Raw genomic sequence first — 41,863 nt, 5'->3', positions numbered from 1 at the left:
TTCAACCAGAGCATCATCGACTCGCAGGGTCGTGTGGTGGGCACTTGGGCGGACATCTTGAACCGGGCGAACCTGGGGATGGAAGTGATGCACGAGCGGAATGCGCACAACTTTCCGTTGGACTTAGCTGCGGGTGAAGCGGCTCCGGTTGCTCTCTCGGCTCCTGCCATCAACGGTTAGTCCTGAGACTGTTCCACTGACCTAGTTGATTGATTAAGCAAAGAGCGCTTCCTCATGTGAGGAAGCGCTCTTTGCTGTAAGACTATTTAGTAATTTTGGAGATGACATAATTCCCCTTCCTGATGGCACCATTTTTCAGACCAGCTTAGAAGTAATACCAAATTCAAGAATAGACGTTACAAATCAATCGAGCCACCCTCACCCTCAATCCCTCTCCTAAGGGGAGAGAGACTTACCTTTAGCACCCTGCTCCTCCAGGAGCAGGGCTGCGGATGAGGGCAACGGATCTGTAGCCCTTGCAATTTGATTTGGTATAACAGACCTCAGCTGTAATGCCGCTAGTGCATTCCTAATGCTGAAGCGCTGATTTACGATGGTTGACGGCAGTTACACCCGAAGCGTCCAAAACCTTACCTTGATTCACAACCGCATAGAGCAGCCAGTGGTCACCACATTCCATGCGGTTCTGGACAGTACATTCTAAGTAGGCAAGGGCATCCGTAAGTATCGGACAGCCATTAGTTGCCGTGTCGGTTTGGATCGCCACAAACGGATCTTCACCAGGGCTGGGCGGTTTAAGAAAGTGTCGCCGGAGGTTTTTGCCCTGCTTAAGAATATTAAGTACAAAGGGCTCGCCTATGTGCGCGAGTAGCTCGGCAGTTTGGTCCTTCGCGATCGCAATCGTCAGCCCTGGCGGATTAAAGCTGGCTTGTGAAACCCAGGACGTGAGTAAGCCTAGCTTGGTATCATCCTGTGTAGCAGTCAGTACGCAGAGCGAACCAGTCACTCGTCCAACCGCTTGCCCAGTGCGATCAGTTTGCCCATCTGCTGCATTTTGATACGGGGCACGAATGCGTTTCTCTTTACGGAGGCTTTGGGCAAAATCTGTGCCAATGGCTTCGCATTGCTGAAGCGTCTCCTCAGTCGGCTTGAACTTGATCCGCAGTGTCTCAAACCCCAGTCGATACCCAGAGTCTTTTAACTTTTCTGCAATTTGATCAACTGCCTCACCGCTCCAACCATAGGAACCAAACACACCTGCCAGTAACGTTCTTGGAGCCGTAGATAGAATAATGCCTAACGCCGTCTGAATTTGAGTAGGGGCGTGTCCGCCCAGCGTTGGTGAGCCAATAATAAATCCGTCGCAGCGCTCAACTAAACTAGTAATCTCGGCAGGGTCAGCAAATTCGCAGTTGACGCACTCGACCTGAACGCCTGTTTGGGCAATGCCTTTTGCGATCGCCTGCCCAATCGTTGCCGTGTTGCCATAAGCAGACGCATAAAGCACCAACACGGTTAAATCCTTCGTCTTTTGCTGCTGGCTCCATTCACGATAGTCGTACGTCAAGCGGCTGAGGCTGTAGCGCACCATCGGACCATGACCAGGCGCATAGAGTTTCGTTTTGGTAAACGTGGCAAACTTATCCAGCGCTGCTTCAACCTGACGGGTCTGAGCCGCATGAAGACAGTCGAAATAGTAGTGGCGATCGTCATCAAGCTGCTTCCAGTTTTCGTCCAACACTGGCTCATCACAGACATGTGCGCCAAAGAATTTGTCGGTAAACAGAATGCGTGTGGCAGGGTCGTAGGTGCAAAGAGCATCGTGCCAGCGGGGAGTCGGCACAAACACGAATTGAAGGGCGTGTCCTTGCCCCAGGTCTAGCACCTCGTCACCACGAATGGGCTTAATCTGCGTGTTATCGTTTGCCCAAGCTGCACGTAAGAAAATTGCCGCTGGTTTTGAGCAAATAATCGTTGCCTGTGGTGCAAGTGCCAGCAGCTTCTTGAGCGTTGCGATCCGGTTCGGGTTAACGTGCCCAACAATTATGTAATCAAGCTGTGATAAATCCAGTTGCTGCTGCAACGCAGCAAGAAAAATGTCTGTAAACGATTCGCCTGGTGGATCAAGCAGAACAATTTTGTCTGCCTGGATGAGATAGGCATTGGCTGTAGTACCTTTTTGCCGACCGTACTCGACCTCAAACTTGAGTCGATCCCATGTGCGCGATCGTAGTACCGTCGTACCATCTCCGATCGACGCTACCTGCACATCACGTGGTCGAGTCTCTACAGCTGGCACATCGTCAGCCGTTTCATCCACCTCCGTCTCTACCTCAGCGATCACCTCCTGCCCATCCGATTCCTCTAAGGTATCAGGCGAGACATCTAGCGAGGGCGCAGAGGGTTTAAAGAAACTGGCAATCGCTTTAAAGAATGGATTGGGAGAAGACATGGCAGCGGTGAGAGGGTGAGGGGATGGCAGAGGGGCACGGGGAGCAGTGGTAAGGGAGCAGAAGGGAAAAAGCTTTGAGTTCTCAGTTCATTCTGACTGCTATGCTAACTGTCAACGCTCATTGTCGACCGCTGAACGCTGACAACTAACAACGCTAGTAATGGTTGCCCACCTTCCGATGATGAACTGCCGTCAGCGCATCTTGCTTCGCCAGACGACCCGCATCAATCGTGCTGTAGACGATCCAATGGTCACTGCATTCCATCCGGCTCGTGACTTCACACTCCAGATATGCCAAAGCCTCTGACAGAATCGGCGCACCGTTGGTCGCCGGATAGGTTTTGACCCCGGCGAACCGATCGGCTCCAGGCGCAAAGCGTTTCAAAAAGTGCCGCATCAACGGCTGATAGCTGCCTTCTTCAAGAATATTCAGCACAAAGCGATCGCCCACGTGCATAAAGGATTCGATCGCCCGGTCTTTGGCAACCGCGATCGTAATGCCTAACGGTTCGATACTTGCCTGAGCCACCCAGGATGCAAGCATTGCGCTGGATGCTTTACCCTTTTGCGCTGTAATAATGTATAGCCCACCGCTTAAGCGACCTAGCGCTTTATCTAGATCGCCATCCAGCGATTTCATTTGCTTAATGGTGCGATCGCGGGTCAGCCATTGTCCCAGGTCAGTACCTGCTTCATCACAAAGTTGATACGTCGCTTCGGTCGGCGCTTCTTTCACCAAAATGGGCGGAAAGGCTTCAGATAAGCCCACGTCTTGCAGCTTGTTCCGCAGCAGATGTACCGAATCATCGTCACCACCACCGCTTTCAAACAGACCAAAGGATTGCTTCGCGTGCGTTGCAGCCAGAATCGTTCCCAGGGCAGCTTTCGCCGCAGACGCAAAATCACCGGACTGGGGCGGCATGGCGATGACTATACCAGACGCAAGACTGACAAGCTCTCGAATTTCGTGGGGTTCTGCGGTACGGAGATCCATCTGTTCCACCGCCACGCCCGTTTTCATAACGCCCTGGACGATCGAATGTGCCAGACGCTCTGCCGCACCGTAGTCAGAAACGTAAAAGAGTGCAACTGTCGTCACGGCTTTTGCTTGCTCCTGGCTCCAGGTGCGATAGCGCCCGACTAGCTCTTCCAGGTTGTACTGCAAAAGCGGACCATGCCCTGTCGCGATCGTTGCAACTCCAGGCAGATCGCCCATACGCTTGAGGGCAGAGAGCACCGAGCGCGCATTGGGTCCCATCAAACAGTCGTAATAGTAGCGATAGTCCGACTCAATCAGTTCCAGGTCTTCATCAAAAGTAGAATCGTCGCAATAGTGCATTCCAAATGCATCGCAGGTATACAGCACTTGCGTTTTGTGGTCATAGGTAAAGATGGTGTCAGGCCAGTGGAGGTTAGGCGCAGAGACAAACTCCAGCAGGTGCCCATTGCCCAGATCAAGGCGATCGCCATTCTTCACTAGCTTCCGCTCAAAGGGCTGATGCACCAGATCTTCTAGAAATTGAATAGCGACCTTCGCACCAACGATCGTCACATGAGGCGCCAGCTTCAGGATATCTGTAACCAAACCGCTGTGATCTGGCTCAGTGTGGCTGATGATCAGATAATCAATTGCAGCGGGATCAATCAAGCCCTTCAGAGTATCGAGATAAAGCTGCCGAAATTTTTCGTGGGAGGTATCAACCAGGGCAACCTTGTCACCGCGGATGAGGAATGAGTTGTAGGTTGTGCCATTGTTGAGCGCAAATTCGATGTCGAAGCGTTCTCGATCCCAATCTAGACAACGAATGATAGTGGTATCAGACTCGCTAACGCCATCAGCCTGTGCCAATGCAACGGTTTCTAATGTTAAGCGCTGCCGATCGATGAGTGCTACCATGCCTGCCTCTCTGTCTAATGACAATTGGGTTTTTGTAACTCGCTACACCTCTTATTATCTGTTGCGCGCTCGCCATCTGTAAAGTTTTGTTAGGTAAACTTACTCATGAGCTGTGCTTATGGAGAAAGGCAGAAGGCAGCAGGCAAAAGGTAAAAGGGAAGCTATGGTACGCTTTACCTCTGCTCTCTAGCTTCAAACTCAACGTCTTTGTTGCAGCAAGTCAAACTCCACATGAGCTTTTCTTGAGCAATGAGATGAATTTTTAATGTTTTAGGCGCTGCAAATAATCCCAACCACGCTGGTTCCAGACCTGCTTGCCGGTTTTGTCCGCGATCCAGCGGGCGACTTTCGGTCCTGTCCAGCGTCCGCCTTCAGGAGGGGCACTGCAAAGCGCCTGCTGTAGTTCTTGCTGCTGGGTCAGCGTCAGGAGCGATCGTGGTGAGGGTTTACCGCGCTGACTGCGGTTTTTGATGCCAGATTCACCGTTCTGATTGTAGCGGCGGACAATTTCTTTGGCGTAGTCATAGTTTAAGCCCACGCTCTCTGCTGCCTGCTTCACTGTCCACTGTTGGTTAACAAGGTACAGCAAGTGCCATCGACGCGCTTCAATAGGGTCTTGCGCTTGCTGGTAACGGTCTTTCAACTCTTTAGCAGTGAGATGGGGTAGCAGTTGTACTCTGCGTGGCACGATCAAACTCTGAAACATACGGTATCTCTTCCATTGATCAGAATGGTTTTTGTACGTCCGGATAGTTATACGTCTGGATCACGCTGCACATCTGGATCAAGCAATGTCTGACAGCTACAATGTCCAAACCTGTACAAAAGATTGCTTCAAGCGTTTGGCTAGGCTGAGTTCACCTATGGCAATTCGATAGTACGAAGCAAATAGCTTTCAGAGTTGAAAGCGCTGTTGCCCTTTGGCTGCCAGTAGCTACACAATTATTTGAGGACAAATCCAATGTTGGAGGAAAGCGATCGCCACATCTGTGACAGTTACGGTGATGCTCCATAACTTTCGTTGTATTACCTATTAATTTTCTACCCGCCTAGTGAAAAAACACTAGAACCATCAGAACAGCATTATCTAGGCAATTATGAGCGAAAATTAATTAAACCTGATTGGAACCATTTCTGGTAATGACTGCAATTCAAACGAAACCAACCTTACTGCTTGCCACTCTGCAATCGACCGCGATCGAGAATCGCGCTGCTCAGGTGGTATGGACTATTGCTCGAGTAGCGGTGGGCTTACTGATGATCCATAACGGCTTTAGCAAACTGGCGGACGTGCAGGGGTTTGCAAGCGGGGTTGTGAGTTTTATTGGCTTGCCTTACCCAGTCTTCTTGACTTATTGTGCTGCCTACGCTGAAATTGGGAGTTCAATTCTGCTGGCGCTCGGCTTATGCACTCGGTTCAATGCCTTGATCTTGCTATCGACCATGCTGATTGCGCTCTTCTTTCATCTCAAGAAAGATGGCTGGCATATTTCCCCTTTGGAAACAGCTTCCCTGTATGCCTTGTGGTTTAGCTTCTTCCTCACCAATGGGGGCGGTTTATTCTCTCTCGATACCACGATCGCAGGTTGGCTGAGAAAATCCTCATCTCCGTAAGATGGTCAAGTGGGATTAGTATCGGCAGTTGATGGAATGAATAATTTGCAGCAGTTCAGGTTAGTGGAACGCTCCGCTTACAGGTATCTCACATTTACGGCTTCCCAGTCAGCTTTTGGTTCATTGGTCATGTGAAAGAGCACCTCCACTTGTCGCCCTTCGGCATCCAAACCAACCACCACTAGCCCTCGACTTGTTTGTTCCTGAGCAAAAATGCCTTTCAAAGCTGAGAACTTCATGCCTCTACTCCCTGTGACACACCTAGACTTTTGGCAGCAGCTATTTCAGGGCGTTCGTACTGGTTGCGGTGACGTACAGCTAAGCGCACATACACTGGATCAGTCTTAGCCAGTTGCCACTTTTCATAGAAAATCCTAGCTGATTGGGCTTTGAGCGGATCTTCTTCACGCGGCAGCACCGTTTTGGAACCGGAGGCATACTTACGCCCCGACTTGTGATTGGCATAGCGACGAGAGCGAGTATACCCCATCTGCAAAAACTTGCGTGCCATATCCATGCCCACAAAATCGTCTTCCGCCTTGTATTGGGCAAACAGGCTGTAGATTTTGTCAGCCGATTGACGAGCGATGTCTGGGTTTTTGAACTTCCAGTAGGGCAAAATCTCGCTCTTGTAGGGTTCAACCAGCAAAACACCCTGTTCGCCCCGACCGATCTGGTACAGTTCTGGCTGTTGGCGAAAGTCGATCGCCTGAAAATCTAGTGAATAATCAAATTCCTTCATCTGCAAAAGCTCAGCTCAACCGAAGACGCCAATTTTGATCTAGCTTCTTTAGCTTGACCGAATCTCTTGCTGTTAGCATCGCCCTACTGATATACCGTGCTTTCTATCACTGCAAGCTCCATCCTGATGCTGCCGATGCTTGCGATCAAATGGAGGCGTGGTGGCATTGATGCAGGAGCGATCGTCGCCCTTCCCAAGGAAAATAGTGATATTCGTGCTAATTCTGTCAACTTTTGGGGCAGCAACATCTGGATTAATATCTCTGGCATCTTTGGTCTTCAGTTTCGCCCTCAAGGCATACCTTTGAGCGATATCACCACTACTGGAGCCAGTTCTGCCTATGTAGCACAGTACAGCTTAACGAGGTTATGGGCTACAAGTCGCGCACACGGGAGCGATTAGTCTAGTTACTACCACTCCTGACCTCATGGTGCCAGAGCGCTTGGCGTTACTAACTGATTTGCCAGGGACAGTAGTCAGCCGCTGCCAGCCACACTCATAAACACTCTGCTCTGACAGCTTTTGAACCTTAATGACCAGTATTTGTCCGTTGCTCAAACTGAGCCTACATGTACTCCGAATCAACCCGTTTAAGTTAATCCTTGCCAGCTTTAGCGCTGAGACGGCTTGGGATAGTAATGATAAATTCTGTTCCTTTACCAAGAGTTGAGTAACATTCCAACGTGCCTTGGTGCTTCTCAACAATAATCTGATGGCTGATGGATAGACCTAACCCTGTTCCTTGACCAACAGCTTTAGTAGTGAAGAAAGGATCGAAGAGCTGTCTTCTCACTGCTTCCGGCATCCCTAACCCGTTATCACTGATGCGAATGGTGATCCAACCGTCAGCGGAAGATTGAGTCTGAATTGTAATGGTTGCAGCTAAACAGGCAGCTATTTGGGCTGCTAGCGCCTCGTTTCCTTGTCCCTTCAATGTGGCTCGCTGGGTTCTAGTCTCTTCGATCACGTCAATCGCATTTGTCAAAATGTTCATAAAAACTTGATTTAACTGTCCCGCAAAGCATTCCACTGGCGGAAGTTGCCCATAATTCTTGACAACCACAATACCTGAATTATTTCCATTGGCTTTTAGACGACTTTGCAGAATTAATAGGGTGCTATCAATACCTTCATGCAGATCAACCGTTTTAAGCTCTGCTTCATCCAGGCGCGAGAAGCTACGCAGGGATTTAATGATGTCTCGAATGCGTTCGGCTCCTACCCGCATCGAAGCCAGTGCTTTAGGTAAGTCCACAGCTACGAACTCAAGATCAATCTGCTCCAAAGCCGCTTGTAACCCAGGTGTGAGATGAGGATATTGATGTTGATAGAGTGCAAGTAATTGCAGTAGCTGTTGGGCATACTCCGTGGCGTAGGTGAGATTGCCATAGATAAAGTTGACCGGATTGTTGATTTCGTGCGCCACACCAGCCACCAGTTGTCCTAAACTTGACATTTTCTCGCTCTGCACTAACTGAAGTTGCGCGCGTTGCAGTGCGCTCAATGTTTGCTCCAAGTGCTGTGTTTGCGCTCTTAGCTGTTCCTCAGACTGTCTCAAAGCCGACTCTACCCGCTGCCGTTCGAGAATCTCATCTTGCAACTGTGCCACCACAAGACACAATTCTTGGTTTGTTTGAGTGATTTGTTTTAAAGCCTCACTTACTTCCCACTGGGCTTTTTCCAGGGTCTTTAGCATCTCGTTGATATTCTGCGTCAGGTTCGCTATTTCATCCTGACCTGTTACTGGTAACCGTAAGGCTAAGTCGCGTTTAGTTCGGATCTGGCTGACGCCTTGGCTTAAATGGGTGAGGCGGGCTAGCACGAAGCGCTCTAGCAAAAGGACGCTCACACCACCAAAGAGGAGTCCGAGCAGGAGAATCATGATCATCAGGGACTGTTGGCTGCGGTGCCCTTGCTGATAGATCTCTCTGGGTAGTTCAATCCGTAAAATCAAAGCAGGCTGCTGATAAACATCCAGCAGCAGCAGGTAGCCAACGAGCACTGTTTCGCTAAGCGGGTGAACAAAAATGGGGTTTTGGCGGGACAGCGCTTGACGAGCCTGTTGGTAATCAGCAGGCAGGTTTTTTTGATTGAGCGGTTGGATGCTAATTGGAAAGCGCGTCAGCTTCGTCAGGTTGGCGCTGGTATCGGCATTAATGTAGCGCCCAAAGATGAGCACTCCACGCGGTTGTCCTTGACCCGCTGAGGTCAGAATTGGTTGGCAAGTGATCAACATAGGACCTTCCTTTAACTGGATAATGCCGGTTAAGGGTCCTTTTGTAAGGGGGTAGTCCAAGAGCAGATTAGCTGCGAACTGAGGGGGTAATCCTTTGGGTAGTGGCTTTACTTGCTTGGTTCTGAGGTCAAACCCTGTGCCATAGACAACTTGACCGTCGGCATTTACAAATAGCGCTAGGTTAACCTTTAAGTTCTTAAGCTGCTCCGGCACTAAATTGGATTTAATGTACGCCTGATTGCGGTCTTCAATAAAAGTGTAGGTGTCATCCCAAGCAGACCAATCGCTGTAGCGAGACGTGAAGGCTTCTTGATCTTTAGCAAGAACGTTTAGTACGCCTTGCAATGATTGGTAGGCGCTTTGCTCCTCTGCCCTCCTCAAACTGCCTAATAGAATCGCTGAAGAAGCAAAATAAACCACACTGGTTAAACCAGTCAGAATGAAACAGAAGGTAAGAATTGTCTTCCCTCGAAGAGTTAACCGCTTGAAAGGAAAAGGTTTAGTCAATTTCATTCCTTCTTTCTCAGTCATCAGTCATCAGTAAGCAATGAGAGGGCAATAAGAGATAATACTGTTAGTAAACCGACCAGAGAAAACCCTCAATCGGTAGTCTTTGATCCAGTTGCGATCGCCAGTCTTGCCAAGTGAGTTGCTTATGCTCTCGCTAGCAGCAGACCTTTTTACCAAGCAATGATCTGCATCAGATAGATTGCTGCTGTAGCGACAGACTGCAAGTGAATTGTGCTCAAGCCGAGCTAGAGCGGCATTACGGTTAGTCGAAGACCTGCACCCCTTGAGAAATAGTGCCCTCAACATCAGCTCGAATCACCTATGGTGGCTTGAATACTTCGATTATGTGACGTACACGATCGCTTCTAAGGCTGGGTAGGAATTGAACCAATATAAGGGCAAGAAGGTGCCAAGTGACTAGAAGCCTTATCTGGACTGAGCTTGAGAAAAGCAGTGATCTGTTAACCTCAAAGCAGCCCTTCCCAAGGCACAAAAATCCGTAGCTCAACAAGCCCGTTGTATACCGTCTGCATCACCGTCTGCATCCGAGCGATCAGTGAGTCCGAAAAGTTTTTTGCGGGGGGTGAACGGGGTCGCAAGCCGAGCTAGAGCGGCATTACGGTTAGTCGAAGACCTGCACCCCTTGAGAAATAGTGCCCTCAACATCAGCTCGAATCACCTATGGTGGCTTGAATACTTCGATTATGTGACGTACACGATCGCTTCTAAGGCTGGGTAGGAATTGAACCAATATAAGGGCAAGAAGGTGCCAAGTGACTAGAAGCCTTATCTGGACTGAGCTTGAGAAAAGCAGTGATCTGTTAACCTCAAAGCAGCCCTTCCCAAGGCACAAAAATCCGTAGCTCAACAAGCCCGTTGTATACCGTCTGCATCACCGTCTGCATCCGAGCGATCAGTGAGTCCGAAAAGTTTTTTGCGGCGGGTGAACGGGGTCGTTATGCGGCTCAGTCCATTGATAGGGACGGTCGTTATAAGTCTTTAGTAAAGTAATTAGAGTAGATTTGGTGTGAGTAGGCTAAGTCGTGGTTGCAAAAAACTTCTGATGCACTGCACGTGTACGATCGCACAGTAAATGTTGCTCATCGCGCACTAATGTTAAGCACTTTAGTCAACCCAGATTGATCGAGCACTAATGTGAGTCTATGCCATGAACAGCAAGCGGCGTGAACGATCGGAGCTAGAAGTAGCTAGAGAGCCTACAAAAGGCGCATCTGAGACACAACTCGCTGCTTCCTCCACAACAACTAAGGACGATCGTCCGTTAGCGGTGCGCTCACCATCGTTGATGCGATCGGTGGTCGGCACCGTAGCTGGATTTGGCGCAGCCGTTAGCAGCAAAGCTTCACAAACAGGTCAAGCGCTGGTCAAAACATCGGCAAACCTTGGTGGCACGATCGGACGCACGGCATCACAAACGAGCCGTTCTGTATGGAAGGTGGCGACAGGGTTTAGTAACGTTGTCTTTAAACAAGGGCATCACTGGGCTGAACAAGCCACTGCTGGCACCGGTCAAGCCGTTACTTACGTTAGCGATAATCCCATGATTCGCCGACTGACTAAAGCATTGAAGCTTGATTGGCTCGTTAGCATCAGCGATCAGGTTGATTTGGCAAAAGCAGAAGCGGTTGTTCATAAACTTCAGCAAGCGCACCCAAACGAAGCGCCCAGTCAAACTGCTCATCGCATCATGCTTGAGAAAGCCATCTATGCTGGTAGCGTTGGGTTAGCCAGCAGTTTAGTACCAGGTGGAGCGATCGCGCTGTTAGCAGTTGATCTAGCAACAACCAGCAAACTGCAAACCGAGATGCTTTATCAAATTGCGGCAGCCTATGGGCTGACGTTGAACGATCCGGCACGGAAAGGCGAAGTCATTGCCATTTTTGGACTTGCCTTAGGTGGTAGTCGAGCCGTCCGTACAGGGTTGGTGTTTGTGAAAAATGTGCCGCTAGCAGGAGCGCTGATTGGTGCCAGTGCCAATGCAACGATTTTGTATGCACTGGGTTACGCGGCCTGTCGCTTTTACGAAGCCAAGCTTGATCCGGAAGTCGCCGAGACTGCAACAGAGACATTGCAGGACATTAAGCAGAAGAGCGACAGTTATCTAGAAGTTGCGATCGCGCAACAAGCCATTATGGATCAGGTCTTGGCACACATGCTGCTCGCCAGCTATCCCGAAAAAGCCTGGGAGGACATTTTGCCGAATCTGCAATCATTGGGGCTACATCCAAATTCGTTGCAAGCGATCGCCAACCATTTACAAGCGCCGCAACCTTTAGGTGCCTTGCTCGACCAACTTAATCGTGATTTTGCGGTGCTAACACTCTCACGCTGTGACACGATCGCTCAACTTGACGATCAGGTTTCGGCAGCAGAAACGAAAGTGCTGACAGCGATTAGTGAAAAGTTTGATCTGGACTTAAACACCCTGAAAGCCCGTCTATCTACCACCGACTCCGCTCTGGACCAAGAGTAACCACCCGTTAATCAGCCCGGCCAACCAGGCAATTGTACTCTTCACGCTGGACTAGACCCAAATCAGCACAAGCCTCAGAACCCTTGCACAGCAGTTCTACTTTTTAACCGTTTGCAGCGTTTGCGGCATTAGCAGGAAACGGCTGCTGGTGCTGTGCTTGCTCTACTAGAGTATGTCACCAACATAAGTGGTGCTCTCAGTCAGCGATCGCTGACTGAGAGCACCACCTCTTAATGTTGCACTTGATGGATTATCAGACCCTGATCAAAGAGTAAACGCAATGTGTATACTAACCCCCTCTAGAGACGCTTACCTCTAGCAACCGGTGACAACGCCCCACATATAATCTTCAAAGGAACCTTCACCCAGATCAACCGAATATTTGCGTCCCCAACTGTAGCAGTCGAAGCGGATGTGCCCACTGTCATGCTGATACCAAATGCCGTCGTCAATCTGTAAGTTTCCTAGATACGACACCCAGTGATTTGGATAGGCGATCGCTGGTGCCGATCCTTGCAGCATAGAAGCATCAATCATTAGAAAGCCAACGCCTCCTTGTTGCCAAGCCGCATGAGCTTTGCGCATCGCATCAAACTCACCGTAGACAAAAGTTGACTCAAAGCTAACCTGGTCGTAGCCGAGAATCTCATAAATCCAGCCTTTCATTTCCCAGGGCGTTGTGATGCCAGCAATGTTATTTACCAGTCCACTGGAGTTGGCATCAACCGGAAAAATCAGGTTTTCGCTGTCTCGTAGCGTGGCAATCAGCATCCAGTCGGCAACAGAGATACCAGCACGCACTTTGCTCTGGCGCAACTGGTCGGAGGGTCTGACCACCTTGGTGCGGCTCTGAAACTGCCCGGTTTCATAGAGCGACTGACAAAGTGCGACGTAGCGAGCGGGTTGCTTCGCCACTAGTTCAAACACGATCGCAGTGGGACCACAAAACGGCGTATAGTTTTGGTTGACCTCAAAGGGATTGAGCACCGTGGAACGGATGTCTGCTAGCAGATCTGCTTTTTGAATATAGGGCCATACCCCTGGTTGAGATGAGTGCTCGAACGCGTCGATCGCAGCTTTAACCGGGTCAACATCCGGTGCTTCAATAACCTGGTACCAGAGCTTATAATTAGCACCGTCTTGGGTAAAGGATGCAGCAGCGTTATCGGTCACTCCTGTCCCAATGTGAGCGGCTCCTAAAAAGTCATCAGCATCAGGAGAATCTTCGTCCCACAGCTTGATGTCCACACTGGTCTGAAAGGTATATGTGCGGTTGAGTGCCCACACTTGTTTTTTGTTGAGATTCGTCTTTAAGTAAGGCTGTAGGGCTCCATCAAGGTAGACTTCTAGGCGGCACTCATCCGCACCCCAGTCTTCAGACTCGTGGCATTTCAGTTGCTTGAGTATAAGCTGACGCATAATGATCTCCTGTGTTGTGGCAAATTGCGTACAGAAGGCTTCACCCGTCGCTGGTGTAATTACTGAAGCTCTATCGTTAACTCATGCCAGATTGTTTTCTGGCATAAACGTGCAACAACGCGGTACATAGATAGACAGTGAGTACACGCCAAATTCAATGGCACCAGCACAAAGTGTAGGTGCTCACTGACAGATGGCGATCGTTCTTCCACACTTGACATTAAGAGAAAGGCTCTAGCGAAAAAGAAGCATTACGTGCGCGGTTTGTAGAGGAACCATTGACCACAAACAGCAACCCAGCACGCCCAATTCTGCCGAAAATGACTGGTTCCGATAAACACTGTACCCCTTGCCGCTTGATGCTGCCAGCAGCTGTCTCATAATAGGAGTAAGCCCCAAGAAATTCGGTACGACTGGAGAGCATACGCGTGAAGACCTTTTCGGAAGCTGTGACTGTTGGCAGTGCTAGCACTGCTGAAGCCTGGGACATTTTCGATCGCCTTGAGCCTGTGGCTATCAATTTTATGTATGGGAACTGGAAAGGTGTGAGTTTCCCGACCGATCACCCCCTTGATGGCGTCCTTGAGGCGTATCACTGGCATGGTAAGCGGTTTGTTGACGCAGAGCATGTCCACCCGCTAGTGTTCCAGACCTTGAGCGGTGGCACAACTAACGTCAATCCGCTCTGGTTGCTACCATCCGTCAGTTGGCTTGAGCGGTTGCTGCCACTCCCCCAGTCGCAAGCTATTGGGCGTTTTTTTCAGCTATGCCTACCGTTATTAAGTACCAGTAGTTCGACAGCACGTCTTCGCTTGACCCACTACCGAGGCAAAGAAAGTGCGGCGATGCTTTATGACAATCTCCCAATCAACGACATTTTTCGCCAGGTTGATGCACAAACTGTCTTTAGCGTTATGGATCTCAAGGGTATGAGGCAGCCGTTCTTCTTTGTGTTGCACCGTGAGTAAGGTGGTGGCTTAGTAAGTCGCTCGCTGTTGCCGTTTGCTGCCTGCTGGTCAGTCTCAGTGTCTTGCGTCATTAATGACTTGCATCAATGAACCGTTGCTTTAGACCGAAGGCAGGTTTATAAAACGCGATCGCTTGGGCAACATCTTTAACCTAGAGAATTGTGTAGGAAAATTTCATCCTTTTTTGTTTTTTCTAGAGAACAAAAACCTTTTAGAGAACTCAATGTTTGTCGCCCTTGCTGTTGCAGCGTTCGCCGATTCAACACTTGCAAATTTGGTGCGATTGTAATGCCATAGTGCTCATTAACAGTTTCACTTGTTAAGCAACGACAAAACTCTCTACAGGTATTTTGTTTTCTAAAATTATCTAAGACGTAATCATAACGGGTTCCTGGTAGAGCAGCGCTGTAAAGGTTACGGTTGATCCCAAGCCTTCGCCCATGCTGTAAAACCCGACGGTACCACCCATCGCTTCGACAAGTTTCTGAGAAATCGCCAGCCCTAGCCCAGTGCCACCATACTGGCGGGTACGAGAACCGTCAATCTGACTAAACGATTGAAAGAGCCGATCTTGCTTGTCCAGAGAAACACCAATACCTGTATCCGCAACGCGCACCTTCACCATGCCAGGGAGATCGTAGGTCAAAAAGGTCGTTTTTTTCTTGATGACTTCAATGCCGATCGTGACTCCGCCTTCGTGCGTGAATTTAATTGCATTGCCAACTAGATTAAACATCACCTGCTTGAGCCGCAAGTAGTCACCGAACAGAATGATCTCGTCATCAGTAGGCGGCTTTTGGATCTCAAAGCTAAGTCGCTTCTGATGCATTTGGCTATTGGCAAAGCGGCGAACATCATCCAATAGCTCGTTCAGGTTCACTGGGTTAAGCTCGATTTGCAGCGTGCCCGCCTCAATCTTGGCGATATCCAACACGTCCGTAATGATTTCAAGGAGGTGCAGGGCAGACCCATAAGCCTCTCTGATAAATTCGTCTTTTTCAGCGGGGTCATCCGCCATGCCATCTAAAATGAGCTTGAGAAAGCCAATCATCCCGTTTAGAGGGGTGCGTAACTCGTGAGACGTGTTGGCGAGAAACTCGCTCTTCAAACGAGATGCTGCTTCAGCCTGTTGCTTTGCTTCTTCCAGTTCATGATGCTTTTGGAGCAGGCGACTGTTTGCTTGCTTCAAGTCTGCGGTCAGCGCATTACTAGCAGAAAAAAGAGATGCATGGGCGATCGCCGTACCAACCTGGTCTGCCACTTCCTGCATTAACTCCAGTTCAGCTTCTGTCCACAAGCGGGCGTAATCGCACTGGTGCAGCACAATCAGCCCATTAGGTTGATCTTGGTAGCACGTTGCTACAACCAGTGTCGATTGTTGCTGCAAATCTGTCGGAGCAATCTGTAGAGCGGTGTTGCCTTTCAGCGCAATCGGTTTGAGCGAGGCGATCGACGCTGCCAGTAGGGGATGATCAGCCACCTCAAACTCCATTGCCAGCATAGAAGGGATTGACTCTTGGCAGTACTCCGCGATCACCTTGATTTGAGGATTTAGACGTTCGTAAGGACCAACCAAACAACGGCTAACGCTCAGTGCTCTGCCTAAGCCCTGCACCGTCTGCTGCCAAATAGTGGGTAAATCGAGCGTCCGACGTACGTTCCAGGCAATCTGAGTCAACAGGCGCTGATAGCGATCGGAACTGAGTGAAGCAAGCGGATAACCGCCGCTAGAGACCAGTGATGCTGCTAAGGCTGGCGTGAGAGCAGTTCCATCTGGTGAGTGCAGCGATCGCCCAGCGACAACGACAGTCGTTGGTGCTTGGCTCGGCATCAAAACAGGACTCATGACCAAATCAAGCAGCAGCGTCTGTTCACCACAGCGAAAATCGCAGCAAAAATGCTCTGCAACACGACAACTTAGAACACGCTGAAGTCGTTCTAGATAAGGCGCTAACTCAACCGGACTAAAAATAGCATCAGGATGGCTGCCCAGCAATTGCTCTGGCTCCAAACCATAGTTACTAGCTTGCTGCCAAACAAAGGAAAGATAATTCCCTGCTGCATCCTGAAGGAACATCAACTCATTCGTCACCCCAGTTTGCTGATCGCTGACCGGGATGAGTGCCACGCCTTCTGACAGGGGACGTTGAAATTCTGTAGGGGTAGTCATCAGAGTCAGAATGGGAATGAGTTGATGTGCTATTCGCGCAGGGTAGATGCAGTCAGATGCTTTGAAGCGAAACCGATCAAACAAACAACTTAGGCGTTTGCCAACAATCCCGTTACTAATAAGACCTGGAACCAAACTACAGCGTTCAACAGTGATAAAACGTTGGTACTAAGCATCAGCGATCGCTAGCAGCACTAATCGTTCCACTCGCCCCGTGGCGGTACAGGCGGGTTACGCTTCAACGTCCGAGCCAGTTCATCCTCGCGACCACCTTGATTTCTGAGCCACTGTCGGATTGCTACTTCAATCACTTTGCTTGGATCATTGGTCAAGTGCTTGAGTTGCTCGAGCAGATCAGGGTCAAGCTGGACGGAAACCGCCACCTTTTCAGCCGATGGATGTGAATGGACAGCAGGCTCGTTCATAAGGGAAAACCAGAGGATTCTGTAGAAAAACGCAAATTAAAGCATGGAGTGTGTCCATCTTGCCTAGCCTACTACCTAAGGAAAGCGATGGGCAATTCCCAGATAGCAATCAACATGGCTACACTCCGCAAAACTTTATAACTCCTTCATAGATTTTACTGACCTTGTAGCTAAGGCTCATCCGAAGATCAGACAGAACAGCCAATGCCATGTTGCTAGCAAGAAAGCATTACAATACGTTAAGTAGAAAGGACTGGAACGTCGCTTGTGTGTGCGATCGCGCATCAGTAAGCTAGAGTCTAAGATCCAAAGCCCAAGCCGTGACAACTTAATTCTACTGTCTTCTTTCTGCTTTGTTTTCCGTCTCAGCTCAGCGACCATCTTACCCAACTACAGTGGAAGTGCATGACCGACGCACCTGTCTCTCATATTCGTAATTTTTCAATCATTGCCCACATCGACCATGGCAAATCCACCCTGGCAGATCGGTTGCTGCAAGACACGGGCACCGTTCAGGCGCGAGAAATGAAAGAACAGTTTCTCGACAACATGGAGTTGGAGCGAGAGCGGGGCATTACGATTAAGCTGCAAGCCGCACGGATGAACTACACAGCCCGTGACGGACAGCACTATGTTTTAAACCTGATTGATACACCAGGGCACGTTGATTTCTCGTATGAGGTGTCGCGATCGCTGGCTGCTTGTGAAGGCGCGCTGCTAGTGGTAGATGCGTCTCAAGGTGTAGAAGCGCAAACGCTCGCAAACGTGTATTTAGCACTGGAACACAACCTGGAGATTATCCCGGTCTTAAACAAAATTGACCTTCCCGGTGCAGAACCCGATCGCGTCAAGCAAGAAATTGAAGAAATCATCGGGTTGGACTGTAGCAATGCGATCCAAGCTTCTGCTAAAGAAGGTATTGGCATTGAAGACATTTTAGAGGCGATCGTTCGGCAGGTGCCGCCACCGCAAGACACCGTGCAGGAACCCCTCCGTGCGCTCATTTTTGATAGCTACTACGATCCTTACCGGGGCGTGATCGTTTACTTCCGGGTGATGGATGGGTCGCTGAAGAAGGGCGATCGTGTCCGGCTAATGGTGTCTGGCAAAGAGTACGCAGTCGATGAACTGGGCGTACTCTCTCCTACTCAAGTGCAGGTTGACCAACTCCACGCAGGCGAAGTGGGTTACTTAGCTGCCTCCATTAGAGCCGTAGAGGATGCCCGTGTTGGTGACACCATCACCTTAGCAGCGGCTCCCGCTGAACAACCGTTGCCTGGTTATGTTGAAGCCAAGCCTATGGTTTTCTGCGGGATGTTTCCGATTGATGCCGATCAGTTTGAAGACCTGCGCGAAGCCTTAGAAAAGCTCAAACTAAGTGATGCAGCCCTGTACTACGAGCCAGAAACCTCTAGCGCGATGGGTTTTGGTTTCCGCTGTGGCTTTTTGGGCTTACTGCACATGGAAATCGTTCAGGAACGGCTAGAACGAGAATACAACCTGGATTTGATTACCACTGCACCGTCTGTTGTCTATCGGGTGACAACACTCAAGGGTGAAGTGCTAGAAATCGACAACCCTAGCCGATTGCCAGAGCCACAGTTGCGCGAAAAAATTGAGGAGCCGTATGTCCAGGTAGACATGATTACTCCAGAGGCATACGTTGGTACCTTGATGGAGCTAAGTCAAGGGCGGCGAGGGGTTTTTAAAGATATGAAGTACCTCACGCCGGGACGCACCACGCTAATCTACGAGTTGCCGCTGGCGGAAGTCGCAACTGACTTTTTTGACCAAATGAAGTCGCGATCGCGCGGCTATGCCAGCATGGAGTACCAGTTGATTGACTATCGAGAGAACCCGCTTGTCAAGCTGGACATTATGATTAATGGCGATCCCGTCGATCCCTTAGCCAGCATCGTGCATCGCGACAAAGCCTACGGCGTGGGTCGTGCTCTTACCGAAAAGCTGAAGGAACTCATCCCGCGTCACCAGTTCAAGATTCCCATTCAAGCAGCGATCGGCAGCAAGATTGTTGCAAGTGAACATATCCCGGCGCTGCGGAAGGATGTACTTGCTAAATGCTATGGCGGCGACATTTCTCGTAAGAAGAAACTGCTTCAGAAACAGGCGAAAGGTAAAAAGCGGATGAAGTCGATCGGCACGGTTGATGTGCCTCAAGAAGCCTTTATGGCAGTGCTGCGGCTAGAAAAATGATGGCGATCGTGTAATCTGGCTTTGAAGTTTTCGTGAACTCTTTGGTTGGCACACGTATTTATACGGATTTGCCCATTAGTCTTAGGAGAAAGAATTAGCTTGTAGAACCTAATCCCTTTCTTAAGAAACTATGAGAATTCTGGTAACGGGCGGTGCTGGCTTTATCGGTTCGCACCTGATCGATCGCTTGATGCTTCAAGGTCACGAAGTCGTCTGCCTCGATAATTTCTATACAGGTCACAAGCGTAATTTGCTGAAATGGTTTAATCATCCCTACTTTGAGCTAATTCGCCACGATATTACAGAGCCAATTCGCCTGGAAGTAGACCAGATTTACCACCTGGCTTGCCCCGCTTCACCAGTGCATTACCAGTTCAACCCAGTTAAAACAATCAAGACCAATGTCATTGGCACGCTTAATATGCTGGGTTTGGCAAAGCGTGTCAAAGCAAGGTTTTTGCTCGCTTCCACCTCTGAAGTCTACGGCGACCCCGAAGTGCATCCCCAAACCGAAGACTACCGGGGTAACGTCAACACGATCGGCATTCGGAGCTGCTATGACGAAGGCAAGCGTGTCGCTGAAACACTTGCTTTTGACTATCATCGCCAAAATGGGGTCGAAATTCGAGTCGCACGTATTTTTAATACGTATGGTCCGCGAATGCTAGAGAATGATGGGCGCGTCGTCAGCAACTTTATTGTGCAGGCATTGAGAGGCACACCCCTAACTCTCTACGGTGATGGCTCTCAGACCCGGAGCTTTTGCTATGTCTCTGATTTGGTAGAGGGCTTAATCCGTCTGATGAATGGCGAACAGAAGGGACCCATTAACCTGGGCAACCCAGACGAGTACACTATCCTTCAGCTTGCTCAGGCTATTCAACAGAAAATCAATCCGTCAGCCGAGATTCGCTTTGAACCCCTGCCTCAAGACGATCCTCGCCGTCGCAAGCCCGACATTACTAAGGCAAACGACTGGCTCGGCTGGCAGCCCACAGTGCCTTTACAGCAAGGTCTTGACTACACAATTGACGATTTTCGGGCTCGCATGATCGATCCAGACGCTCAGTACGAGGGTGCTTCTAATGAAAGCGGTGCCCCTCGCGATCGCGTGACGACCCTTTAGTTTTGCTTGTTGTCTGCTGCAATCAGTCTAAGCACTGAGCAGACTAACATTCAACAGATGTCATCAGGGGGTCTGACCCCATTCTTTGCGCTGGCTACATTGCCTACAGATTGCTTCTTGCTAATTGCTAATACTCCTTGAGGATTTTCCTATGCGCGTTTGTGTCATTGGTACGGGATACGTTGGTTTAGTAACTGGAGCCTGCCTCGCTCATGTCGGTCATCACGTTATCTGCGTTGATAACAACGAAGAGAAAGTGAAGTTGATGCAAAGTGGTCAGTCGCCCATCTTTGAACCAGGGCTATCAGACATCATCAAAGCGGCGATTCAATCAGAAAAAATTGAGTTCACCACCGACTTGGCAGCAGGTGTCGCCCATGGACAAATCTTGTTCATTGCAGTTGGTACGCCTGCCTTACCCAATGGTGAAAGCGACACACGCTATGTTGAAGCGGTTGCACGAGGCATTGGTTCTCATCTCAGCAGTGACTATAAGGTCATTGTTAACAAATCAACTGTACCGATTGGCTCTGGCGATTGGGTCAGAATGCTGATTATGGAAGGTTTTGCCGAGCAGCGAGCAACATTGAATGCGGCTGTGCTGGCTGGCGCTGGCGCTACAGAAGATCTGGTAACACGTAAGGTGCTGTCGCCAGATCCAGCGTTTGATGTGGTGAGCAACCCTGAGTTCTTACGCGAAGGATGTGCGGTTGACGATACATTTAACCCTGATCGCATTGTGTTGGGTAGCACCAGTGCGAAGGCGATCGCGCTGATGCAAGAGCTCTATGCGCCCATTGTCAGACGTGAGTATGCGATCGACAAAACTCTGCCCCCTGTACCTGTTGTAGAAACCGACCTCAGCTCGGCAGAAATGATTAAGTACGCAGCCAATGCGTTTCTAGCAACTAAGATTAGCTTCATTAACGAAGTAGCTAACATCTGCGAGCGCGTTGGTGCCGATGTTGTTGAAGTCGCTAAAGGCATTGGCTTAGATTCCCGTGTGGGCAACAAGTTTTTGCAAGCTGGTATTGGCTGGGGTGGTTCCTGTTTCCCCAAAGACGTTTCTGCTCTCATCCATACAGCAGATGACTATGGCTACGAAGCACACCTGCTAAAAGCTGCTGTCAGCGTTAACCAGCAACAGCGCATTATTGCAATCGAAAAACTCCAGCAAGTGCTGAAAATCCTCAAAGGTAAAACGGTTGGGCTGTTGGGTCTTACCTTCAAGCCTGACACGGATGACCTGCGGGACGCGCCTGCACTTAATATCATCGAGCAGCTTGCCCGCCTGGGAACCAAAGTGAAAGCATACGACCCAATCATCGCGCAAACCGGAATGCGGCACGGTCTCTCAGATGTTATGGTCGAAACCGATGCAGAACGCCTAGCAGACGGCTGTGATGCTTTGGTACTGGTCACAGACTGGAAGCAGTTTCGTGAACTTGACTACGCTAAAATGGCATCGCTGATGCACACTCCTGTCATGATTGATGGTCGTAACTTCCTCGATCGCAAGGTGCTAGAGCAAGCTGGTTTCCGCTACGTCGGTGTTGGAAGAGGTTAAAGAAGGTTAAAGGTAGAAGGTAAAAGGCAAAAGTGACGCTATACAGCGAAATTCAGAAGCTAGGAGTCTGAAGCCTGAAGTGAAGAAGTCTCCCAGTCTTGCTTTCAGACTGTTAAGGTGTACTTCATACTAGCTGCCAACCGCTGTAGCGTTTTATCCTTTTGCCTTTTGCCTTTCTACTTTTACCCTCTGCCTTCTGCCTTTTTACTTCTGCCTTTCTATGGTGCTGGGCGTTGAGCCGCGATCGCTAGCCTTACGCCAGGGATCAACCGCAGCCGATCCATCACGGCAATAACTTGCCCGTGGCTCACACGCTCATCCGCATTAATTACCACTACTGCATTCGGGTTATTACCCATCAATGCCCGAATCCTTGTTTGCAAATCACCTAATTGTGCCGGTCGGCGGTTGAGTGTAAGCTGTCCTTGCTGGTTGAGCGTTACTACAATCTGGCTGCTTGATTGCGGTTGCGCTGTCGCCGCCTTTGGTAAGTTAACAGGCAAACCTTCCGATCGCGTGAGAGACAAAGTAGAAAGGATAAAAAATGTCAGCAGCGCAAAGATCACGTCGATCATGGGCAGAATATTTAGCTGCGGCGGATTATCTGGTTCTTCAGGGAGACGCATAGGGAATTTCTCCTCGTTCGTAGCGATGACGGTAGAGCAGCTCCATTTGCCCACCATACTCTTGAATCAAAGCGATTTGACGCAAGTACAGTCCGCGAAACGTATTGGCAAAGGCAAGGGTGAGGATTGCCACTGCCAAGCCAGCCGCAGTTGAGACTAGTGCTTCGCTAATACCAGCACTAACGGGCGCAGCGTTGTTAGCACTCACTTCACCAATTCTAAGTGATGCAAACGAGCGAATTAGCCCTAAAACGGTGCCCAGCAGTCCTAACAGCGGTGACAGACTGATAATGGTTTCAAACACTGTGTTAAACCGCTTAATTAACGGCATCTCTGCCTGAGCAGCACTTTCTAATGCCAGACGAAACTCTTCTGGATTGGGGCGATCAAGTCCCAATGCTGCCAGAAAAATACGAGCGACCGGTAAATCTAGATTTTGCTCTAGCTGCAACAATGTGGCTCTAGGACTGCGCTGGTAAAGATCTAGAATGTCGCGCACAAATTTATCCTGGCGCTTGGTAATCCGTAGCCAAAAACGAAGACGCTCTAGAATTAACGCTACCGCCACGATTGAGAAGCCCAGCAGCGGAAACATGACGATGCCACCGGCTTCAAAGACGTTGGAAATTTGCTCAAATATCATGCCGAACCTTAAAGCATCACCGAAAAAGCATTAGCCCACCAAGCGGCGATCGCAAACCTTCAACAGCTTATCAGGTGAGGTTGAATCGGACGCACATTTAAGCAGAAGGAGTGAGGGGAGCAGGGGTAAAGGGAAGCCAGGAGAGCGGAGGAAGCAAGAACTTGTCCTTCACCCCTCATCCCTCGCCCATTACTGTCTCGATCAAATGCTCCACATCGCCAACGATAAGCATGGGTGTCTGCAATTGCTGACTCAGGTCTGCAACCGTCATATCATCGAGAAAGCATGTGTCATTATGCTTCAGCATCAAGGATGGTAGAAGAATGGCATCGCCTAACTCTCGCCCCTCAAGTGCGTGCAGGATATCTTGTCCGGTGAGTAGACCCGTCACAGTCATGGTTTGCCCCCAGTATTGGCTGGCGATCGCCACCATACTCACCTCTAGCCCTTGTACCTGATTGAAGCGATCGAGGATGGGCTGAAAGGCTTGTTCTACTGCATTACCGACGACCCACGTAAGGCGACGCGGCTGAGCCAACTGTGTGGGCAACTTTCGAGCAGCGCTTTGGAACTGTTTGAGGAATTGGCGAATCGAGCCAACCCCATTACCAAGCTGCGGATAGTCTTCGTAATGCGATTCGGGCGGTAACTCCTGGTGGGCGAGGAGAAACCACTCATCCGCTAACCAAGCAAAAGTAGAGCCGACCTGCTGGCGAAATTTGGCTTGTAGGTCTTGCACTTGGGCAATCACTTCCTGCGCCTTTTCGCGGCTGACTGGGATGAGTTCATCTTCACTGGGACGAAAGCGCGTCAAGCCCACAGGTACAACGGCAACCGACGCAACAGCGGGCACATCATCTTGATGAAACTCAAACAGGTCAAGGAGCGTGCGAGTGAGATGCTCGCGATCATTGATCCCAGGGCATAGCACTACCTGCGCGTGAATTTGCAGCCGCCGTTCTTGAAACCAGTGCAGTTGCTCTAGTAGCTGTCCCGCACGAGGGTTTTTGAGGAGTTGGCTGCGTATGTCTGGCTCTGTAGCATGTACCGAGACGAAGAGAGGAGACAGCCGCATTTGTTCGATGCGATCCCACTCACGCTGGCTCACGTTAGTCAGGGTGAGATAGCTGCCATAAAGAAAACTCAAGCGGTAGTCGTCGTCCTTGAGGTAAAGGGTTTGCCGCATCCCTGGAGGCTGTTGATCAATAAAACAAAAGGGGCAGCGGTTGTTGCATTGCATTAAACCGTCAAAGAGGGCACTTTCAAACTCAAGCCCCAAGTCTTCGTCGTAGTCTTTCTCGATTTCTACCTGATGCGGTTTACCAGCCGTATCGAGCACTTCGAGCGCCAACACTTCATCGGCACAAAGAAACTGATAGTCAATCAAGTCACGGGGACGTTGACCATTAATCGACACGAGTCGATCGCCAATCTCAAACCCAATCTCAGCCGCGATCGAGTCTGGCAAAACAGCAGTAATTAAAGCAGGACGAATCGAGACTTCGCTCATGGGAGTGAACAGGGTAGCACTGCTTCCACCCTACACCCCACCACTCTAATCGTGCAGGTCTTTAAGCGTCTCTGAATAAATTTGCTGCTACCGCAAGCAGCAATGCCCCTCCAAAAGCCAACCGATACCAAACAAAGATCCAAGTGTTCCGGTTTTGCAAAAAGCGCAGCAACCAGGCGATCGCAAGGTAAGAAAAAATAAAGGTAGAAACGATCCCCACGAGCAACGGCAGCAGCATTTCGGGGTTGCCAAAGGCTTTACGGGACTGATAGAGCGTAGCGATCGTCAGCGTCGGAATGCCCAGCAGGAAAGAAAACCGTGCCGCTGTTCGCCGTTCTAAACCCAGGAAGAGAGCCGCCGTCAGCGTTGAGCCAGAGCGCGAGACACCAGGCACCAGTGCCAACATCTGCCCCAACCCCACCAAAATGCCATCTTTAATCTCCAGTGCATTAAAGTCACGCTTGCGGGTACCAATCGTCTCCGCCAACCCCAACAACAGCGCCATCACAATAGAGGCAATACCAATGACCAGCGGGCTTTCAGGCAGCACATCTTTTAACAGAAATCCTACGCTTAACGCGGGCAAGGTGCCAACAGCAATACCAACCAGGATCTTCCACTCTTCTTGCTGCCAATCTTTGCGCTGAAACGCTGCCCAGCCTCCAGTCAAAATCTGGCGAATGTCTGCCCAGAAGTACCACAGCACCGCCACAACGCTGCCAAACTGAATGGCATCAACAAAAAACTTTTGTCCGAGGTAGTTCCAGTGAAAAACATCGGTAAAGATGATGAGGTGAGCCGTACTGCTAATTGGCAAAAACTCAGTAATGCCTTGCACTAACCCCAGCACGATCGCTTGCAAGAGACTAAGCAGCAAACCAGGGCTGGAAGGCACTACAGGTGTTACGGCATCGCTGACTGCAAGCGTTGAAATCGGGCTGAACAGACCATGCCATCCCTGATTAAGCAGAAAGAAACCTGGATTTGACATTAACCAAACCATTAACTATTCTCCATAACGATCGCGGCAACCTTGGCAAACGCTCTAAAGGCATACCGCTTTATTTCCCAACCTACACTTGCTATGCATGTCTAACAGGAGATGTTTCGCAGCAGCATGGCTGATTAGGCTGACTAATAGAGTAATTTCTGGTTGCAGCGCTGATAACATTCACGCCAATCATATTTAAGTAGCGGTAGCGCACTTGATCGCCACCTTGAACGATCTCTGTAAGCTTAATCAAGCCCTGACAGATCGCGAACAGCCGCAGCCGCACTTTAGCAGAAATTCAAGTTAGGATAGTGGCTATATCCCCCTGGGGGGTATAGATGGATTTGTGCTATGTTAAGTAAAGTAAAGTAAATAAGAAACATTAGTAATACTTTGGTTTCCTACACCCCCGCATCTAATTCTACCTCTGCCGCCCCGCCAGCTATCTACCTGCCAGAACTGCATTCTGAGTTGAGTGAAGCGTTAGTAACCTCTTCAGTGAAGAAAGCTGAAGGATTGCAACGTTGGCTCATGCTGGCTGCCGCAGTGGTTCTAGTGTCGGTGCCCGTCTTTGTGCAAGCTCCCCTTGTGCGTCTCGTGCCGTGGCTCAGTCTTGTGATGACGCTTGGGTGGCTCTTGCTGAGTCTGCAACTGCTCAAGCGTCCTGCAAGTGAGCGTTGGGGCGATTTGCTAATCGGCTTTACCTGGACATGGCTGGCAGGGTCGGTTTACTGGGGTTGGTTTCGGTGGGAACCGTTGCTGCATCTGCCTATAGAAGCCATTGGCTTACCAATCGCCATTTGGGGCGTGGCTCGTAACTCTGGCAAGATTGGCAACTTTTTCTACTTCGGTTCCCTCTTTGGAACGGTTGTAACGGATGTTTACTTTTATCTGGTTGATTTGATCCCCTACTGGCGGCAGCTGATGCAGGTTAATGCTCAAGCCGATCCTGATGCTGTACAGCCTATCTTTCAGAATGCGATCGCTCAAATGCAGACACCGTGGGGTTCTGGATGGGCGATCGTGCTGGTCTCTATCCTCTTTGCGGTAGCGATGTTGCCATTGTTCTCGCGGCAGCTTCACTGGTGGGCGTTTAGTGGCGCAGTGTTGAGTACAATTCTGGTAGATAGCTTGTTTTGGCTAGCGGCGACTGCCTCCTGAGGTCTTCTCTAGCTCGATGTGTCTTGTAGCTCTGCCGCATTCTCTCTATGCAAGTTCGACTGGGAAAGATTAGTTCAAGTTGTTTTGAGCGAATTTTCCTCGAAAGACTACACTGTCATAGTGAGATATGTCAGGATGCATCATAGGAAAGGATTATTTGTCTCAGCCTGTGGTGACTTTACAACCCACTCCCCATCTCGTACTTCGTACTGACTCTGGCAGTCGGCGGTTACCGCTTGCGGGTAGCAACTGCTGGACACTCGGGCGCAGTGAGGATAATAATTTTGTCTTGCCTGATCGTTGGATCTCTCGCAACCACGCCATGTTGCAGTGCATGGAGACTGGCGAATTTTATTTGATCGATCTGGGTAGTCGCAATGGCTCATTTGTGAATGGTCGTCGGGTCAGCATTCCGGTCACGCTGCATAATGGCGATCGCCTTACGTTTGGGCAAACAGAGCTTGACTTTTACTGCCCGACCTTAAATCCGCCTGTTGACTCAGGTGCTGGCGCTGATTCAAAGGAATTTACGGCAACAGCAACGCTGCACGTGCGTCGTTTAATCTCCGTTTTGGTGGTAGATATCCGCGACTTTACAGTGCTGACGCGCCAACTGGATGAAAAGGTTTTGTCAGAAGTCATTGGTACCTGGTTTCGCCATGCAGGCGACATTATTCGCGAGTATGGCAGTTGGGTTGATAAATACATCGGCGATGCCGTCATGGCAATCTGGATTCATGGACCGCAGGGTGTGAATAACGACGAGATGCTACGCATTTTTCGTGCCCTGAATGCGCTTCATAAAATGACGAGCGATCTGTACAACCTCTATCCGCTCCCCTTCCCACTGCGAATTGGGGCTGGCATTAATACAGGCTATGCGATGGTCGGTAATACAGGCAGCGGCGATCGCCCTGACTACACAGCACTAGGCGATACCGTAAATGCAGCCTTTAGGCTGGAAACCTCTACAAAGCAAATTGGTCTCGATATTGCTGTTGGCGAGACGACGTATAAGCACTTAATGGATCTCGAAATCACGTCGATCGATCTATTCAGAAACTACACGGTTAACCTCAAAGGCTACGAGGTTTCGACGGTAGCTCATGCGTGCTCGTTTCCAGACCTGGAAACCTTCCTGCAAATGAAGAGTAGAAGCTAGGCAAATAAGTTAGAAGGTGATCTGGCTGCTGGCTTAAAAAATTAGCGTATGCTTTGAGGGCTTGAGCCACAGCAATTTCTGCACTGAATATTTTTGCAGTGAATGGCGATCGCTCAACGCTCATGCTTCATCCCTTCACCATGCCGAAGCAGTTGCTTTCGCTATGACAAGGCAACTGCTTGTTGGCACTGGCTGCTTGCTTCCTCAAGTGTAAAGATTTGCACCAAGACACTCTAGTCAGGCGTGCCATAGTGAGAGATGATGACCAGGAAATGATAGGCTCTAAACAAATGCTGTGTATGGCTTCCATACGACAGGAAGGGAGGAATGTATTCATGAAACGGTTGGTTGGTGTATTGACAGTTCTTTGTATGCTGGTTGGCTGCCTAGGTTGGCTTGGAATGCCACAAACGGCTCTAGCAGGAAATTTGGACAATTTAACTGGCTATCAGTTGCAGCGCGTGGCGATCGCCCCGACTTTGCTTGCGGCTGAAGCGATTCGTGATGTTGTAGGCGAAAAACTCAGTTCCGAGTACGGTAAGAAGCTCGACTTGAATAACACAAACGTGCGTTCATTCAGGCAGTATGCGGGCTTATATCCTACTCTGGCAGGGTTAATTGTCAAGAACGCACCTTACAAAAGCGTTGAGGATGTTTTGGAGATCGCAGGTTTAACTGATAAACAGAAAGAAGTGTTGCAGTCAAATCTGGATAACTTCACCGTCACTGATGTAGAAGATGCTCTAGTAGAAGGCTCCGATCGGATTAATAACGGAATCTACCGCTGATCGTGCCAGTCTAAGAAGGCTGATTCAATTAAGCTCAAGCTCAAGTAAGTAAACTAAATTGCTCAATGGCTGCTATGTGGTCGGAGAGCAATTTTTGTTTTTGACCCGTACTTTAGTCAGTAGCTTTAGACTAAAGGCATTGAGCGAGCAACACTGAGTCTGAGCTTGCCCGCCGTTGAGTCGGCTTAAAGGAGTTTACCTCGTTGTCTACAGGTAGCACCTTGTTACTTAGTAGAGTCTCGCATCTCCTTACGCTAAAATCTGAACCCTAACATTGGTAGAGCCGTTGCCATCGTCTGTTTTGCGATCGCCCCTTGCATCTGAGTTACCCCCACAATTTGATGTGATCATTGTGGGAGCAGGTGCAGCCGGACTATACACAGCGCTTTGTCTGCCAGATCATCTTCAGATTGGGCTACTAACAAAAGATACCCTCTCGTTGTCTGCCAGTGATTGGGCACAGGGCGGCATTGCGGCAGTGACCGATCCGGCAGACTCCCCAGCACTGCACCTTGCCGATACCCTGCAAGCAGGAGCCGGACTGTGCGACTACGAGGCGGTTAAGTTTCTGGTGGAGCAGGCACCAGAGTGCATTCAAGCCTTAGTCGGCATGGGTGTTGCCTTCGATCGCCATGATGGTACCCTAGCGCTCACTCTAGAAGCAGCACACTCTCGACGGCGAGTCCTCCATGCAGCCGATACAACGGGTCGCGAAGTGGTTAGCACCCTGACGGCGCAAGTCTTGCGTCGCAAGAACATCTGCGTGCTGTCAGAGGCGTTGACGCTTGACCTTTGGATGGATGAAGTAACCGATCACTGTCAGGGCATTTGTTTGCTTTATCAAGGACAGGTACTTTGGCTGCGAGCAGAGGCTGTAATTCTCGCGACGGGTGGCGGTGGTCAAGTTTTTGCCCAAACGACTAATCCAGAACTGAGTACAGGCGATGGTGTAGCGATCGCTCATCGTGCTGGTGCCATTTTGCGCGATTTAGAATTTGTGCAATTTCATCCTACAGCGTTAACAAAACCTGGTGCCCCTCGCTTTCTTATTAGCGAAGCTGTGCGGGGTGAAGGCGCTCATTTAGTTGATGATCACGGGCGACGCTTTGCGTTTGACTATCATCCAGCAGGCGAACTTGCCCCTAGAGATATTGTGAGCCGTGCGATCTTCAGCTACTCGCAAACAACCCATGCTGATCCAGCGTCTGCTCATGTCTGGTTGGATCTCCGACCTATTGCACCTGAAACAATCCAGCACCGCTTTCCTAACATTATTCAAGTGTGTCAACGCTGGGGCATTGATGTTTTTCGTGAACCTATTCCCGTTGCACCCGCTGCCCACTACTGGATGGGTGGCATTGCTACCAACCTAGGTAACCAAACGTCCATTCCTGGTGTGTATGCTGTTGGTGAAACAGCCAGTACGGGTGTGCATGGCGCAAATCGGCTTGCCAGCAATTCATTGTTGGAATGTCTGGTCTTTGGCGCGCAGTTTGCTCACTTAGAAGTAAACGGGAGGTGGAGAAGTGAGGCGTTGGAACAGGTCGTGGAGACTTTAGAGGGCGGAGGCGCAGAGGAACTGCTCGAACACTCCAATCTGAAAACTTCTACGCTCTCGCCACTGAAACCACCCCAGCCCATCAGCAAGCTACCTTCCACCCTCGCTGACTCTGATAAGCTCAAAATGCTTCGTCAAGAGCTGCCTCGTCTGGTGTGGCGAAGTGCAGGCATTTGTCGCGACGGCACAACTATGGCGGCGGCGATCGCTCAGGTTGAATACTGGCAAGAAGAATTTGCGAACCTTGCTGTAAGTCGAGCGTTGCTGCACCGTCAACCAGGCAAGGTTGTTGCGCTTGAGGCGATCGCTGCTGACGCAGAGCTACGAGTTTGGGCAGAAACCCGTAACTTGCTTGATGTTGCCTGGCTCATTCTCAAGAGCGCACACTTCCGCACCGAAAGCCGAGGTGGGCACTACCGGGTTGATTACCCTAACGTGGCAGAGGCATGGGCGGTACATACAATCGCCCAACAGCATCACAAAGGCGCTTTCAGCAATACTTGTTGGAGCAAAGCGCCTTTGCTGTACCAGGGATAACGAGAAAACAAAGCTAGCTGTATATCCTTTCGATCAGTAGGGAACGAAATTTGGTATAGTTTAATTTCTGTCATCAATCTATGTTTCTGGCGGCATGGCCAAGTGGTAAGGCAGGGGACTGCAAATCCCTTACCCCCAGTTCGAATCTGGGTGCCGCCTTCATATGTTGTCAGCTGTCACGCTGTACATTCAAGAATTATTAGGCAGTTTTAAAGGATTAATTTCCAACAGCTGCTGAAACATCTGTGACTGAGCACATTATATTGCGCAATTTGCAAATGAGTTGCGCAATGACCTTTTTTGGGCTGTTTTGCTCAGTTCAAATGAGTTGCGCAAAACTACACCGATTTGCAAATGACTTGCGTAATCATTCAATGGAAATTATCTGATTTTTGCTCAATTACTATAACCCTTGCAGATAAGGCGTTCTGAGACGTTTAAGTGGATTGAATTTTAGCAAATAACTTGCGCAGAATAAGAATCTTTTAAGTGAGTTGCGCAGAATTACACCAATTTGCAAATGAGTTGCGCAACTATTTTTATTTGAATAAAATTTTGTTTATCTTCTAGGACAAATAGCACGAAGCACAGCTTTCCGCCGTCACTCTATTTGTGCTGGTATTAAATTGGCTATGCGAAGTAAGAAAGATGAAAGACGGAATCCCTTTTGTTTCACGGTCTTGACAACCTCTTTGCAAAAGGAAGAATTTTAGATTCTAGCTTTGCCCTGTCAAATTAGTTCGCCACCTAAATACCTTGAGACGCGAGGATTGCAGCCTCCAGGAAGTCTACAAAAAAGGTTGTTAAATTAATTGCGCTGTAACTAGGCAGATGACTGAGTAAAGCAAATGGCATGGTGGCTGCGATCTTTATAACAATGCAGTTTTCAAATCATTGACACAGCCTATCAAGTCAACCTTGTTATGGTGTTTGCAGATGAGGGCTTGAATTGTTAACGTCTTTAGGCTTATGCGTAGTTGTAAAATATTGATAAGCACAAGCAAGTTAGGTGCTAACAAGATTAAAAGCTGATCGACAAAAAAATAGCGGGTAGGAGCTTACTCCATCCGCTATGCCACAGGTACCCCCTATGAAATTGTCTACCAATGCAACTTACACCTCAAAGTCCTGCTCTAAGAGCACTTGGGGACTAGAAGTGAGCCCAGACTGCCACATCTCTAAGCGCGTTTGGCTTCGATCGCGAGGATGCAGTGATTGATTGTATTCATTCACAATGTACTGCACGAACAAACGGTCTAATTGTGAAAGGGTTAGACGATTCTGTCCTTCTCCCTCTGCCAAACGCCCAGTGCTCTTCAGTGGGAGAGATTCGATTCTGCTACTGAAGCCCTCGACAAACCGTTCGATGGTCGCGCCTGCTGCTGGTGCTGTCCGCCGAACTAAAGTAATGTCAAGCTTTTCGAGCAAATGATGCAGAGGTGCGAAGTTACTTGAGGTCCAGAGTGTAGAGGCATCGACCATTAACATTGCAGGCACTCCATAAACAGCCCCATCACCTAATAAGCCAACTTCGAGAGGATAGTTCTTACGAAGGATAGCGTGCCGTAAGGCTGCCACTGCAATCAGCGGATTTGGTTCTCCAAAACCTAAGTAACATCCTGCAATGACCGATGAATAGAGATCAGAAATCGCTGCCAGCGTAGGCTGACCGAGCATTGCGCCGTTCTCATCCTCGACAGCAATGTCGAGAGATGAAAAAGATAAGCACCATACCTGATTGCTATACTGTACTTTGACTGGTTGGCTGAGGGTTTTTTGCACCATAAATTTCTCCTTATATTTCTAGAACGTTTTTCCTGTCGCTGCCATAGTGACCAACTGCCTACAAAAGCATTAGAAATGAAGCAAACAAGACTTCGGTAGCCATCGCCTTGTTGCTCTCTCAAACGGTTCTACAAAATAGTTTGCAGACCCCTGCCTCTTTCAACCTACCCCTGAGAACCAACTACGACCTTCTTACCTGCTTGCTGAGGAGAGTCAAAGGCTCAGTGTCAGGTTGCTGTTGCTTTGTGAGCCGTCTTTCAACCCACCTGTTGCCAGGAAGTCGATGGCGACAGCCGTGTCGCCCAACAGTTCGCCCATGCGATGTGACTTTCAACCCACCTGTTGCCAGGAAGTCGATGGTGACACGTGATACTGGCGACAATGCCCTGTAAACGTTCCTTTCAACCCACCTGTTGCCAGGAAGTCGATGGAGACTCTTGGCGCTGAAAGGCTTGCCGCGCTTGGCTTGTCAGCATACTTTTGGCGAAGGTTCCGCATTCTTAGACAGAAAGGCTCTTTCTAGTCGAAGAAGCGCCAGCAAGTTGTGCACAAAGCCAGTGCTGACAAGCCTCTCAGCCTTTTGGCAAACCGTCCAGGGAATTTGACCTCACTTCGGCTTGCCAAAAAATAAGGGTAGGCTCAACCCATGCTTGGGGCGTAGAGTAGTTGTCCCCTATCGTTCAGCCGATCTTAAAAGATCTTTACTGGCAGATAGCACATGTATTTCTGTATCCTTGACTATTAGAGGTTTGAGTCACTAATAGCTAGAACGGCTTCCTAGGGTGGGTGGCGCACCCGCATACCCATGATGTGGCGTTTGCACCCTGTGCTTGACAGGCAAAGAACAACCACATTGTTTCAGAAGCGAACAACTACCGGGGACGGAAAGCAAAAAAACTGACCCCGTATTTTTAGCTGCAAAGCAGCGCGCCGATACCTGATTGCTTTGTCAAGGTTCAATCTGTCTTCGTAAACAAAGACTGGCTACCTAGCGAGCGTGAGTGCTACGGCTTTGTCGCGCAATTCTCCCTCTTTGGGCTGGGTGGCAGTCATGACTGGCACCCCAGTTTGGGCAGCACAAGCACGAATAGATTGGGCAAGCTGTTTGTGATTCCAACGGTGATGGGACATTCGCAACTCCTTAGCGTACTGTTTTTGAAGTTTGACATTATCGTCTGGAAATTTTCGCCTTGCTCTCGCCTGGATCTCGCATTCAACACTCTCTCGTAAATTTCCAAAATCCGGCAAAGTGATGCGACTTGCCTGCCACTGCTGAGCCATTTGCAAAAGCTTTTTTGCTATGACTCGTTTGAGATGTTGTGCCAGGTTGGACTCCTCATGGCTTTCGGCATACAAACCATGCCGCTGTTGATCGCCCCTCTGAGTCAAGTTCTGATGGCGTAACCGACGCCAGCGATTGAACAAGCGGTAGTCTTTCAACTGAAGTTGCCTCACACTGCGCTTACCCTTGCGGCTGGCTGGAATCTTCGCGGCGCGTTTCGTGAGTAGAGCGAGTCGATCATCAGTTAATAAACTTCGTAGATTGCAAAAATCTAATACCGCTTGCGATCGCGTATCGACCACGGCAACTCCTAAGACTTTTTCTCGACTGAAGCACACGCCCACGGCAATATCCTGCTGTTGAGAAATAGTTTGTCGCGGCGGGCGGCTGGGTGAAGCATTGCCTAGACGAGTGCGAGTCGAATTCAGTCGCTTGACTGCTGTCTGGCGATGTTTGCCTTGCTGCGCCACACTCTCTTCGTCTTGCTCTTCATCAAGTTGTTCCATTTCGCCTGCAGTAGCAAGCGTTTCTCCGTCCTCATGCGCTTGCTGCTCAGTTTGTTGCTCTACCAATTTCACGTTTTTCTCCACCTGTGCAAGTCTTTCAAGTGTTTTAGCGAGTTTCTCTTGCCGTACTGCTTCCGTGCCCTCAGCCGTTAACAAACGCGGATCAATCGTACAGTGGAGGTATGAACGATGGGTCTGCCAGGGAATGCTCTTGCTTAAAGCCAGATAAAAAAGGCTGGTGAACCATAAGTCAAGCTCGCTATCCCTCATCGCAGTGCCGTTTGACAGCGCACAAAACCATTTCAGCCAAAGGTTTTGAAGTTTCCAATGCTGTTTCGTGTGTAACTGTTGACGGTCTTCCTCCCACAGCAAGTGAGCTGATCGCAAAGCGCCTAAGCCTAGCGAAAATTTGTTGTCCTTGTCGCGTGCCTTAAGCTCTTCGTCGTCAGTCACAAACTGGTTGATGATTGGTTGTTGACGGCGATCGCAGTACACTCTAAACCTGAGATGGCTCAGTCCCTTACCTTTAAAGCGGACACAGAACCGTCCTGTTAACTTTTTCTGTCGTCTGCGGGTTCTACAGCGCTTGCGTTTGCGCTGCTTCTGCACATCAACTGTGCTTGGCGCTGTTTGGCGTGAGGATGAAGCTTTGACTGTGTTCGAGGGTACGTCTGCTTCCCGTGACCAATACACGTCAGCACCGCCAAAGATAAATGGGTAAGGAAGGGCTTCAAACTTAGTAGAGAGCTTTGCCAGCCGTCGTGGCAGATCCCTCTCCCAAGCCTCAAACTCAGCGTCGTCATTCAGGCGGTCATAGAGATAGCCAAGTGCCCAGAGCTGTACACTTATGCCATGAGCAGACTGCCTGGTCAGCAGCGTACGATGCCATTGCAACCAGAAGTTAGCTGGAATCAAGGTGGTGTGTTCAGCAAAGGCAATCGCCTCGTCGATACATTGCTGTGTGCGATCGCCTGTTGGATCACGACCAGTCGGTAGCTGGCTTGCCATTTGTTTTTCGAGCCGTTGAATCTCAATCTTTTTCTTCTCCAGGCGCAGCGCGAGTTTGTCCGGGTCTTCCTCTTCCTCATTGACCTTGCAGTCATTTCTCAGTAAATAAGCAATGGCAATGCGATCTAAAGGCTCCTGTCTCTGGTCATAAGCCTGAAACAGAAGGCTCATGACTGAAGCCTGTGCTGTCTGGCTCTGCTGCTCAAGCTCCCCTGACTCTTGTTGCTTAGCTGCTCGTTTTTCAAGTTGAGCCTGGATTTCTAGCAAAATCTCTGTGGCTCTAGCACGAACTGTCTCGGCACTGAAGTTCATGCTTTCAGCCAATGCCAGTGCCTCCAATGTCATTTGCAACCATCTGCGTTTACCGTCAAGCTTCTGTTGACGTTTTTTATGGATGGCGAACCAGGACTTGAAAGTAAAGCTAACCATCAAAACGGCAGAGGTATAAATGCGTGCTGGAAGACCTGAAAATTCCTCAGTTTTCTTTAACTTTTTACAGATTGCTTGAACAGCTTTTTGAGATACAAACCCTTGAGTTTGCCAGCTTTGAAAATCGTTATGTGCGCTCACTTCTTGGCTCAATTGATTGACCAACAGTGTATACACAATGGTTATGAGCCAGAGATGCTGACGCGCTTCTTCAGAAGCGCACAGAAGCATTTGTATTGTCTGCATTGCAATTGATTCCTCCAAACATTTAATTCCTGCTCAAAATTCAACATGAGGTGAGGCATAGCTTTTAGTCTGCGGTTAAATTACCGTTAGGCACTGGAACGTCTATGCCATGTATTGCTCGTTCGTCAATAGCGTCCATAAGGAGTAAAGCATCTTCACCAGTAAAGATAGTCTCTTCGTACCCTGAACCCAAAAAAACCGAAGCAGTAGGAGGTTCTGGATTGAAGTGAACTAGTTGAATGAGATCAAGATTGACAATGAATTTAGATAGTTTCAGAAACCGCGCCATCTTAGATCGTTACTCCATCAAAAAGTTAGCTCATCAACAACTGCTCTTAATTAAAAGACCTACTTAGCCTGCACTATTGAAGGAGTGAAAGAGCATAGGATTTCAACCTTGAGCGATTCATAAAGAGTCTTCATAAGACTAGAAAGCCTGATTTCGCCAGCAAACAAGAGTCAAGAAGCATACAAAGCGCTTGTATCGTTGAGAACATCTTTAGTGAAGCATATACAGAATTAATTTTCATCCGAAGCTGTTTTGGCAAAATTTATACGGTTGTCTTAGATAGAAAAAACAAAGTAAAAAATAGTACATCACCGATTTCAATACAGAAGACACCTCAGTATTTGATGCCTTAATTCAAGAAAAGTGAGTGTAAGTCTAAATGCAGTTTTCCGCAGAGTATTCCTGCTAAGCCTTATTTGGTCAGCATCTAGAAAGCTAAACTTTTGGTTTCCCATTTCTAAAGTGGGATGCTATAATGTTAGGAGAACAAGAGAGTAAGCAGGATATGCAAGAATGGGAGTCTGGACAGTGACTTCAAGTCAGCATATTTCCTTCGAAAATGCAACCATAATTTCACTTATTTTGCAAACCTAAATGTTACCTTCTCTTTAATCTTTTTGCCGTAAAAAGTTTTCTACCTAGCATATTTAATTTTATATTGCAATCGGAATTCTACCCAATTTGTTGCATTCTGATGTTGCTGTTAGGATGAAAAACTCTAGGTATACGTTTGTAGAAACGTTCAGATTGTGACTTGCTAAAATGAAGTTATAAGTTTGGGCAGCAGCGATTTTAGCTATACCGTGCATTGCTCTTTAGAGTTAGCGATTGGACAAAAAGAGTAACGCTATTTTCCAAAGTGCCGGGAGACTCATGGCTGTTGAACATCCCCTCATCTGTGTGACCACAGCTTGCTTGCCTAAAAGTAGTGATCGCCTTGTTAGAGCCAGTGTTGCGTGTTGCGCCTCTACTGGTGCTTTCCCACTCAAACTCTGGAGTCTTTGGGCTGTCTAATTGACCCGAGATCGTCTTCAAGCTGCCTCTGCCCTTGCTCAGAAGCGCCTTATCTCCACAGGGAATGTTTCTTCTAGCCTTATTTGCCGGATGCTGGCTACAGAGGGACCCAAAGATGGTGGGGGAGATCTGCCCACGATGGCTTGTCGGTAAGCTAAGGTGCTGTGAGACCAGCAGCATCATGAGGGCAAACCTTCTTAGCCAGTCGCGCCACTGGCAGCGATCGCGCCAAGCGCTGTGCTAGCTAGTTTGGCTGCTTGCTAGAGCGGCTTGCCCTGCGCTAAATGCTCCAGCGTCTTGGGTGCCATTCTGGTCTTGACTAGAACTTTTCCCAGACTTCAAGCGGGGCATACAAGTCATGAGCAAGCTGCTCCAACGCTGCCTTTGCCTGCTCAATCACAGCATCGGGAAAGCCCTCTAGAAAAGTGATGATGCTGCTATCCGCCTCAACAACGAACGTGATCCCCTCGCTTTCCACTTCCCACGGATAACCCCGACTGGCTTGTACCCGGTAGGACTGCCGGACGCGCTCCTGCTGCAAACGGCAGTCTGCCAGGGGGGTGGCAATCAAGCCCTCCAGATGACCCCGTGTTCCCAACTCAGTGATTTGAAACGGGACGGGAGCATCGCTCACAACCTTGGGCGCACGCATCACTTCACCCTGCTGTGCTTGGCGGAGCTGCAACCCCAACGCGGTCATTTCTTTAGCGACCCAGCGGAGCGAACGGGAGAGCCGTGCAAAAGAAGGGGAGAGGTCGGATTGTGCTGCCGCTTCCACCCGTGCCTCAATCAGTTGAGTGGTCGTTTGCACCGCGCTCTGTAACAGCTTGCCCTGGAGATGGTCAGCTTCACCATCCTCCTGCGCCAGTTCGCGCATCACCTGCTTGACCAGTTCCGTCAATGCCAGTTGCAGCACCAGATTACTGTCACTGCTAGTCTCTGTGTTTTCAAGCAGCATACGCACCACTTGTTGCAGAATGAACTCACGATCGGAGATAGCTTGTACCATCAGCTTTAGACCTGCACTTCAGAAATCGCGCAGTGCCACTGGTCGCTGCTCAGGATCGTGGTCCCGACCAGTAGCCCCAGCACTTGAGTGGATGTATGGTCGAGGGCATTGGCTGCGATTACAAAGGGGATAAAGCGTGGCAGTTCACTATCGATCACCTGCTTGATGTCATCGACTGTCTGAGCCGCTGTCGCTTTTGCCTCACCCAAGTAGATTGCCTGGTCTGTGGGGTGAGCACAGACAGCGTCGGGATAGTCGCCGATCGGTCTCGCTAAGAGCCGACCGTGGTAGAGGTGCTGCATGACCAAACCCAGGCAGGCTTCACCCAGTGCCGCCGTGGCACTACGGTTAGGGCAGATGGTTTTATGTTCTGTGCGGGCATAAAAGAGGGGTTGGTGCCCTGGCAGCAGGAACAGCCCATACCGCTGATAGGCAAGCCACTGTGCCATTTCCTCCAGCGGGTAAAAGGCAGCCTGTTCCGAATAACGCCGCACCAGGGCACGGATGGTATTGGGATGCACGGACCAGGAGGGGAGGGGTGCATAGGGAGCAGCTAAGTGCTCTAGCCGTGTCAGCAGTTCGGGTTTCATGGCAGACCGACTGTAGGCAGCCTGAGCGAGCGCCCCTGTGATGCGGTCGATCTGAAGGCAGCGTTTTTCCAGGGAAATTTCAATCACAAAGCCACTGGGTTGAGTTTGGTTCCATCACCATAAAGCAACCCTAAGAAACAAGGGAAATGGTTCCTATCACGGTGAGGGGACTTGACCATTGGGTGGGGGTGAACAGATGTAAGCGACCAGTTCTAGGGGCACGCGCTCGTAGTGCTCCCAGATAAAATGCATCTCTGCCAGCTTGCGGCGGTGCCTGACTTCAGCCACACGGCGGTGCTTGCCGTGTGAGAACCAGCGGTCTACCGAAGCTTCACTCACGCCACAGATCTGAGCGATTTGCGTATGTGTGACGCCCCAGCGAGCGTAGAACGCATGCGGGGTCATGCTGAACTGACAGCCACAGTAAAATTGCAGCAGCGCAAGTTCGCGTCTGCCTAAGGCTTGCGGGGTCATACGGGTTGCTCCTGGAACAAAGGGTCAGCCGGGTCAAGCGTGAAACGTTGCAGGTCGTCTTCCCAGACCAAGTCTGAGTCAGCCCAGGCACGACTGGGTGACTGGGGATCAAGCCAGAGGGTGTAACGCCATCCCCAGCCCGGAAGGTGTGCCGTCGGTACGAACTGGAGTCCGACGATGATGCCGTAATCTTCGGTAGGAAGAGGGACAAAGCGGACGCGATCGCCTAGCTGAAATTTTGGTGCAGGCGTTTGCTCTGGAAAAGTAGCGGGCAAGTGAATCATAAGTAATGAAGGATATATCCTACAAAATATAGTTTATATCCTGTGGACTTGTCATCGCTAGTTCGCAAGTATTGTGCGGTGACAAAGGATAATCCGCTAAATATCAAACAACGTTTTGGAAAGGCAGTACGGCGACGACGGCGGGAGTTAGACCTTTCGCAAGAGGAGCTTGCTGAACGCGCCGAACTTCACCGGACTTACCTTTCAGACATTGAACGAGGAGAGGGAAACCCTTCCTTGGAGATTATCGAAAAGCTGGCTAATGCTCTGGATATATCGGTCGTCTCACTTTTTTGTGACTACAAGATTGACCAAAAGAAAGGGGAAGCGATCCCTGAGACTTAATTGTGTCGTGAGTAACGATTCGAGAGGCATTAGCCCTATCGACTCTTTAGTAAAAGTCTATTGGCTTCATTGCTAGCACTGGGACTCTTAGCGAATGGTAAATGCCGAAAAATTTTGGATGACCATTGCAGCCGCTGAAAGTCAAAAGGCTATGGTAGAAACTCTCGTCTAAGCAACGTCATCTTGGACGCCTTGTGGGTAGAACGAGCCATCAAAATGGCTCAGGTGGGTATTGCCGTGAAAAGAAAATACCTGGTTAGTGTCGGGAAGATACGAGCTAAAGCAAGACTCAATGCTGACAAAGCTAAGTTGCTTGATTGATGGCTGCTAGATTATGGCAAGGCTGTAACACTGGTAGGAACTGACTGTGCGCTTTGATTTACATCTGCGAGCGACGGTTTTGGAGGACCTCCAAACGATTGCTGGAGAAATGCGAACCTGGCAAGCTCAAGCCAAAGTTGGAGAGGCGGAAGCAGAGCAGATTCGTCAACAGGTTGGCAGCTTTGCTCACTGTACGATCCGGATAGGCTTGCGAGTAGCTAGAGTCGATGGCAGTAGGGATTTTCCCATGTTCAGCTATGCTGATTCGTTTGTGTACCTATCGATAGCTCAAGGTACGGTATATGGAGTCGATCGGTTAGCTGACTTGAAGGAGGTGTCCCCTATCCCTACACTGCTGATCCAATTTGACTGGATACTAGGGTCTGTTTTAAAACCTTTTGAACACGTTTGCTAGCCTGGAGACAGCGAGTGCAATTGGTACGGATGATTCTTCCCCTCCAGCGTCGAGGCGACCTGAGCCAGACGCAATGGCAAAAACTCAAGCCGCTCCTGCCCCCTCAAAAGCCTGCGGTCGGACGACCCAGTCACAATCACCGCAGGATTATCAACGGTATTTTGTGGGTTCTGCGGACCGGTGCGCCCTGGCGCGACTTACCAGAACGCAATGGCACCTGGGAGACCGTGTCTGGTCGCTTTTACCACTGGCGGTGCACGGGTCTGTGGCAGCGGCTTTTAGCACAGTTACAACAGCAAGCGGATGCTGACGGCAACCTGAATTGGGACATCCATTTTGTGGACGGGAGTGTCATCCGTGCCCACCAACATACGGCGGGGCAAAAAGGGGGAACTCAACCCAGAGAGTGGGCGTGATGCCATGACACAAGTGCAAGACCGAGAGGCTTTAGGGCGTTCCCAAGGCGGTTTTAGTACCAAAATCCATCGGCGCTGTGATGGTAACGGCTTACCCATCACGTTTTTGGTCACGGTGGGTGAACGCCATGAAACGGTGGTCTTTGAGCAGTTGATGGTGCAGGGAGCGCTGAAACGTACTGGGGCAGGATGACCCCGCTTGCGCCCCCAGCATGTGAGTGGTGACAAAGGCTATAGCAGTGGCAAGATTCGTCGCTACCGCCAACGACGAGGGATTTGCATCACCATTCCTTGCAAAGCCAACGAACGTCACAGGGGTAGGTTTGACAAGGTGCTCTACCGTGAGCGCCACCGGGTGGAGCGGTGTTTCAATCGTTTGAAACAGTATCGTCGCCTTGCCACTTGTTATGAGAAAAAGGCTGAAAAGTACCTCGCCATGCTGACTCTAGCGTCGATCATAATGTGGCTATATAGCGGTCGCCTGAAAGGTTGCGGCATTGATACTATCGAGATCAAGCCGTTGCATGTTTGAGAACTGCTTCCATTGCCTCTCGTAGTGATGGAGCAGATGCCAAGGCTTTGCGAATGCGGCTTTTGAGCCAAGCCCAACACTTTTCAATGCAATTAAAGTCGGGGGAATAAGGCGGCAGATACAGCAATTGGCAACCTGCAGCTTCGA

General features: G+C 49.7%; 35 protein-coding genes, 1 tRNA gene and 2 pseudogenes. 17 read left to right on the top strand and 21 right to left on the bottom strand.

From position 1 onward, the window contains the following. Window positions 1-180, top strand: a pseudogene (locus H6F86_RS29450) (photosystem II q(b) protein); the annotation flags it as partial. 349 nt (window positions 181-529) lie between these two features. Here the strand turns inward: H6F86_RS29450 and H6F86_RS29445 are convergent. From H6F86_RS29445 to H6F86_RS29435, 3 genes are all read right to left on the bottom strand, one after another. Then, a complete protein-coding gene (locus H6F86_RS29445; RefSeq protein WP_190454573.1) occupies window positions 530-2,413 on the bottom strand; it encodes a diflavin flavoprotein in 1,884 nt (627 codons plus the stop codon). A 154-nt stretch (window positions 2,414-2,567) separates the two neighbouring features. Next, window positions 2,568-4,310 (bottom strand): diflavin flavoprotein, encoded by a 1,743-nt coding sequence (locus tag H6F86_RS29440; RefSeq protein WP_190454570.1) that lies wholly within the window; start codon window positions 4,308-4,310, stop codon window positions 2,568-2,570. A 262-nt stretch (window positions 4,311-4,572) separates the two neighbouring features. Then, window positions 4,573-5,016 (bottom strand): helix-turn-helix domain-containing protein, encoded by a 444-nt coding sequence (locus H6F86_RS29435; RefSeq protein ID WP_199305583.1) that lies wholly within the window; start codon window positions 5,014-5,016, stop codon window positions 4,573-4,575. A 434-nt stretch (window positions 5,017-5,450) separates the two neighbouring features. Here H6F86_RS29435 and H6F86_RS29430 point away from each other — a divergent pair, with 434 nt between their 5' ends. Then, entirely contained in the window at window positions 5,451-5,924 is a 474-nt protein-coding gene (locus tag H6F86_RS29430) for a DoxX family protein (RefSeq protein ID WP_190454567.1), read from the top strand. Window positions 5,925-6,001: 77 nt separating this feature from the next. Here the strand turns inward: H6F86_RS29430 and H6F86_RS29425 are convergent, their stop codons facing one another. Together H6F86_RS29425 and H6F86_RS29420 are read right to left on the bottom strand one after the other, a co-directional pair. Continuing rightward, window positions 6,002-6,163, bottom strand: coding sequence for a hypothetical protein (locus H6F86_RS29425; protein WP_190454564.1), 162 nt, complete (start codon window positions 6,161-6,163; stop codon window positions 6,002-6,004). Then, window positions 6,160-6,666: a DUF4385 domain-containing protein gene (locus tag H6F86_RS29420; protein ID WP_190454561.1), complete on the bottom strand. Its 507-nt coding sequence runs from the start codon at window positions 6,664-6,666 to the stop codon at window positions 6,160-6,162. Before H6F86_RS29420 ends, H6F86_RS29425 begins: the two co-directional genes overlap by 4 nt. Before the next feature lie 126 nt (window positions 6,667-6,792). Between H6F86_RS29420 and H6F86_RS29415 the strand changes: the two genes are divergently transcribed. Continuing rightward, complete coding sequence (locus H6F86_RS29415) at window positions 6,793-7,068, top strand: hypothetical protein (RefSeq protein WP_190454557.1); 276 nt, start codon at window positions 6,793-6,795, stop codon at window positions 7,066-7,068. A gap of 193 nt (window positions 7,069-7,261) precedes the next feature. Here the strand turns inward: H6F86_RS29415 and H6F86_RS29410 are convergent, their stop codons facing one another. After that, window positions 7,262-9,415 carry a CHASE4 domain-containing protein gene (locus tag H6F86_RS29410; protein ID WP_190454555.1) on the bottom strand — a complete coding sequence of 718 codons (2,154 nt, stop codon included), beginning with the start codon at window positions 9,413-9,415 and terminating at the stop codon, window positions 7,262-7,264. 1,165 nt (window positions 9,416-10,580) lie between these two features. Here H6F86_RS29410 and H6F86_RS29400 point away from each other — a divergent pair. Then, a complete protein-coding gene (locus H6F86_RS29400; RefSeq protein ID WP_199305582.1) occupies window positions 10,581-11,906 on the top strand; it encodes a hypothetical protein in 1,326 nt (441 codons plus the stop codon). A 315-nt stretch (window positions 11,907-12,221) separates the two neighbouring features. On the opposite strand, the gene H6F86_RS29395 is transcribed toward H6F86_RS29400, so the two are convergent. Together H6F86_RS29395 and H6F86_RS29390 are read right to left on the bottom strand one after the other, a co-directional pair. After that, a complete protein-coding gene (locus H6F86_RS29395; RefSeq protein ID WP_190454549.1) occupies window positions 12,222-13,325 on the bottom strand; it encodes a hypothetical protein in 1,104 nt (367 codons plus the stop codon). A 220-nt stretch (window positions 13,326-13,545) separates the two neighbouring features. Continuing rightward, window positions 13,546-13,749 carry a hypothetical protein gene (locus tag H6F86_RS29390; protein ID WP_190454546.1) on the bottom strand — a complete coding sequence of 68 codons (204 nt, stop codon included), beginning with the start codon at window positions 13,747-13,749 and terminating at the stop codon, window positions 13,546-13,548. 4 nt (window positions 13,750-13,753) lie between these two features. On the opposite strand from H6F86_RS29390, the gene H6F86_RS29385 reads away from it, so the two are divergent. Then, the gene (locus H6F86_RS29385) at window positions 13,754-14,293 is read left to right on the top strand and encodes a DUF4334 domain-containing protein (RefSeq protein WP_199305581.1); all 540 of its coding nucleotides are present in this window, start codon (window positions 13,754-13,756) and stop codon (window positions 14,291-14,293) included. 367 nt (window positions 14,294-14,660) lie between these two features. Here the strand turns inward: H6F86_RS29385 and H6F86_RS29380 are convergent, their stop codons facing one another. Then, the gene (locus H6F86_RS29380; protein WP_190454543.1) at window positions 14,661-16,463 is read right to left on the bottom strand and encodes an ATP-binding protein; all 1,803 of its coding nucleotides are present in this window, start codon (window positions 16,461-16,463) and stop codon (window positions 14,661-14,663) included. Window positions 16,464-16,657: 194 nt separating this feature from the next. Further along, a complete protein-coding gene (locus H6F86_RS29375) occupies window positions 16,658-16,888 on the bottom strand; it encodes a type II toxin-antitoxin system CcdA family antitoxin (RefSeq protein WP_190454540.1) in 231 nt (76 codons plus the stop codon). A gap of 405 nt (window positions 16,889-17,293) precedes the next feature. On the opposite strand from H6F86_RS29375, the gene lepA reads away from it, so the two are divergent. The 3 genes from lepA (at window position 17,294) to H6F86_RS29360 (ending at window position 21,795) form a co-directional block, all read left to right on the top strand. Continuing rightward, window positions 17,294-19,102, top strand: coding sequence for a translation elongation factor 4 (gene lepA / locus H6F86_RS29370; protein ID WP_190454535.1), 1,809 nt, complete (start codon window positions 17,294-17,296; stop codon window positions 19,100-19,102). 130 nt (window positions 19,103-19,232) lie between these two features. Next, window positions 19,233-20,228, top strand: a complete 996-nt coding sequence (locus tag H6F86_RS29365; RefSeq protein WP_190454531.1) for a UDP-glucuronic acid decarboxylase family protein — start codon at window positions 19,233-19,235, stop codon at window positions 20,226-20,228. A gap of 151 nt (window positions 20,229-20,379) precedes the next feature. Further along, window positions 20,380-21,795: a UDP-glucose/GDP-mannose dehydrogenase family protein gene (locus H6F86_RS29360; protein WP_190454528.1), complete on the top strand. Its 1,416-nt coding sequence runs from the start codon at window positions 20,380-20,382 to the stop codon at window positions 21,793-21,795. Window positions 21,796-22,013: 218 nt separating this feature from the next. Here the strand turns inward: H6F86_RS29360 and H6F86_RS29355 are convergent, their stop codons facing one another. The 4 genes from H6F86_RS29355 to H6F86_RS29340 all read right to left on the bottom strand — a co-directional run bounded on the left by H6F86_RS29355 (window position 22,014) and on the right by H6F86_RS29340 (window position 25,577). Next, window positions 22,014-22,421 carry a biopolymer transporter ExbD gene (locus H6F86_RS29355; protein WP_190454525.1) on the bottom strand — a complete coding sequence of 136 codons (408 nt, stop codon included), beginning with the start codon at window positions 22,419-22,421 and terminating at the stop codon, window positions 22,014-22,016. After that, the gene (locus tag H6F86_RS29350; RefSeq protein WP_190454522.1) at window positions 22,408-23,064 is read right to left on the bottom strand and encodes a MotA/TolQ/ExbB proton channel family protein; all 657 of its coding nucleotides are present in this window, start codon (window positions 23,062-23,064) and stop codon (window positions 22,408-22,410) included. The genes H6F86_RS29355 and H6F86_RS29350 overlap by 14 nt, the downstream gene beginning before the upstream one ends. 175 nt (window positions 23,065-23,239) lie before the next feature. Further along, the gene (locus H6F86_RS29345; RefSeq protein ID WP_190454519.1) at window positions 23,240-24,574 is read right to left on the bottom strand and encodes a TIGR03279 family radical SAM protein; all 1,335 of its coding nucleotides are present in this window, start codon (window positions 24,572-24,574) and stop codon (window positions 23,240-23,242) included. Window positions 24,575-24,635: 61 nt separating this feature from the next. Next, window positions 24,636-25,577 carry an undecaprenyl-diphosphate phosphatase gene (locus tag H6F86_RS29340; protein WP_242033761.1) on the bottom strand — a complete coding sequence of 314 codons (942 nt, stop codon included), beginning with the start codon at window positions 25,575-25,577 and terminating at the stop codon, window positions 24,636-24,638. A 519-nt stretch (window positions 25,578-26,096) separates the two neighbouring features. On the opposite strand from H6F86_RS29340, the gene H6F86_RS29335 reads away from it, so the two are divergent. From H6F86_RS29335 to H6F86_RS29315, 5 genes are all read left to right on the top strand, one after another. Then, window positions 26,097-26,726, top strand: a complete 630-nt coding sequence (locus tag H6F86_RS29335; protein ID WP_190454579.1) for a DUF3120 domain-containing protein — start codon at window positions 26,097-26,099, stop codon at window positions 26,724-26,726. A gap of 169 nt (window positions 26,727-26,895) precedes the next feature. Continuing rightward, window positions 26,896-27,888 carry an adenylate/guanylate cyclase domain-containing protein gene (locus H6F86_RS29330; RefSeq protein ID WP_347241358.1) on the top strand — a complete coding sequence of 331 codons (993 nt, stop codon included), beginning with the start codon at window positions 26,896-26,898 and terminating at the stop codon, window positions 27,886-27,888. Window positions 27,889-28,223: 335 nt separating this feature from the next. Further along, on the top strand, window positions 28,224-28,676 hold the full coding sequence (gene psbU, locus H6F86_RS29325; protein ID WP_190454514.1) for a photosystem II complex extrinsic protein PsbU: 453 nt from the start codon (window positions 28,224-28,226) through the stop codon (window positions 28,674-28,676). Between the two features lie 274 nt (window positions 28,677-28,950). Continuing rightward, window positions 28,951-30,771, top strand: coding sequence for an L-aspartate oxidase (nadB, locus tag H6F86_RS29320; protein ID WP_242033759.1), 1,821 nt, complete (start codon window positions 28,951-28,953; stop codon window positions 30,769-30,771). An 88-nt stretch (window positions 30,772-30,859) separates the two neighbouring features. Then, window positions 30,860-30,930: transfer RNA gene (locus H6F86_RS29315), tRNA-Cys, on the top strand. Between the two features lie 954 nt (window positions 30,931-31,884). Here the strand turns inward: H6F86_RS29315 and H6F86_RS29310 are convergent. Continuing rightward, window positions 31,885-32,556, bottom strand: coding sequence for a hypothetical protein (locus H6F86_RS29310; protein WP_190454511.1), 672 nt, complete (start codon window positions 32,554-32,556; stop codon window positions 31,885-31,887). A gap of 984 nt (window positions 32,557-33,540) precedes the next feature. Next, window positions 33,541-36,027: a type V CRISPR-associated protein Cas12k gene (cas12k, locus tag H6F86_RS29300; RefSeq protein WP_190454506.1), complete on the bottom strand. Its 2,487-nt coding sequence runs from the start codon at window positions 36,025-36,027 to the stop codon at window positions 33,541-33,543. Window positions 36,028-37,330: 1,303 nt separating this feature from the next. On the opposite strand from cas12k, the gene H6F86_RS29295 reads away from it, so the two are divergent. Then, the gene (locus tag H6F86_RS29295; protein ID WP_190454503.1) at window positions 37,331-37,483 is read left to right on the top strand and encodes a hypothetical protein; all 153 of its coding nucleotides are present in this window, start codon (window positions 37,331-37,333) and stop codon (window positions 37,481-37,483) included. 166 nt (window positions 37,484-37,649) lie between these two features. Here the strand turns inward: H6F86_RS29295 and H6F86_RS29290 are convergent, their stop codons facing one another. The 4 genes from H6F86_RS29290 to H6F86_RS29275 form a co-directional block, all read right to left on the bottom strand. Further along, on the bottom strand, window positions 37,650-38,339 hold the full coding sequence (locus H6F86_RS29290) for a hypothetical protein (protein WP_190454500.1): 690 nt from the start codon (window positions 38,337-38,339) through the stop codon (window positions 37,650-37,652). Window positions 38,340-38,344: 5 nt separating this feature from the next. Next, window positions 38,345-39,016, bottom strand: coding sequence for a hypothetical protein (locus H6F86_RS29285; RefSeq protein WP_190454498.1), 672 nt, complete (start codon window positions 39,014-39,016; stop codon window positions 38,345-38,347). A 69-nt stretch (window positions 39,017-39,085) separates the two neighbouring features. Next, the gene (locus H6F86_RS29280; protein ID WP_190454494.1) at window positions 39,086-39,403 is read right to left on the bottom strand and encodes a helix-turn-helix domain-containing protein; all 318 of its coding nucleotides are present in this window, start codon (window positions 39,401-39,403) and stop codon (window positions 39,086-39,088) included. Then, window positions 39,400-39,687 (bottom strand): hypothetical protein, encoded by a 288-nt coding sequence (locus H6F86_RS29275; protein WP_190454491.1) that lies wholly within the window; start codon window positions 39,685-39,687, stop codon window positions 39,400-39,402. The genes H6F86_RS29280 and H6F86_RS29275 overlap by 4 nt, the downstream gene beginning before the upstream one ends. A gap of 42 nt (window positions 39,688-39,729) precedes the next feature. Between H6F86_RS29275 and H6F86_RS29270 the strand changes: the two genes are divergently transcribed. From H6F86_RS29270 to H6F86_RS29260, 3 genes and pseudogenes are all read left to right on the top strand, one after another. Further along, window positions 39,730-40,032 carry a helix-turn-helix transcriptional regulator gene (locus H6F86_RS29270; RefSeq protein ID WP_347241348.1) on the top strand — a complete coding sequence of 101 codons (303 nt, stop codon included), beginning with the start codon at window positions 39,730-39,732 and terminating at the stop codon, window positions 40,030-40,032. 367 nt (window positions 40,033-40,399) lie between these two features. Beyond that, window positions 40,400-40,768 carry a hypothetical protein gene (locus tag H6F86_RS29265; protein ID WP_190454482.1) on the top strand — a complete coding sequence of 123 codons (369 nt, stop codon included), beginning with the start codon at window positions 40,400-40,402 and terminating at the stop codon, window positions 40,766-40,768. 29 nt (window positions 40,769-40,797) lie between these two features. Then, a pseudogene (locus H6F86_RS29260) lies at window positions 40,798-41,653 on the top strand (IS5 family transposase); the annotation flags it as partial. A 43-nt stretch (window positions 41,654-41,696) separates the two neighbouring features. Here H6F86_RS29260 and H6F86_RS29255 read toward each other — a convergent pair. Further along, on the bottom strand, window positions 41,697-41,863 hold a 167-nt coding region (locus H6F86_RS29255; protein WP_190454480.1), incomplete at its 5' end, for a transposase.

The organism is Phormidium sp. FACHB-592 (assembly GCF_014695795.1).
Taxonomy (GTDB): domain Bacteria; phylum Cyanobacteriota; class Cyanobacteriia; order Leptolyngbyales; family Leptolyngbyaceae; genus Stenomitos.
The sequence above is the reverse complement of the archived record's forward strand: the minus strand, read 5'-3'. Positions and strand labels throughout refer to the sequence as shown.

Excerpts from the sequence above, each read along its gene's own strand:
- H6F86_RS29310 (WP_190454511.1), bottom strand. The coding sequence starts at position 32,556 with ATGGTGCAAAAAACCCTCAGCCAACCAGTCAAAGTACAGTATAGCAAT.
- psbU (WP_190454514.1), top strand. The coding sequence starts at position 28,224 with ATGAAACGGTTGGTTGGTGTATTGACAGTTCTTTGTATGCTGGTTGGC.
- H6F86_RS29360 (WP_190454528.1), top strand. The coding sequence starts at position 20,380 with ATGCGCGTTTGTGTCATTGGTACGGGATACGTTGGTTTAGTAACTGGA.
- H6F86_RS29430 (WP_190454567.1), top strand. The coding sequence starts at position 5,451 with ATGACTGCAATTCAAACGAAACCAACCTTACTGCTTGCCACTCTGCAA.
- H6F86_RS29415 (WP_190454557.1), top strand. The coding sequence starts at position 6,793 with ATGCTGCCGATGCTTGCGATCAAATGGAGGCGTGGTGGCATTGATGCA.
- H6F86_RS29395 (WP_190454549.1), bottom strand. The coding sequence starts at position 13,325 with ATGCGTCAGCTTATACTCAAGCAACTGAAATGCCACGAGTCTGAAGAC.
- H6F86_RS29275 (WP_190454491.1), bottom strand. The coding sequence starts at position 39,687 with ATGATTCACTTGCCCGCTACTTTTCCAGAGCAAACGCCTGCACCAAAA.
- H6F86_RS29345 (WP_190454519.1), bottom strand. The coding sequence starts at position 24,574 with ATGAGCGAAGTCTCGATTCGTCCTGCTTTAATTACTGCTGTTTTGCCA.
- H6F86_RS29280 (WP_190454494.1), bottom strand. The coding sequence starts at position 39,403 with ATGACCCCGCAAGCCTTAGGCAGACGCGAACTTGCGCTGCTGCAATTT.
- H6F86_RS29365 (WP_190454531.1), top strand. The coding sequence starts at position 19,233 with ATGAGAATTCTGGTAACGGGCGGTGCTGGCTTTATCGGTTCGCACCTG.
- H6F86_RS29445 (WP_190454573.1), bottom strand. The coding sequence starts at position 2,413 with ATGTCTTCTCCCAATCCATTCTTTAAAGCGATTGCCAGTTTCTTTAAA.
- H6F86_RS29290 (WP_190454500.1), bottom strand. The coding sequence starts at position 38,339 with ATGGTACAAGCTATCTCCGATCGTGAGTTCATTCTGCAACAAGTGGTG.
- H6F86_RS29435 (WP_199305583.1), bottom strand. The coding sequence starts at position 5,016 with ATGTTTCAGAGTTTGATCGTGCCACGCAGAGTACAACTGCTACCCCAT.
- H6F86_RS29380 (WP_190454543.1), bottom strand. The coding sequence starts at position 16,463 with ATGACTACCCCTACAGAATTTCAACGTCCCCTGTCAGAAGGCGTGGCA.
- H6F86_RS29420 (WP_190454561.1), bottom strand. The coding sequence starts at position 6,666 with ATGAAGGAATTTGATTATTCACTAGATTTTCAGGCGATCGACTTTCGC.
- H6F86_RS29390 (WP_190454546.1), bottom strand. The coding sequence starts at position 13,749 with ATGCTCTCCAGTCGTACCGAATTTCTTGGGGCTTACTCCTATTATGAG.
- H6F86_RS29425 (WP_190454564.1), bottom strand. The coding sequence starts at position 6,163 with ATGAAGTTCTCAGCTTTGAAAGGCATTTTTGCTCAGGAACAAACAAGT.
- H6F86_RS29355 (WP_190454525.1), bottom strand. The coding sequence starts at position 22,421 with ATGCGTCTCCCTGAAGAACCAGATAATCCGCCGCAGCTAAATATTCTG.
- H6F86_RS29440 (WP_190454570.1), bottom strand. The coding sequence starts at position 4,310 with ATGGTAGCACTCATCGATCGGCAGCGCTTAACATTAGAAACCGTTGCA.
- H6F86_RS29375 (WP_190454540.1), bottom strand. The coding sequence starts at position 16,888 with ATGAACGAGCCTGCTGTCCATTCACATCCATCGGCTGAAAAGGTGGCG.
- H6F86_RS29350 (WP_190454522.1), bottom strand. The coding sequence starts at position 23,064 with ATGATATTTGAGCAAATTTCCAACGTCTTTGAAGCCGGTGGCATCGTC.
- H6F86_RS29340 (WP_242033761.1), bottom strand. The coding sequence starts at position 25,577 with ATGGTTTGGTTAATGTCAAATCCAGGTTTCTTTCTGCTTAATCAGGGA.
- H6F86_RS29400 (WP_199305582.1), top strand. The coding sequence starts at position 10,581 with ATGAACAGCAAGCGGCGTGAACGATCGGAGCTAGAAGTAGCTAGAGAG.
- lepA (WP_190454535.1), top strand. The coding sequence starts at position 17,294 with ATGACCGACGCACCTGTCTCTCATATTCGTAATTTTTCAATCATTGCC.
- H6F86_RS29410 (WP_190454555.1), bottom strand. The coding sequence starts at position 9,415 with ATGAAATTGACTAAACCTTTTCCTTTCAAGCGGTTAACTCTTCGAGGG.
- H6F86_RS29335 (WP_190454579.1), top strand. The coding sequence starts at position 26,097 with ATGCTGGCTGCCGCAGTGGTTCTAGTGTCGGTGCCCGTCTTTGTGCAA.
- cas12k (WP_190454506.1), bottom strand. The coding sequence starts at position 36,027 with ATGCAGACAATACAAATGCTTCTGTGCGCTTCTGAAGAAGCGCGTCAG.